The sequence below is a fragment of the Blastococcus sp. SYSU DS1024 genome, from assembly GCF_054050795.1.
This window is the reverse complement of sequence record NZ_JBJHAA010000018.1, coordinates 1-55529: the sequence shown is the minus strand read 5'-3', so window position 1 is coordinate 55529 and position 55529 is coordinate 1. Positions and strand designations below refer to the sequence as shown.

Sequence of the window (55529 nt, the reverse complement as noted above, 5' to 3'; positions counted from 1 at the left end):
TTCGCCGTCCTCCAAGGCTTCATCCTCATGCTCGCGGTGGTGTACGTGCTGGTGAACCTGCTGGTCGACATCTCGTACGGCCTCCTCGACCCACGGGTGCGCGTCCGATGACGCGTACGGGATCGGACGAGGAGCAGAGCCGATGACGGCTCTCGGCGCGGTCAAGCGCGAGCGCATCGACGCCCTCGCCGCCCGGGCGGGCCAGCTCCCGGAGGGCGACGGTGGGCTCTCGCTCACCCGCAGCGCGTTCCGGCGGCTCCGCCGCGACCCGGTGGCGATCGCCGGCGCGGTCATCGTCCTGGTCTTCCTCGTGGTGGCGGCGTTCGCGCCGTTGCTCGCCCCCCGGGACCCGGTCACCCAGTACCTGCTGTCGGAGATCCGGCCCGGCCAGATCCCCGGCGCGCGCGAGGGCTTCCCCCTCGGCGTGGACAACCTCGGGCGCGACCTGTTCTCGCGGCTGATCTACGGCGCCCGGCAGTCGCTGCTCATCGGCGTGGTCTCCACCGTGCTCGGCCTGGTGGTGGGCATGGCCCTGGGCGTGCTGGCCGGCGCCTTCGGCGGCTGGGTCGACACCGTGGTCATGCGGTTCGTCGACATCATCCTGTCGATCCCGGGCCTGCTCATGGCCATCACCGTCTCGGTGCTGCTGGGCCAGAACCAGTACGCGCTGATGATCGCGATCGCCGTCGTCCAGGTGCCGGTGTTCGCCCGCCTGCTGCGCGGTTCGATGCTCGCCCAGCGCGGCAGCGACTACGCCGTCGCCGCGCGGGCGCTCGGCGTGCGGAACACACGGATCGTGTTCGGGCACGTGCTGCCCAACTCGCTGTCGCCGGTGATCGTGCAGGCCACGCTCTCCCTGGCGACGGCGATCATCGAGGCCGCCGCGCTCTCCTACCTGGGCCTCGGCGACCCGGACATCGCCCGCCCCGAGTGGGGCGCGATGCTGGCCAACGCCCAGGACTTCCTGTCCATCCGGCCGGCGCTCGCCGTGTGGCCGGCGCTGTGCATCATCGTCGTCGCGCTCGGGTTCACGCTGCTCGGTGAACGCCTGCGCGAGGCCCTCGACCCGAAGTTCCGGAGGTGAGCACCCTGCAGGCACCGGTGCTCGAGGTGGCGGACCTCGCCGTCCGGTTCACCCGCCGCGGCGAGGCCCCCACCCGTGCCGTCGACGGGGTCAGCTTCTCCGTCGCCCCCGGGGAGACGATCGGTCTCGTGGGGGAGTCCGGCTGCGGCAAGTCGGTCACCTCGCTGGCGATCATGGGGCTGCTGCCCCGGCGGGGCGTGCAGGTGTCCGGCTCGGTCCGGCTGGACGGACAGGAGCTGGTCGGCGCCGACGACCGGACGCTGCGCCGGCTGCGCGGCGCCGACATGGCCATGGTGTTCCAGGACCCGCTGTCCTCGCTGAACCCCACCGTGCCCATCGGCACGCAGGTGACCGAGGTGCTGCTGGAGCACCGGGACATGGACCGCGGGCAGGCCGCCGACGAGGCGGTGGTGCTGCTGGACAAGGTCGGCATCCCCGATCCGCAGCGCCGGCTGAAGGAGTACCCGCACCAGCTCTCCGGCGGCATGCGCCAGCGCGCGCTGATCGCCATGGCGCTGGCCTGCTCGCCGCGGCTGCTCATCGCCGACGAGCCGACGACGGCGCTCGACGTCACCATCCAGGCGCAGATCCTCGAGCTGCTGCGCGAGCTCGTCGTCGACACCGGGACGGCGCTGGTGATGATCACCCACGACCTCGGTGTGGTCGCCGGCCTCTGCGACCGCGTCCACGTCATGTACGCGGGGAAGATCATCGAGACCGCCGACCGGCACGACCTCTTCGCCCGGCCCCGCCAGCCCTACACCGGCGGGCTGCTCGCCTCGGTGCCGCGGCTGGACTCCGCGCGCGGGGCCCCGCTCACGCCGATCCGTGGCTCGGCCGCCGACGCCATCCCGTGGGCGGAGGGCTGTGCCTTCGCACCGCGCTGCGACAACGCGCGCGACGACTGCCTGACCGAGGTCTCCGGCAGCACCGTGCCGCTGGAGTACGACGGCCCCGGTCGCGAGCTGCGCTGCCGCCACCCGATCGAGTACCCGCCGTCCACGCCCGCCGGGGCGACCGCTTCCGGAGCCGCCCGATGACCGCCGTCCCGACCGCGCCCGGCCAGGACGAGCTGCTGCGCGTCGAGGGCCTCGAGGTGCACTTCCCGATCAAGCAGGGGATCTTCTTCGACCGCACCGTCGGGCACGTCCGGGCCGTCGACGGCGTCGACCTCGTCGTCCCGCGCGGGGCCACCTACGGGCTGGTGGGGGAGTCCGGCTGCGGCAAGTCGACGCTGGGCCGGGCGATCCTGCGGCTGGAGGAGCCGACCGCCGGGCGGGTGCTCTTCGACGGCACCGACGTCGCCGCGCTCAAGGGCGAGCCGTTGCGGCGGATGCGCCAGCGGATGCAGATGGTCTTCCAGGACCCCCTGGGCAGCCTGGACCCGCGGCAGAACGTGGAGTCGCTGCTGTCCGAGCCGCTGCGCGCGCACGGCATCGGCGGCGGCAAGGAGGGGATCGCGCAGCGGATCCGCACCCTGCTCGACGCCGTCGGCCTGCCGTCGGCGGCGCTGCGCCGCTACCCGCACGAGTTCTCCGGGGGCCAGCGGCAGCGGATCGGCATCGCCCGCGCCGTCGCCCTGGAGCCGGACCTGCTGATCGCCGACGAGCCGGTGTCCGCCCTCGACGTGTCCGTGCAGGCGCAGGTGCTCAACCTGCTCGAGGAGCTGCAGGAGCGGCTCGGGCTCACCTATCTGGTCATCGCGCACGACCTCGCGGTGGTGCGGCACATCAGCGACGTCGTCGGTGTCATGTACCTGGGCTCCCTGGTGGAGCAGGCGCCGGCCGACGACCTGTACGAGCAGCCGCTGCACCCCTACACGCGGGCGCTGATGAGCGCCGTGCCCGTGCCCGACCCGGAGGTCGAGGAGACCCGGGAGCGGATCCTGCTCGCCGGTGACCTGCCCTCGCCGGCGGATCCGCCCAGCGGCTGCCGGTTCCACACCCGCTGCCCGTGGCGGCAGGAGACCCGGTGCGACGACGAGGTGCCCGTGCTGCGCGAGCTGGCGCCGGGGCGGCTGGTCAGCTGCCACTGGGCGGAGGAGATCCGCGACGGCGTGCTGCGGCCGCGGTCGCCGGAGGAGGCGCTGCACGCAGCGGCGGCCGCCCGTCCGGGGCCGGCCCGGCGCGGCGACGACGACCCGACCCCGTTCCTCGGGCGGGAGGAGCCGCTGCCGCGCCAGGAGCAGGGCTGACCCCTCAGTCGGTCACGACGACGTCGTCCCCGCGGCGGACCGCGCGGCGCACCCGCAGCCGGGCCACCGACCCCAGCAACCGCACCAGCTGGCTGTAGACCGGCGTCGGCCCGTGGTAGCCGAGGAAGCCGCGCGGCCCCTGCACCATCTCGCCGGTGCGCACGTCGTAGCGGCTGCCGTGCCACGGGCAGACCAGGCACCCGTGGGCGTCGACGCTGCCCTCGGCGAGGTCGGCCAGCTGGTGGCGGCACCGCCGGGAGACGGCGAAGTACTCGCCGTCCCCCCGGTTTCCCACGGCCCAGCCGCCGGCGCGGCGGACCGCCCGGGGTGGCAGGTCGGCGGCGGGGACGGAGTCGGGCACGTGGGCCTCCTCGGCACGGGGGGTCGGCGGCGGAGGAGCCCTACCCACGGCGGCCGGGCCGGACCCCTCGGTCGTCGGTAGGGTCGTCCGGGTTCCACTTCGCCCCTCCAGGAGGTCTCCGTGCGCCGGCTGTGCGTCGTCCTGGGGGTGCTCGCCGTCCTCCTGCTCACCGGCGGGCCGGCGTACGCGGTGCCGCCGTTCCGGCTGCCCGACCAGGTCGTCGACGAGGTCGGCGTGCTCGAGGGCAGCACGGGGCGGGTGCGGGACGTGATCGAGGACCTGCGCGCCGACACCGGGGCCGAGCTGTACGTCGTCTTCGTGTCCAGCTTCGACGGCGCGGACCGGGTGGAGTGGGCGCAGGCCACGGCCGAGCTGAGCCAGCTCGGCGAGGAGGACGCGCTGCTCGCCGTCGCCGTCGACGACGGGCAGTACGGCACGGTGCGGCCGGCCGACTTCCCGGTCACCGGTGACGAGTTCGACGAGCTGACCGACGAGCGGGTCGCCCCGGAGTTCACCGAGGGCGACTGGGCCGGTGGCGTGGCGGCGTTCGCGGAGCTGCTGCGCGACGGCGGTGCGGCCGCCGAGACCGGGGCCGCGGAGTCCGAGGACGGCTCCGGTGGCGGCGTGGGGCCGTTGCTGGTGCTCGGCGGACTCGCGGTCGTCGGGGGCGGCGCCTACCTGGTCAGCCGCTCGCGCCGGAACCGGAGCGGTACCGCGCTGCCGCAGGGTCGGCGGCGGGAGCCCGATCCGTACGAGGGCGTGCCCACCGACCAGCTCCAGGGCCGGGCCAGCGAGGCGCTGCTGGAGCTCGACGAGGCCGTGAAGACCTCGCAGCTGGACCTCGACTTCGCCCGCTCCCAGTACGGCGAGGACGCGGTCGCCGGCTTCGGCGCCGCGCTCGCGCAGTCCAGGAAGGAAGTCTCCCGGGCTTTCACGCTGCGCCAGGAGCTCGACGACGACGTACCGGAGGACGAGCCCACCACCCGCCGGATGCTGGCCGAGATCCTGTCGCTCACCGGTGCCGCCGGTGCCCGGCTCGACGAGCAGAGCGAGGCCTTCCAGCGGCTGCGCGACCTCGAGCGCACCGCGCCGCAGGTGCTGGACGCCCTGGAGCCGCGGCTGGCCGGGCTCCGCGACCGGATACCGCAGGAGGAGCAGCGGCTGGCCGCGCTGCGGAGCCGGTACGCCGCCTCGGCCTCCGCCCCCGTGGCGGACAACGTGGAGCAGGCCCGGGCGCGGCTGGCCGCCGCCGAGCAGGAGGTCCGGGAGGCGCGGGCAGCGCTGGCCGAGGGGCGCAGCGGCGACGCCGTCGGCGACATCCGCGCGGCCGAGGACGCGGTGGCGCAGACGGGGACGCTGCTGGACGCCGTCGGCCGGCTCGCCGCCGATCTCGACGCCGCCGCCGACCGGGTCGCGGCCGCACGCGCGGAGACGGAGAAGGACCTCGCCGAGGCGCGCGCGCTGGTCGCCGCCGGGGACCGCACGGGCCTGGGACCGCAGATCGCCCGCGCCGAGTCGGCGCTCGCGGCCTGCGATGCCGCGCTGCACCCGGCCGACGGCACCCCGGGCGACCCGCTGGCCGCGCTCCGGCAGCTCGAGGACGCCGATACCGCCCTCGAGGAGGCGCTCTCGGCGGCCCGCGACGCGCAGACCCAGGCCCGCCGGGCCGCGGCGGCGCTGGAGCAGTCGCTGCTCAACGCACGCTCGGCGGTGGCTGCGGCCGCGGACTTCATCGACACCCGCCGCGGGGCGGTCGGTCCCCAGGCGCGCACCCGGCTGGCCGAGGCGCAGCGGCACCTGGAGGCCGCCGTCGACCTGGGCGCGACCGACCCGGTGAGCGCACTCCGGGAGGCTCACCAGGCCGGGATGCTCGCCCAGCACGCCCTCGACCTGGCCCAGGACGACGTCGACCGGTGGAACTCCGGGTACGGGCCCGGCGGTTTCGGTGGCGGCTACGGCGGCGGGTACCGCCGCGGTGGCGTGGACCTGGGCAGTCTCGTGCTGGGCGGCATCCTGCTCGGCGGTGGGCGCGGGATGGGCGGCGGCTTCGGTGGTGGCTTCGGCGGCGGTGGCGGGTTCGGCGGCCGCGGCGGGGGAGGCGGGTTCGGCGGCGGCGGGCTCGGCGGCGGCGGCTCGTTCGGTGGCGGCGGCCGAGGCGGCGGCGGGACGTTCTGACCTGCCGAACTGTCGGTGCCCGGTGAGAGCGTGACCTCCCCCACAACCGAGGAGGCAACCATGCCCACCCGAGAAACCCCCTGGCCGCCCGGCACCCCCAGCTGGGTGGACTACGGCGCCGCCGACCTGGCGGCGGCGAAGCAGTTCTACGCCGGCCTGCTGGTCTGGGAGTACACCGGCGGTGACCCCGGGTTCGGCGGTTACCTGGACGCCGAGAAGGACGGGCGGCCGGTGGCCGGGATGGGTCCGCAGATGGACCCGGACGACCCGCCCCGGTGGACGACGTACTTCGCGACGGACGACGCGGCCGCCACGGTCTCCCGCATCCGGGAGGCCGGGGGCACGGTCGTGGCGGAGCCGATGGAGATCGGGGCGTTCGGCACCATGGCCATCGCGCTCGACCCGCAGGGCAACCCGTTCGGCCTGTGGCAGGCCGGTGAGCACGCCGGTGTGCAGCGCTACAACGAGCCCGGGTCGCTGGTCTGGAACGAGCTCGCTGCCGACGACCCGGCGGCGGCCCGGGAGTTCTACACCGCCGTCTTCGGGTTCCGCTTCGAGGAGGTCCCCGGCGCGGAGGGCTACACCACCTTGGCCACCGACGGCGACCCGCTCGGCGGCCTCGGCGGCGTCGTCCCCGGGGCGCCGAGGGGCTGGTCGACCTGCTTCGCGGTGAGCAGCACCGACGGCGCGGTCGCCACGGTGACGGCCGCGGGCGGGAAGGTCCTGCTCCCGGCCGAGGACACCGAGTACGGCCGGTTCGCGGTCGTCGCCGACCCGTGGGGCGCGTCGTTCTCCGTCATGCAGGTGCCGGCCGGCTGATCTCCGCCCGGCAGCCGGTGCGAACGGGGCGCACCGGCGTGGCCGGGTCAGGGCGCGAGCTGGCCGTAGGCGTGCTCCGGCCGGAACCGGACGACCAGCCGCCGGTCCGCCACCATCGCCGCCCGGTACTCGTCCCAGTTCTCGTGCTCGCCGGAGACGCCGCGGTAGTAGGCGATCAGCTCCTCGACCGTGGCGTCGTGCGGGTCCTGCGCGACCGGCGTGAGCTCGGCGGTCCCCTCGACGGCGACCCAGGTCCAGAAATCCCGGGACGCCACGTGCAGCGTCACCCGCGGGTCGCGCTGCAGGTTGCGGGTCTTCGCGCGGTCGGCCGTCACCGAGACGCGGATCAGGCCGTCGTCCCAGGCGTAGCCGACGTTGGACAGCTGCGGCCGGCCGTCGCGCTTGATCGTGGCGAGCACGCCCCAGCGCTGCCCGGCGACGAACTGCAGCAGCCGCGGGTCGGGCCGGGTGGAGTCGGTCATGCTCGCAGCCTGCCTCAGCGCACCCGGCCGCGCGGCCGGAGCGCGACCGGGGGAAGCGGCGGCGCCGCCAGCCGGTCGCCGTCGTAGCCGACGACGGTGCCGAAGCGCCGCGACTCGGCGTTCCACTGCTCGGCGTACTCGGCGACCTCCTCGCCCGAGCGGCCGATGAAGTTCCACCACATCACCAGGCGTTCCTCGAACGGTTCCCCGCCGAGCAGCAGCAACCGGGACGCCGTACCTGCCCGCACCCGCAGCGCCGTGCGGCCGGTGCCCAGGTACAGCATCGCGCCGGGCTCGAGGACGACGTCGTCCACCGTGACCGACCCCGCTGACGCCAGCAGCCCGTACTCGAAGTCGGGCTCCAGCGGGAGCTCCACGTCGGCGCCGGCGGCGAGCTCCAGGTCGACGCCGACCAACGGGGTGTAGGCCCGCCCCGGCGACGTCACCCCGCCGAAGCCGCCCATGAGCACCGTGGCGGTGAGCCCGTCGGAGCTGAAGCCGGGCAGCACGCCGTGGTGCTCGAAGTGCGGGGCGACCTCGCGGTCGGCCTCCGGCAGCGCCACCCACAGCTGCGCCCCGTGCAGGTACCGCGGGTGGGTCGCCGGCGACTGCTCGGAGTGGGCGATCCCGTGCCCGGCCGTCATGAGCGCCAGCTCGCCGGGGCGGAACCGCACGTCGCTGCCGAGCGAGTCGCGGTGGTGCACCTCGCCGTCGAGCAGCCAGGACACCGTCTGCAGCCCGGTGTGCGGGTGCGGGGGCACCTGCATGCCGGGGGAGGAGGTGATGTCGTCGGGGCCGTAGTGGTCGACGAAGACCCAGGCGCCGACCATCCGCCGGCCGAGCGTCGGCAGCAGCCGGCGCACGCGGGTGCTCTCGCCGAGCAGCACCTCCTTGCCCGGCAGCAGGTCGAGGGCGGGGCCGGCGGTGGTGCCGGCGAGCCCGCCCATGTCGCGGGCCGGCGGACGCGGTTCCAGGTTGCTCATGGCGTGGCTCCTACCGCTCGTCGTCCCCGGCAGTGTCACCCCGGACGTCGCCGTGGGGAACCGGTCCCTCGATGCGCTGCGCCGGGATCGATCCGAGCCGGCCCGCGGAGAAGTCGGCGAAGGCGTCCCTGACCTCGTCCGCCGTGTTCATGACGAACGGGCCGTACATGGCGATCGGCTCGTTGATCGGCCGCCCGCCGAGGACGACGACGTCGAGCGCCGGCGTGCGCGACTCCTGGCGCACCGCACCGCGCACGGTCACCGTGTCGCCGGGGCCGAGCACCGCGAGCTGGCCGGTGCGCACCGGGGCGCCGTCGATGCCGACCGAGCCGGCACCGGAGAGCACGTAGACCAGGGCGTTGAAGTCCGGCCGCCAGGGCAGGTCCAGCGTCGCGCCGGGGGAGACGGTCGCGTGCACCATCGCCATCGGGGTGTACGTCGAGCCCGGGCCGGTGTGCCCGCCCACCTCGCCGGCGATCACCCGCAGCAGGGCGCCGGCGTCCGGGCTGGCGAGCAGGACCGACTCCTTCGCGCGCAGGTCCTGGTAGCGCGGCTCGACCCACTTCTGCGACCGAGGCAGGTTCACCCACAGCTGCAGGCCGTGGAACAGCCCGCCGCTGACCACCAGGTGCTCCGGCGGGCGCTCGATGTGCAGGACGCCGCCACCGGCGGTCATCCACTGGGTGTCACCGTTGCTGATCGTGCCGCCGCCGCCGTGGGAGTCGGCGTGCTCGAAGGTGCCGTCGAGGAGGTAGGTGACGGTCTCGAAGCCGCGGTGCGGGTGCCAGCTGGTGCCCTTCGGCTCGCCGGGCGCGTACTCCACCTCGCCCATCTGGTCCATGTGGAGGAACGGGTCCAGCGCGCGCAGGTCGACGCCGGCGAAGGCGCGGCGCACGGGGAAGCCCTCGCCCTCGAAGCCGGACGGCGCCGTCGTGACCGACCGGGTGCGGCGGCGCACGGTGCGGGGTGCGGGGAGCGGGACCCGCGGCAGGGTGGTGGTGTCCTCGACGGTCACGGCAGGCATGCCGGCCTCCTTGGTTGAGGGCTCAACTACTGGTGAGCGTAACCCCGGGCGCGGACGTCGTCTTCCCGTCTCCAGGCGAGATCTGCGCAGTGGCCCCTCGGTGCCGGCTGATGGGGGCCGGTGTGCAGATCTCGCCCCGGGTCGGGGACGACGCAAAGAAACCTTTGCAAAGAGTCGTTTGCAGTCATAGCCTGCGAACGTGACGCCGCCGATCGAGCCCGCCGTCCAGGTGACCGACGTCCGCGCGCTGCGCGCGCTGGCGCACCCGCTGCGCAGCCGCCTGCTCGGCCGGCTGCGGGTGCACGGTCCCGCGACGGCGAGCGGACTGGCGCGGGAGGTGGGGGAGAGCAGCGGGTCGACCAGCTACCACCTGCGCCAGCTCGCCGCGTACGGCTTCGTGGAGGAGGTCGAGGGCCAGGGGACGGCGCGCGAGCGGTGGTGGCGGGCGCGGCACCGGATGACCAGCTGGCAGGCCGGGGAGCTCCTCCCGCAGGAGGGCGGCGCCGAGGTGCAGGACGAGATGAGCCGCCTGCAGATCGACCAGCACGCCCGGGTGCTCGACGCCTGGTTCGAGCAGAAGGACCAGCTCGGCCCCGGCTGGGCCGACGCCGCCACGCTCAACGACTACGGGCTCCGGCTGAATTCCGGCCAGGCGCGCGAGCTGATCGGCGAGCTGCACGCCACGCTGCGGCGCTGGATGGCCGAGCACCCCGGCGATGCGCCACCGGCGGAGGGCACCGAGCAGATCTGCGTGCTGCTCGACCTGGTCCCGCTGCGGGAGTGGCCGACGTGACCGCGCCGCAGACCGTCCGCTCCGCCACCCGGCGGCTGGTCGGGCTGACCGCGCTGCGCTGGCTGCCGGTCGGGCTCACGACGCCGATCACCGTCCTGCTCGCCCAGGCGCGAGGGCTCTCGCTCGCCGAGATCGGTGTCCTGTTCACCGTCCACGGGGTGCTGGTCGTCGTGCTGGAGCTGCCCACCGGGGGGCTGGCCGACGTGCTCGGCCGACGCCCCGTCGTGGTCGCCGGCGCCGTCCTGCACATCACCTCGTGCCTGCTGATCGCGACGGCGACGTCGTTCGCCGGGTTCCTGGCCGGGGTCGTCGCCCTCGGGGTGGGCCGCGTGCTGGACTCCGGCCCGCTCGAGGCCTGGTACGTCGACACCGTGCACCGGCTGGACCCCGGCGCCGACGTCGCCCCGGGCCTGGCCCGGCACTCGGCGGCCGACGGGGCGAGCCTCGCCGTCGGCGCGGTCATCGGCGGGTTCCTGCCGGTGCTGCTCGGCGGTGGCGGCGCCGAGGGGCTCGCGCTCTCCTACCTGGCGGCCGCCGTCCTGGACGTCGGGTACGTCGGCGCGGTGCTGTGGCTGCTGACCGAGCACCGGCCACCGCGCGACGGCGGCATCGCCCGCGCGCTGGCCGCCGGGGCCCGCGCGGTGCCGGCGACCGTCGGGGAGTCGGTGCGGCTGTCGGTGACCGACCGGCCCCTGCGGCGGGTGCTGCTCCTCACGTCGCTCACGGGCGCCGGGCTGGTCGTGTGCGAGCTGCTGGGGCCGGTGCGGTTCGCCGAGCTGACCGGTGGGCGGGACGACGGCGCCGCCGTCTACGGCGTGGTCCTGGCGATCGCGTTCGCCGCGTCGGCGGTGGGCTCGGTGCTCGCCCCGACCCTGCGGCGGCTGCTCCGCGGGTCCACCCCGGTCGCCTGCGCCGTACTGTTCGCCTTCGGGAGCCTCTCGCTCGCCCTGGTCGCGGGGCCCGACGCGCTGGTGCCGGCCGCCGCGGGCTTCGCCCTGTACTACCTCTCGCACGGCTCCGTGTGGCCGCTGCTGAGCGCGGTCCTGCACACGCGGGTCGACGCCGCCCACCGGGCCACCGCCGTCTCGGCGATGTCGCTGGCGCTGGCGCTGGGCGGGATCCTCGGCAACCTCACCGTCCCGCCGCTGGCCGCGGCGACGAGCACCGGGACCGGCTTCCTCGTCGTCGCCTGCGTCGTGGGGCTCGGCATCCTGGGGTGCCGGCGGCTGCCCCGGTCGACCATCGCGGACACCGGCGTGGCCCCCGGTGAGGTGACCGTCGGATACTGAGGGCCCATGACTTCTGCGAGCAGCCGATGAGCGCGCCCCTCAACCTGGTCAACCTCGAGCGGGTGCACAAGGCGCACGGCACCACCGTGGTCCTCGACGACGTCTCGCTCGGCGTCGCCGCCGGCGAACGGATCGGGATCGTCGGCCGCAACGGCGGCGGCAAGAGCACGCTGCTGTCGCTGATCACCGGTACCGACGACCCGGACTCCGGCCGGGTCACCCGCCGCGGGGACATCGCGATGGGGGTGCTCGACCAGTCCGGCACCCTCCCTCCGGGGGCGACGGTGCGCGACGTCGTGCTGCCGTCGTCGATGTTCGCCGCCGAGCACGAGTGGGCCGGCGACCCGGCCGTGCGTTCGGTGCTCACCGGGCTGGAGCTCGACCGGCTGGGCCTCGACGCGCCGGTCGCCCCGATGTCGGGTGGCGAGCGCCGGCGGGTGGCGCTGGCCGCCCAGCTCATCCGGCCGCTGGACCTGCTGGTGCTCGACGAGCCCACCAACCACCTCGACGTCGAGGGGGTGGCCTGGCTCGCCGAGTACGTGAAGCAGCGCAGCGGCGGCCTGGTCGTGGTCACCCACGACCGGTGGTTCCTCGACGAGGTCTGCACGACCACGTGGGAGGTCGCCGACGCGAGCGTCCACTCCTACGACGGCGGCTACTCGGCCTACACGCTGGCCCGGGCCGAGCGGGCGCGGATCGCCTCGGTCACCGAGGAGCGCCGGCTCAACCTGGTCCGCAAGGAGCTGGCCTGGCTGCGACGCGGCCCGCCGGCCCGCACGAGCAAGCCGCGGTTCCGCATCGAGGCGGCCCAGGCGCTGATCGCCGACGAGCCGCCGCCGCGGGACTCGATGGCGCTGAAGGGCTTCGCCGCCCGGCGCCTGGGCAAGACCGTCTACGACGTGGAGGACGTCGACTACGCCGTCCCCACCGAGGACGGTCCGCGCACCCTGTTCCAGGACCTGACCTGGCACGTCGGCCCGGGGGACCGGATCGGCATCGTCGGGGTCAACGGCGCGGGCAAGACGTCGCTGCTCAGGCTGCTCGTGGGCGAGACCGAGCCCGATGCCGGGCGCGTGGTGGTCGGCCAGACGGTGGCGCCGGCGTATCTGTCGCAGCACGTCACCGAGCTGCCGCGCACGCTGCGGGTGGTGGAGGCGGTGCAGGAGGTCGCCCGCGTCGCCCGGATCGGCAACCAGGAGATCTCCGCCTCGTCGCTCGCCGAGCGGTTCGGCTTCATGGCGAACCGGCAGTGGACGCCGGTCGGCGACCTCTCCGGCGGCGAGCGGCGTCGGCTGCAGCTGCTGCGCCTGCTCATGGCCGAGCCGAACGTGCTGATCCTCGACGAGCCCACCAACGACCTGGACATCGACACCCTGACGGCGCTGGAGGACCTGCTCGACAGCTTCCCCGGCACGGTGCTGGTGGTCAGCCACGACCGGTACTTCGTCGACCGGGTGTGCGACAAGGTCGTGGCCCTGCTCGGTGACGGGTCGCTGGCCGAGCTGCCCGGTGGGGTGGAGGAGTACCTGCGCCGCCGCGCGGCCGGCGGTGCCCCGCTGACCACGGCGGCCGGGGACGACGGCCCCCGTCCGGTCGGCGCCCCGTCGACGTCGGCCCCGGCGGTGTCGGCGGCCGAGGCCCGGGCGGCCAAGAAGGAGGCCGCCAAGCTGGAGCGGCGGATGCTCAAGCTGGACGGCGACGAGAAGAAGCTGCACGAGCAGCTGGCGGCGGCCGCCGCGGACTACGCGAAGGCGGCCGAGCTGGACACCCAGCTCAAGGCCGTGCAGGCCGAGAAGGAGCAGGTCGAGGAGGCCTGGCTGGTCGCCTCCGAGCTCGCCGAGGGCTGAGCGCCGCGCGGCCTGTCCGCTCCGGCGTCCTGGCTCAGCACACGGGGTCCTGGCTCACCGTCGACAGTGAGCCAGGACCCCTGTTGATCAGGTCACCTGATCAACATCAGGCGGCGGCTTCCGCCCGGTTGCGCTGGAGCAGCCGCAGGCCGACCACGAACGCCGGGACGGCGCCCAGCAGCATCAGGCCGGCGAAGAGCAGCGGCGTGAAGGTCAGCACCATCGCGAGCACCAGCGAGGCGACCGCCGGTGCGAGCAGCCACCAGCCGATGACCCCGGCACGGGCGAGCCCGATCGTCGCCACCAGCGGGCCGAGCAGGCCGAGCAGCGTGACGGTGCCGACGATCGCCATCCCGGTCGAGGAGTGGACGTCGGCGAACACGGCTTCGGCCGGCCCGGTGTCGAGCAGCCGGCCGATGGCGCCGACCCAGAAGTCGAACAGCACGTTGCCGGCGACGCTGACCAGTCCCACAGCCGCCGCGCGTGCTCGCCGCCGAGCTGCCCACCCGCGTCGTCGTGCTGACCACCTTCGACGAGGACGAGTACGTGGCGGCCGCGCTGCGCGCCGGTGTCAGCGGCTTCCTGCTCGAGGTCGCCCCGCCGGAGGACCTCGTCGCCGCCGTGCGCACCGTCGCCGCCGGGCAGGGGTTGCTCGACCCGGCGGTGACGCTGCGGGTCATCCGGTCCTTCGCCGCGGCACCGGCGCCCGACCCGGCCCGGGCCGGTGCCCTGGCCCAGCTGACCGAGCGGGAGACCGACGTCCTCGCACTGGTGGCGGCCGGGCCCTCCAACGCCGAGATCGCTGCCCGCCTGTACCTCGGCGAGGCGACGGTCAAGACGCACGTCAGCCGGCTGCTGCTCGAGCTCGGGCTGCGCGACCGGGTGCAGGCCGTGGCCTTCGCGTACGAGAGCGGCCTGGTCACGCCGGGCGGATGAACCGGTCCCGCCGATAAACTGCAGCTCACCGCCGGCCGTCGTCCGACGTCAGTGGTGTCCGAGCAGCCCCTGACTCCCGGAGACCCGTGCTCGCGCTCCTGCTCCTCCACCTGGTCGCCGCGGTGGCCGCACCCGTGCTGGTGCGCTGGTGGGGCCGGCAGGCGTTCCTCGCCCTCGCGCTCGTACCGGCAGCGGGGTTCGGCTGGGTGCTCGCGCAGCTGGGGCGGATCACCGACGGCGGCGAGGTCACCGAGACCGTCCCGTGGGTGCCCACCCTGCGCCTCGACATCGCCCTGCGGCTGGACTCCCTGGCGCTGGCGTTCGCGCTGCTGGTCACCGGGGTGGGCGCGCTGGTCATGCTCTACTGCGCCCGCTACTTCGAGCCCCGGGACGACGGGACGGGGCGGTTCGCCGGCACGCTCACCGCCTTCGCCGGCTCCATGCTGGGCCTGGTGGTAGCCGACGACCTGCTGCTGCTCTACGTGTTCTGGGAGCTCACCACCGTCTTCTCCTACCTGCTCATCGGCGGCTCGGGGACGAAGCTCGCCGCGCGCCGGGCGGCCGGCCAGGCGCTGATCCTCACCACCGCGGGTGGGCTGGCCATGCTGGTCGGGCTGATCATGATCGGCGAGACCAGCGGCAGCTACCTGCTCTCGGAGGTCGTCGCCGACCCGGGGAGCGGCCCGCTGCTGGTGGCCGGGACGATGCTCGTCGTCGTCGGTGCGGTGACCAAGTCGGCGATGGTGCCGTTCCACTTCTGGCTGCCCGCCGCGATGGAGGCGCCCACCCCGGTCAGCGCCTACCTGCACGCGGCCGCGATGGTGAAGGCGGGGATCTACCTCGTGGCCCGGCTGGCGCCCGGGTTCGCCGACGTGCCCGGCTGGCGTCCGGTGGTGCTGGGGCTGGGGCTGGCCACCATGCTCGTCGGCGGCTACCGGTCGCTGCGGCAGAACGACCTCAAGCTCCTGCTCGCGTTCGGCACCGTGAGCCAGCTGGGCTTCCTCATGACGCTCGTGGGCGCCGGTAGCCGCGAGCTGGCGGCCGCCGGCCTGACGATGACCCTGGCGCACGCGCTGTTCAAGTCGACGCTCTTCCTCACCGTCGGGGTCATCGACCACGCCACCGGCACCCGCGACCTGCGCCGGCTGTCCGGGCTCGGCCGGCGGCTGCCCGTGGTGGCGGTCATCGGCACGCTGGCCGCGCTGAGCATGGCCGGCGTCCCGCCGCTGCTCGGCTTCGTGGGCAAGGAGGCGGCGTTCACCGCGCTGTGGGACGGCGGGCTGCCCGACCGCACGGCGGCCGTCGCACTCCTCGTCGGCCTGGTGCTCGGCTCGGTGCTCACCGCGGCCTACACCTTCCGCTTCCTGTGGGGCGCCTTCGCCCGCAAGCCCGGGCTGCCGGCCACCGCCCCCGCGGAGCTGGTCCACCCGCCCACCCCGCTGTTCCTGCTGGCCCCCGCCCTGCTGGCGCTGACCGGGCTGGTCGCCGGGCCGGCCAGCCCGCTGCTGGAGCCGCTGGTCGCCGGGTACGCCGACGGGATGCCGCTGGTGGCCGAGGAGGCCGAGAAGCTCGCGCTGTGGCACGGCTGGCAGCCGGCCCTGGCGCTGTCGGCGCTCACCCTGCTCGGCGGCGCGGCCCTGTTCACCGCGCGGTCGGCGGTCTTCCGCTTCCAGCAGCGGCGGGCCGTCGGGACCTCGGCCGACGAGGGCTACTGGAACACCATGCAGACGCTGGACCGGCTCGCCGTGCTGGTCACCGGCACCACCCAGCGGGGCTCGCTGCCGGCCTACCTCGGCACCATCCTCGTCGTCGTCCTCGCCCTGCCCGGCTCCGTGCTGCTGTTCCGGGCGCCGTGGCCGGGGGAGTGGCGGGCCTGGGACACCCCCATCCAGGCGCTGGTCGGCGCGGTGGTGCTGCTGGCCGCCGCCATGGGGCTGCGGATCCACCAGCGGCTCTCGGCGGTGCTGGCCGTGGGCGTCACCGGCTACGGCCTCGCCGTCCTCTTCGCCCTGCAGGGCGCGCCCGACCTCGCCCTCACCCAGTTCCTCGTCGAGACGCTGACCCTGGTCGTCTTCGTGCTCGTGCTGCGCAAGCTGCCCAAGGACATCTCCGAGCGGCACCGCCCCGGCGAGCGCGCGGTCCGCGGTGCGATCGCCGTGGGCGTGGGGCTGCTCATGGGGGCGGTCGGGGCGGTGGCGCTCAGCGCCCGCGACGCCACGCCGGTGTCGGTCGACTACCCGGAGGCCGCCTACGAGCTCGGCGGTGGGCAGAACGTCGTCAACGTGACCCTGGTCGACATCCGCGCCTGGGACACCCTCGGCGAGATCTCCCTGCTGGTCGTGGCCGCCACCGGTGTGGCCAGCCTGGTCTTCCTCCGGCGGCGCACCGGCGTCGTCCAGCGGCTGGACCCGGTGCGGACGGCGCGGGACGCCCGGCGGTCGCGCCGGGCGCCCCGGCGGCAGTGGCTCTCGGCGACGGTGGCGCTCGCCCCCGAGCGGCGGTCGGTGGTGCTCGAGGTGATCACCCGGGTCCTGTTCCACACGATCGTCGTCTTCTCCGTCTACCTGCTGTTCAGCGGGCACAACCAGCCCGGGGGCGGGTTCGCCGGGGGGCTGGTCGCCGGGCTGGCGCTCGTGCTGCGCTACCTGGCCGGCGGCCGTTACGAACTCGGCGAGGCGGCGCCGGTCGACCCCGGGCTGCTGCTGGGCGCCGGCCTGCTGTTCGCCGGCGGGACCGGGGCGCTCGGGCTGGTGCTCGGCGTCGAGGTGCTGCAGACGGCGATCCTCGAGACGACGCTGCCGGTGCTCGGCGACGTCAAGCTGGTCACCTCGCTCTTCTTCGACATGGGGGTGTACCTGATCGTGGTGGGCCTGGTGCTCGACGTGCTGCGCAGCCTCGGGGCCGAACTCGACCGCCAGGCCGACGAGAAGGACCCGATCGACGGCGCCCCCGGTGAGGTGGTCCTCCGATGACCCCCACCGTCGTCCTGCCGGTGATCGTCGCGGGCCTCTACGCGGCCGGCGTCTACCTGCTGCTCGACCGCAGCCTCACCCGCGTGCTGCTGGGCTTCCTGCTGCTGGGCAACGCGACGAACCTGCTGCTGCTCTCCAGCGGTGGTCCGGCGCGGCTGGCGCCGATCGTGGGGGTCGCCGAGCCGGAGGAGATGAGCGACCCGCTCCCGCAGGCGCTGGTCCTCACCGCGATCGTGATCACCTTCGGCATCGCGGCCTTCCTGCTCGCGCTGATCTACCGCTCCTGGCGGCTGGTGCGCCAGGAGGTCGTCGGCGTCGACGAGGAGGACCGGCGGGTGGCCGCCCGGTCCGGCACCGACGCCGACGAGATCGACCCCGACGACCTGGCCCCGGAGGACCGGCCGGCCGCGCACGCCGACAGCCTGCACGGCGAGGGGGACGACGTGGAGGAGCTGCTCCGGCGGCACTACGCCGGGATCGCGTCCGACGACGTCGATCTGCCGGCCGCCCGGCGGCGACGCCGGTGACCGGCGTCCTCAGCCCGCTGCCGGTGCTGCTGCCGCTGCTGGGCGCGGCGGCCGCCCTGCTGGTCGGCGGCGCCCACCCGCGGGCGCAGCGCACGCTCAGCATCCTGGTGCTCAGCACGGTCCTCGCCGTGTCGGTCGCGCTGCTGGTCCTCGCCGACGAGCAGGGGGCGGTGGCCGTCTCGCTGGGCGGGTGGGAGGTGCCGCTGGGCATCGTGCTGGTCGTCGACCGGCTGTCGGCGCTGATGCTGGTGGTCGCCTCGACCGTGGGCCTGGGCGTGCTCGTCTTCGCGGTCGGCCAGGGTGCGGCCGACGGCGACGAGGAGGCGCCGGTGTCGATCTTCCACCCGACGTTCCTGGTGCTCATGGCGGGCGTGGCCAACGCGTTCCTCGCCGGCGACCTGTTCAACCTCTACGTCGGCTTCGAGATCCTGCTGACCGCCAGCTACGTTCTGCTGACCCTGGGGGGATCGGCACCGCGCATCCGCGCCGGTGTCACCTACATCGTCGTCAGCCTGCTGAGCTCGCTGCTGTTCCTCGCCGCCATCGCCCTCGTCTACGCCGCCACCGGGACCGTCAACATGGCGCAGCTCGCCGGCCGGCTGGGGGAGCTGCCGGAGGGCACGCAGCTGCTCATCCACTCGCTGCTGCTGATCGCCTTCTCGATCAAGGCGGCGGTGTTCCCGCTGTCGGCCTGGCTGCCGGACAGCTACCCGACCGCGCCGGCCCCGGTCACCGCCGTCTTCGCCGGGCTGCTCACCAAGGTCGGCGTCTACGCGATCATCCGCACGCAGACCCTGCTCTTCCCCGGCGGCGGGCTGGACACGGTGCTCATGTGGGCCGCTCTGGCCACGATGCTGATCGGCATCCTCGGGGCGGTGGCCCAGGCCGACATCCGGCGGATCCTGTCGTTCACGCTGGTCAGCCACATCGGCTACATGGTGTTCGGCATCGCGCTGGCCTCCCGGGCCGGGCTCGCGGGCGCCGTCTTCTACGTCGTCCACCACATCGCCATCCAGACCACGCTGTTCCTCGTCGCCGGGCTGGTCGAGCGGCAGGGCGGGGCGACCGCCGTCGACCGGCTCGGCGGGCTGGCGAAGGCGTCGCCGCTGCTCGCCGTCCTCTTCTTCGTCCCCGCCATGAACCTGGCCGGGATCCCGCCGTTCTCCGGGTTCATCGGCAAGCTCGGGCTGCTGGAGGCGGGCGTGGCCGACGGCGGGTGGCTGCCGCTGGTCCTCGTGGCCGCCGGTGTGGTCGCCAGCCTGCTCACGCTGGTGGCGATCTCGCGGGTGTGGAGCCGCGCCTTCTGGCGGCCGCCGGCCCAGGCGCCGTCCGCGGACACCGACGAGGCGGCGGCGGCCGACGCCGGGCCGGAGCTCTCCCCGGAACCGCTGCCCCAGCCCCCGACGCCCGAGCCCGGTGAGGCGCAGGCCGACGGGCCCGGTCCGACCGACGAGCTCGAACCCACGCCGACGCCCGCCTCCGCGCCCGCGGCCTCGGCGTCCGGTGGCCGCGCCGCCGCCCGGCGCGCCGCGTGGCAGCGGCACACCGCGGTGGCGACGGCGACCACGCCGGCCACCGACGGGCTCGGGGAGGACCCGGAGCGCGCCCGGCCGGACCGGCCGCTGCCGCGGGTCATGCTCGCCTCGACCGCGGCGATGGTCACCGTGACGGTCGCCCTGACCGCGCTCGCCGGTCCGCTGTACGCGGTGGCCGACCGCGCGGCCGGCGATCTGCGGGACCGCACGCCCTACGTCGAGGCGGTCTTCGGTGCGGAGGAGGCCCCGTGACCGGCGCCCCGGCCCCGGCCGGCCGCGGTGGGCTGGTCTACCAGCTGCGGCACCAGCTGCCCCTGCTGGTCTGGCTGGTGCTGGTCTGGAACCTGCTGTGGGGCACGTGGTCGTGGGCCAATCTGCTGTCCGGGCTCGCCGTCGCGCTCGCCGTGATCCTGCTGCTGCCCCTGCCGCCGGTGGAGGGAGGGCTGACCGTGCGCCCGGTGCGGCTGCTCGCCTTCGTCGGCACCTTCGTCGTCGACCTCGTGACCTCCGGGGCGGAGGTGGCGTGGCAGACCATCCGGCCGCGGGGCATCAGCCGGAGCGCGATCATCCGGGTGCAGCTGCGCACGGACTCCGACCTGCTGCTCACCATCATCTCGGAGGCGCTGACCCTGGTGCCCGGCTCGATGGTCATCGACATGGACCGCGAGCAGCGGACGCTGGCGGTGCACATCCTCCACGTGGAGGACGAGCGCGGCATCGAGCGGCAGCGGACCTCGGTGCTCACCATGGAGGAGCGGGTGGTGCGCGCCTTCGGCTCCCCCGCCGAGGTGGCCGCCGTGACCGGCGGCGCGCCCACCGACCGCGACGGCGACGGGCGGCGGACGCCGTGACCGCCGTCTACTGGGCCACCTACCTGCTGCTGGGCGCCGGGGCCCTGCTCGCGCTCGTCCGGCTGGCCCTGGGGCCGTCGCTGCTCGACCGGGTGGTCGCCACCGACACCCTGCTGGTGATCATCGCCGCCGGGCTGGCCGTGCACGCGACGCTGGATCGGGACCCCACGGTGGTGCCGGTGCTGGTGGTGGTGTCGCTGCTGGCGTTCGTCGGCTCGGTCTCGGTGGCCCGCTACGTCGGCGGCATGCTCATCCACTCGAACCTGAGCACCCAGGGGCTCGACGCGGACGACCGGCCCCCGGGCGGGGAGGAGTCACGGTGAACGGGATCGAGACCGCGGGGGACGTGGTCGCCGTCGTCCTGGTGCTGCTGGGCGCGTTCCTGTGCCTCACCGCCGGGCTGGGGCTGCTGCGCTTTCCCGACGTGCTCGCCCGGATGCACGCCGGCACCAAGCCCCAGGTGCTGGGCGTGCTGCTGATCATGATCGGCGGTGCGATCCGGCTGCAGGGCTGGTCGGCGACGTGGATGCTCCTGCTGGTCGCCGTCTTCCAGATGCTCACGGCTCCGGTGAGCGCGCACATGATCAGCCGGGTCGCCTACCGGCGGCGGCACGTGCGTCGCGACCTCCTGCTGGTCGACGAGCTGCACACCGAGCGGCGGCCGGACCGGGTGTACCGCGGCGACGAGCCGGCCGACGCACCGCCGGAGGAGCCGGGGCGGGCACTGGCCGAGAGCCGCCGCGAGGAGCGGGAGGACGGGGCGCGCTGAGCGGCACGCCCCGTCCCGCCGCCAGGATCAGCGCTGGGCGCGGTTGACCGCGGAGACGACGGCGCGCAGCGAGGCGGTGACGATGTTCGGGTCGATCCCGACCCCCCACAGCACCCGCTCGCCGACGGCGCACTCGACGTAGGCGGCGGCGCGCGCGTCACCACCGGCGGACATGGCGTGCTCGGCGTAGTCGAGGACCCGGACGTCGACGTCGACGGTCCGCAGCGCATCGACGAACGCCGCGATCGGTCCGTTGCCGCGGCCCTCGACGGTCACCGGGACGCCGTTGTCGACCAGCTCGACGACCATCTCGTCGAGCTGGTCGCCGTGCGCGGTGTGCCGGTGCCCGGTGAGGGAGAACCGGCCCCAGGGGGCGACGGGGTCGGGCAGGTACTCGTTGCTGAAGGCCGTCCACATCTGCTGGGCGGTGACCTCGCCGCCCTCGTCGTCGGTGTGCCGCTGGATGACGGCGCTGAACTCGATCTGCAGCCGGCGCGGCAGGTCCAGGTGGTTCTCGGTCTTCATGATGTAGGCGACGCCGCCCTTGCCGGACTGGCTGTTCACCCGGATCACGGCCTCGTAGCTGCGGCCGACGTCCTTGGGGTCGATCGGCAGGTACGGCACCGCCCACGCCTGCTGCTCGACGGGGACGCCGGCGGCCTGCGCGTCGGCCTCCAGGGCCCTGAAGCCCTTGTTGATGGCGTCCTGGTGGGAGCCGGAGAAGGCGGTGTAGACGAGGTCGCCGCCGTAGGGGTGCCGCTCGTGCACGCCGAGCTGGTTGCAGTACTCGACGGTGCGGCGGATCTCGTCGATGTCGGAGAAGTCGATCTGCGGGTCGATCCCCTGGCTGAACAGGTTCAGCCCCAGGGTGACCAGGTCGACGTTGCCGGTGCGCTCGCCGTTGCCGAACAGGCAGCCCTCGATGCGGTCGGCGCCGGCCCGGTAGCCGAGCTCCGCGGCGGCCACGGCGGTGCCGCGGTCGTTGTGCGGGTGCAGGCTGAGGACCACCGAGTCGCGCCGGCCCAGGTTCCGGTGCATCCACTCCACCTGGTCGGCGTAGACCGTCGGTTCGGCCATCTCGACCGTGGCCGGCAGGTTGAGGATCGTCGGCCGCTCGGGCGTGGGCTCCCAGACGTCGGTGACGGCGTTGCAGATCTCGACGGCGAAGTCGAGCTCGGTGCCGGTGAAGGACTCGGGCGAGTACTCGAACCGGATGTCGGTGTCAGCCATCTGCTCGGCGAGCTTGCGGACCACCTGGGCGCCGTGGACGGCGATGTCGACGATCCCGGCCCGGTCGGAGGCGAAGACGACCCGCCGCTGCAGGGTGGACGTGGAGTTGTAGAGGTGCACGATCGCCTGCTTCGCGCCCTGCAGCGACTCGAAGGTGCGCTCGATCAGCTCGTCGCGGGCCTGGGTGAGCACCTGGATCGTCACGTCGTCGGGGACCAGGTCGTCCTCGATCAGCTGGCGGACGAAGTCGTAGTCGGTCTGGCTCGCCGCCGGGAACCCGACCTCGATCTCCTTGTAGCCCATGCGGACCAGCAGCTCGAACATCCGGCGCTTGCGGTCGGGCGTCATCGGGTCGATCAGCGCCTGGTTGCCGTCGCGCAGGTCGACGGCGCACCACCGCGGCGCCTGCGTCGTCACGGTGTCGGGCCAGGTGCGGTCGGGCAGCGCCACGGGGGTGAAGGGGGCGTAGCGGTGGATCGGCATGCCGGACGGCTGCTGGGGGTTGCGGGCGTGCGGGTGGGTCTCGCTCATGGGGGAGGGCTCCTGGTGCGGGCTGCCGTGCGCGGAGTGCGCACGGCTCCGGGGGCGGTCAGCGGACGCCGGGGACGCCGGAACCCCGCGGCGAGGGAGCCGACCTAGGAGAGGGCCTCGCCGCGGCGGCTAAGCAGGAGGCTGCCGCGCACGCGCCCACGGTAGCAGCGACTCGACGCGGTGGCGGATCGGCCGCACCGTCCCGGGGGCGTGCCGCCCTGGTGACCGCGGCCGGTGCGGTCCGGTGGTGGCGCGCTCAGCTCTCCTCCGGTGCCTCGCGCGGACGGTTCCGGGCCAGCAGCTCCTCACCCCGGGTGCCCGCCGTCAAGGGGGCGCGGGAGAGCCACGCCGCCTGGGCGATCTCGAAGCCGGCGATGGGCACGGTGAACAGCTGCAGCGCGATCGCGACCAGCAGGGTGGCGACCGCGGCGGCGCCGGGGGCCAGCACGACGACGCCCAGCAGCACCGACACCAACCCCAGGCTGGCCGCCTTGGCGACCGCGTTCGCCCGGTTGTAGACGTCGGGCAGGCGGAGCAGCCCGACCGCGGCCACCGCGATCAGGAGCACGCCGGTGCCGACGAACACACCGCCGATCACCTCCTGCACCGTCACGACGACCGTCTCCCGCCGGCGAGCCGGGCGAAGGCGACCGTGGCGAGGAAGCCGACGAGCGTGGCGACCAGCACCAGGTCGAGCATCGCCGGCGCGTCCAGGCGGACCGCGAGCAGCGCGATCGCGGCGATCACGACCGCGAAGCCGAAGTCCACGCCCAGGGCGCGGTCGACGTCGCTGGGACCGCGGGCGATGCGGATCGCCGCCACCACCAGGGACAGCGCCAGGACGACGAGCGCCGCGTCGAGCAGGACCATGCGGGTCACCTCCGGGAGGAGTCGGACGGGGGAGCGGGGGGAGGGGGGAGGGGCCGGGAGACGGCGAGCAGCCGCCGGTCCAGCTCCAGCAGCTCGGCCCGGAAGGCGCCGGGGTCGGCGGCGTGCATGCCGTGCACCAGCAGCGCGCGGCGGTCGGCGGTCAGGCCGACCGCCATGGTCCCCGGGCTCAACGTGACCAGGCTCATGAGCGAGGCGAGCTCGAGCCGGCCGTGGTCGTGCACCGGCACCTCCACGACGGCGGGCGCGAGGTCGCTGCCCGGGGTGAGGATCTCCCGGGCGACCCGAACGTTGGCCTGCACGAACCGCACCGCGTACCAGGCCAGGAAGCTCAGCAGACGCACGGTCCGCCGTGCCGGCCGGCTCACCGCCCGCTCACCGCGCTCACGTAGGCGGTCGTGTCCGCCAGCCCCTCGGCGGCGGCGGTCGATGCGGCGAGCAGCGGCTCGGCCCAGACGCCGAGCACGAGGGCCGGGCCGACCAGCAGCAGGGCCGGGACGACCAGCGCCGGCCGTACCCGGGTGCGCACCGCGGCCGGTCCGGGCTCCTCCCCGTCCCCGGGACCGGGCTCCCAGAAGACCCCGTTCCAGATCTTGAGCATGGAGACGAGGGTCAGCAGGCTGACGCCCGCCACGGCGGCGACCGCGACGTACCGGCCCTCGCTCGCGGCCGCGGAGGCCAGCCCCAGCTTGGCGACGAAGCCGGAGAGCGGGGGCAGGCCGACGAGGGCCGACGCCGACACCGCGAAGGCGATCGCCAGCAGGGGGTCGCGGCGGGCGAGCCCGCCGAGCCGGCCCAGCTCGCCCGTCCCGTGACCGACCTCCACCGCCCCGGCGCAGACGAGTAGTGCCGCCTTGACGAACACGTACTGGACGAGGAAGAACACCGCGGCCGCCAGCCCGGCCACGGTGGAGAGCGCGAGGCCGACCAGCACGTACCCGATCTGGCTCACCATGTGGAAGGTCAGGATCGGCCGCACCGCCTTCTCCCCGATCGCGCCGAGCGCGCCGACGGCCATGGTCGCCACGGCGACGAGGAGCAGCACCCAGGTGTACCGCGGATCGCCGTCGAACACGACGGACCACAGCCGGACCAGCGCGTAGACGCCGACCTTCGTGAGCAGCCCGGAGAACAGGACGGTGACCGCCGGGCCGGTGGCCGAGTAGCTCACCGGCAGCCAGCTGTGCAGGGGGACCACCGCGGACTTCGCCGCCAGGGCCACCAGGACGACGGCGCCGGCGGCGGCGGCGCCCGTGGAGGCCGCCGCCGCACCGGCGAGCTCGCCGATGTTGACGGTCCCGGTGATGCCGTAGAGCAGCGCCACCCCGCCGAGGAACACCGTGGAGGCCAGCAGGTTCACCGTGACGTAGACCCCGCCCGCGGCCAACCGCTGCCCCCGCCCGGCGGCGACGAGGAGCACGTAGCTCGGCAGCAGCATGACCTCGACGAACACGAAGAGGTTGAACAGGTCCGCGGTGAGCAGCGCGCCGTAGACACCGGTGGAGAGCACCAGGGTCATCGGCAGGAACCACGGGTCGGCGTCCTCCCCGGTCGCGGCCGCGAAGGCCAGCCCGGCGAGCACGAGCACCGCGGTGACCAGCAGCAGCAGCGCGGAGAGGACGTCGGCGACGAGGGTGATCGCGATGCCGGGCGGCCAGCCACCCAGCCGGAGCACCGGCAGCCGGCCGTCCACCGCACCGGCCAGCAGCAGGGCCCCGACCACGGCGACGCCGGCGCTGACGCCCCAGGCGAGGGCGCGTGCTGGCGTCCGCGAGGTGCCCCGGAGCAGGACCAGCAGCCCGGCGACGGCGAGCGGTGCCACCACCGGGGCGCCCAGCAGCACGCTCACCGGTCCTCCCCGGTCGCGGTCCGCGCGGCGGCGTCGTCCTCCGTAGGCGGAGCCGCCCGATCGCCGTTCCCGGACCCGGCGCGGAGCAGGGCGAGCAGGTAGACGGTGACCGCGAAGGCGATGACGATCGCGGTGAGCACGAATGCCTGGGGAAGAGGGTCGGCGGTGCGCGCCGGGTCCCCCTCGCCGACGAGGGGGACGTCCCGGCGGTCCATCCCACCCGCCGCCACGAGCAGGACGTTGACCGCGTGCCCCAGCAGCACGAACCCGAGCACGACCCGGACCAGGCCGCGCTGCAGCAGCAGGTAGGCGCCCGCGGCCACGAGGACCCCGACGGCCAGCGCGGCGGTCACGCGGCGCTCCCCGCGGCCGACGACGCGCGGCGGGGCGGCGCAGCCCCTGTCCCGTCGTCAGGGGCACCGGGACCCGCCGCACCCAGCCGGTCGAACGCGGCCACCAGCAGCCCCAGCACGAGCATCAGGACGCCCAGGTCGAACACCAGCGCGGAGCCGATCCCCACCGAGGACAGCACCGGCACCTCGTAGGGGGTGAGGAAGGCATCCCCGCCCAGCACCGGCACCAGCCCGCTGCCCAGGGACACCAGCAGCCCGCCACCCACGAGCGGCAGCGGGCGCAGCGCGGGAGGGAGTCCGGGGAAGCCGTGCGCCACCTGGTGCACGCCGACGGCGATCCCCGCGGCCAGCGCCGCGATGAAGCCACCCCCCGGTGCGTCGTGGCCCCGCCAGAGCAGCCAGGCCGACAGCACCGCCATCCCGGGCACGAGCACGCGGGCGCCGTGGCGGAGCACGAGCCCGCCGTCGCGCTCCTCCGCGCGGGGGGTGGTCCCGGTCCGGCTGGGCGCCGTGCCGCTGCCGAGCAGTGCGAGCAGGCCGACCGCCGCCGCGCCGAGCACGACCGCCTCGCCGAGCGTGTCGGTGGCGCGGAAGTCGACCAGGATGGTGTTGACCACGTTGCTCCCCCCGGTCTCGGGGACCGCGGACTCGAGGTGGTAGGCACCGGCGCCGGACAGGCCCCGGCGCCCGGTGAGCGCGGCGGTGGCGGCCGCGGCGGCCGCGCCGAGGGCCACGGCCAGCCCGGCGGCGGGCAGGGCGCGCCACCGGGGCGTTCGTGGCAGCTCGCCGGGCAGGCGGCGCAGGACCAGCACGGCCACCACCGTCGTGAGGATCTCGACGAGCAGCAGCGTCAGCGCCACGTCCGGTGCGCCGCTCAGCAGGAACCAGACGGCCACCACCAGCCCGGTCAGCCCGACCAGGCCGAGCGCGGCGAGGGCGGAGCGGGCCACCACCGCGGCGGCGACGGTGCCGGTGAGCAGCAGGACGACCGGCCAGTCCAGGGCCCGTCCGGTCGGCCGGGACGGTGCCAGCCCGTCCACGCCGGCCACCGCCACGGCGGCGAGGAGCAGGAGTGCGAGCAGGGGCCGGACCAGGTGGGGTGCCAGGGCGCTCGTGCGGTCCGGGCGGCCGACGGCCGCCCCGATGTGCAGCAATCCGTCGTGCAGGCGGTCGAACCAGGCCGCGCCGTCGGGCAGCCGCATGCGCAGGGCGCGGTCGACCGGGGTGCGCTGCCAGAAGAGGAGCAGCCCCAGGGCGATGGTGACGGCGGAGAGGACCAGCTCGGGGCTGAGGCCGTGCCAGGCGTGCACCGACGGCGGGTCGGCCGCCGGCAGCGATGCCCGGGTGGCGGCGTCGATCAGGGGATCGAACAGCGCCACGGCCGGGCCCAGGGCGAGCGCCGCGACGGCGGCCACGGCCGCCGGCGCCAGGAAGGAACGGGTGGGGTCGTGGAGCTCCGGCTGCCGGGTGGGGCCGCCGAAGGCACCGTGGACGATCCGCGCGCTGTAGGCGAAGGTCAGGGCGGAGGCCAGCACCGCGACGCCGACGGCCAGTGGACCGGCCCAGGGGGTGACGTCCGCGCTGAGGAAGCCCTGGAACAGGTACTCCTTGCTGACGAAGCCCAGCAGCGGCGGCACGCCGGCCATGGACAGCGCCGCCAGCCCGGTGAACGCCGCCGTCCAGGGCATCACCCGCCACAGCCCCGAGAGCTCCCGCACGTCCCGGCGGCCGGTCTGCTTGTCGATGATCCCGACGAGCATGAACAGCGTCGCCTTGAACAGCGCGTGCGCCATCGTGTGCAGCAGCGCCGCGGCGAGGGCCGTCGCGGTGCCGACCCCGATCGCCGCGACCAGCAGCCCCAGCTGGCTGACCGTCGACTGGGCGAGCAGCGCCTTGAGGTCGTGCTCCCGCAGCGCCATCACGGCGCCGGTCAGCGCGGTGGCCAGCCCGACGGTGAGGAGCGTGGCCGACCAGGCGGGCTGCCCGGCGAACAGCGGGCTGACGCGGATGAGCAGGTAGACGCCCGCCTTCACCATGGTGGCCGCGTGCAGGTAGGCGCTGATCGGGGTCATGGCCACCATCGCGCCCGGCAGCCAGAAGTGGACCGGTAGCTGGGCGGACTTGGTGAGGGCGGCGACGACCACGAGGGCACCGATGGGCAGGGCCAGCGGGGACTCCAGCACCACGGCGGGCTCGGCGAGGACGGCCGACAGCCGGGTGGTGCCGGTGACGGTGGCGAGCAGGACCGCGGCCACGAGCAGGGCCAGGCCGCCCGCGACGGTGATGACCAGGGCCCGGCGCCCCGGGCGCGCGGCCACGGCGCCCGCGGTCGACACCAGCGCGAAGGAGCAGAGCGTCGTGAGCTCCCAGAACACGTACAGCAGGACCACGTCGTCGGCCAGGACCAGCCCGACCATGGCCAGGGCGAACGTGGTGAGCAGCGGGTAGACCGGCCCGCGGGCGGTGGCGTCGCCCACGTACCGGGCGCAGTAGGCCATCACCAGCGACCCCACGCCCAGCGCGACCAGGGCGAAGACGACGGAGACCCCGTCCAGCCGCAGCGCCAGGGAGACGCCCAGGGACGGCAGCCAGTCGACGGACCACTCGACCACGCCGCCGCCGAGCACCGCGCCCATGGAGCCGGAGACCAGCACGCCGGCGACGGCGAGGAAGCCGACGGCCAGCACGTAGCCGGCGTCGCGGCCCAGCCGGCGGGTCAGCAACGGTGCGGAGACGGCCAGCGCGGCGAGGGCCGCGAGGGCGATCACCGGCGTCATGGGTGGGCGTGGAGGCTGCCTGGTGGTGCGGGCACGCGGACACGAAGAGGCACGGGGACTCTCCTGAGCGGTCGGCTACGGAGGACCTGCCGACCAGACTTCCCGGCGCACCCGGCACGGCGATGCCCCGTCCACCGCGCGTCTACACACGGTCGGTCGCGCCCTGGGTCAGAAGGCCTTGCGCAGGCGCAGCCGCAGGGGCCGGCCGTCGGGGTCGACCAGCAGCCGGTAGACCGGTGCCGCCCACAGCCGGGTGTGCCAGGGCAGCTTCTCCGGGCGGTGCGGGCGGAGCCGGCCGGGTGGCCGTGGCCCGTGGCGACCGCGGTCGTGCCACTCGGCCAGGGCGGTCGCCCGCTCCTCGAGCGTGGCGACGAAGCGCGCCGGGTCCACGAGCAGGTCGTCGTCGCTGCCGTCCTCGGCCAGGTCCAGGTGCTCGCGCGCCAGCTCCAGCCGCAGGTCCCGCGCGAAGGTGCGGGCGCCGTCCCCGGTCCCGCCCGGGTCCCGCGGCTCGCGGGGGTCGCGCGTGGTGTCGAGGACGGCGGTGGAGAGCTCGCTGTCGTGCGTCCAGGAGCGCCGGTTGAAGTTGTCGCTGCCGATGCTGGCCCACACGTCGTCGACGACGCACACCTTGGCGTGCACGTACACCGGCGTCCCGGCGTGGTTCTCGACGTCGAAGACGTGCACCCGCTCCTGGCCTCCCGCCCGCACGCACAGGTCGATCGCCTGCCGGCGGCCCACCGTCTGCGGCGTCGCCGAGAACGCGCCCTCCTGGTCGGGGATGCGGGGCACGACCACCACCAGGTGGAGGTCGGGGTTGTCCTGGAGGGCGTCGGCGAACAGCTGGGCGACCTCCGACGACCACAGGTACTGGTCCTCCAGGTAGACCAGCCGCCGCGCCCGCTTCACCGCTTTGGAGTAGCCGCGGGCGATCGAGCGCTCCCCCTCGGGCGCGAAGTCGTAGCGCGGCAGGATCTTCGGGTAGGTGCGCAGGATCTGGACCAGGTGCGGCCCGGCCGGCGGTGGCGGGGGCAGCTCGGGCGGCAGCGGGGCGGTGTCCAGCCGGGCCCCGCGGAACCGCCCGACGACGTAGGCGATCGGATTTCCCTGCACCGGGCTGGTCGGGTCGTCCCACCGCTCGCGGAAGCTCGTCTCCAGCACGGCGACGGCGGGCCCGCGGACCTCCGCCTGGACGTCGTGCCACGGCGGGGTCGGGCCGTACCCGGAGGCCATCTCCACCGCCTGCGGGTCCCCACCGTGCCGGGCGTCGTCGCGGCGGCTGTGGCACAGGTCGATGCCGCCGGCGAACGCGACGTCCCGGGAGGGATCGGCGGGGCACCGGATGATCACCACCTTCTGGTGGTGGCTGCCGAACCGGCGCACGCGCTGGTCGAGCACGACCCGGCCGCCGTCGGCCTCGATCTCCCGGTCCAGCGACCGGTTCTGCTCCTTGCTGTAGGAGAGCGCGTCGGTGTGCGAGCGCCACACCAGGCCGCGCACGTCGACGCCGCGGTGCGCGGCCGCGCTGAACAGCTCGTTGACGGTGGGCCCGTCGGGGCGCAGCCGCTCGTCGGGGTCGCCCCGCCAGTCGGTGAACCAGATCCGGTCGCCCTCGCCCAGCTGCTCGACCACCTCGACGAGCCGGTCGAAGTACGCCGCGCCGTGGACCAGCGGCCGGACCAGGTTGCCCTCAGTCCAGGCGGGGACGGCGGCGCCGCGGTTGTGGCGCTCCTCCGAGGTGAGCAGCCACCGGTGCGGATCGTCCACCCGGTGATCACATCGGTCGGGCGCGGGAGATGCAACCGCTCGGCCCGCGGACCACGTCGGTAGCCTCATGACCCGTGGCCCTCGTCGTCCAGAAGTACGGCGGCTCGTCCGTCGCCTCCGCCGAGCACATGAAGCGTGTCGCGGAACGGATCGTCGCTGCCAAGAAGAACGGCGACGACGTCGTCGTCGTGGTCTCCGCGATGGGCGACACGACCGACGAGCTGCTGGACCTGGCCAGCCAGATCACCGACACCCCACCCGGTCGCGAGCTGGACATGCTGCTCACCGCCGGCGAGCGGATCTCCATGGCGCTGCTGGCCATCGCGATCTCCGAGCACGGGTACGAGGCGCGGTCGTTCACCGGCTCGCAGGCCGGCGTGATCACCACGTCCAGCCACGGCAAGGCGCGCATCATCGACGTCACGCCCGGCCGCCTGCGGGATGCGCTCAACGAGGGCTCGGTCGTCATCGTCGCCGGGTTCCAGGGCGTCAGCCAGGACACCAAGGACATCACCACCCTCGGCCGCGGCGGCTCGGACACCACCGCCGTCGCCGTCGCCGCGGCGCTGAACGCCGACGTCTGCGAGATCTACACCGACGTCGACGGCGTCTTCACCGCCGACCCGCGCATCGTCCCCAACGCCAAGCGGCTCGAGACCATCACCTACGAGGAGATGCTCGAGCTCGCCGCCTCGGGGGCCAAGGTGCTCATGCTGCGCTGCGTCGAGTACGCCCGCCGCTACGGCATCCCCGTGCACGTCCGCAGCTCCTACTCACAGCTTCCCGGCACGACCGTGACCGGCTCGATGGAGGACCTCCCGGTGGAACAGGCGATCATCACGGGCGTCGCGCACGACCGCTCCGAGGGCAAGATCACCGTCTTCGGGGTGCCGGACCGGCCGGGCGAGGCCGCGCAGCTGTTCCGGGTGCTCGCCGACGCCGAGGTCAACATCGACATGATCGTGCAGAACGTGTCGGCCGAGGCCAGCAAGCTCGCCGACATCTCCTTCACGCTGCCCAAGAGCGACGGCCCGGCCGCGCTGGCCGCCCTGGAGAAGGTGAAGCACACCGTCGGCTACACCGACGTCAGCTTCGACCAGCACATCGGCAAGGTGAGCCTGGTCGGTGCCGGCATGCGCTCGCACCCGGGTGTCTCGGCCAAGTTCTTCGGCGCGCTGGCCGACGCCGGGGTCAACCTGGAGCTGATCAGCACCTCGGAGATCCGCATCTCCGTGGTCTGCCGCGACACCGACGTCGACCTCGCCGTCCGCGCGGTGCACGATGCGTTCGACCTGGGTACCGAGGACGCCCAGGCCGTGGTCTACGGAGGAACCGGACGATGAGCACCAGCCAGGGACTCCGCGTCGGGATCGTCGGCGCCACCGGCCAGGTCGGCCGGGTCGTCCGCGACCTGCTCGCCGAGCGGGAGTTCCCGCTCGCCGAGCTGCGCTTCTTCGCCTCCGCCCGGTCCGCCGGCAGCACCCTGCCGTGGGCCGGCGGGGAGATCACCGTCGAGGACGCCGCCACCGCCGACCCCGCCGGGCTGGACATCGCGATCTTCTCCGCCGGGGCCACCACCTCCCGGGCCCAGGCGCCGCGGTTCGCCGAGGCCGGCGTGACCGTCATCGACAACAGCTCGGCGTTCCGGCGCGACCCGGAGATCCCGCTGGTCGTCAGCGAGGTCAACCCGGGTGACATCGCCAAGGCGCACGGCCGGATCATCGCCAACCCGAACTGCACGACGATGGCCGCGATGCCGGTGCTCAAGCCGCTGCACGACGAGGCGCAGCTCGTGCGCATCGTCGCGAGCACCTACCAGGCGGTCTCCGGCAGCGGGGTGGCCGGCGTCGAGGAGCTCGACGGCCAGGTCAAGGCGGTCGTCGACAAGGCCGCCGAGCTCACGCACGACGGGTCGGCGGTGACCTTCCCCGAGCCGCAGAAGTACGTCCGCCCGATCGCCTACAACGTGCTGCCGATGGCGGGCTCGGTCGTCGACGACGGCTCGTTCGAGACCGACGAGGAGCAGAAGCTCCGCAACGAGAGCCGCAAGATCCTCGGCATCCCCGACCTGCGGGTGGCCGGCACCTGCGTGCGCGTCCCGGTCTTCACCGGGCACTCGCTCTCGCTCAACGTGGAGTTCGCGCGCGAGCTGACCGTCGAGCGGGCCACCGAGCTGCTGTCGGCCGCGCCCGGGGTGGAGCTCTCCGACGTCCCCAACCCGCTCCAGGCCGCCGGCCGCGACCCCAGCTACGTGGGTCGCATCCGGCAGGACCAGAGCGTGGACGGCGCCCGTGGGCTGGTGCTCTTCGTCAGCAACGACAACCTGCGCAAGGGCGCCGCCCTGAACACGGTCCAGATCGCGGAGCTCATCGCCGCCTCCCGTCGGTGATCCCCGGGGGCGAGCCGTCGTTCGTGCCCGAGCCGCGGCCGTGGCCCGACCGGTACACGCTGCAGGCCTGGGCCGAGCTGGAGCTCGCGCTGGAGGCCGGTGTCCGCGTCGACGCCGCCCACGCGGTGCTCGGCGACGCGGTCGTGCACGCGTTCGGCCCCGGGATGTTCAGCCGGCTGGCCGAGGCCCTGGCCGCGGAGGGGCGGGATCCGCAGGATCTCACCGCCCTCCTGGACGACGACGACCTCACCGGCCGCGTCCTCGCGGCGCTGCGCGAGCGGACGGACGCCGACGACCGGGCGCCGGAGCCGCCGGACGCCCAGCTCGTGTGGTCGGCGTTCTCGCCCGACGACCCGCAGGGGGGTCGGCGCGCGCTCCGGCGGGCGGCGCGCCGGCGGGCGGAGAACGCCCGCCGGGCACTGCTGGAGCCGCGCCGTCCCCGGGTGGCCGGCCGCCGCGACCGCTAGGGCCGCACGTGGCGCAGGGCGAAGGAGAGCGCGACCTCGACCTGCCGGATCGTCTCCTCGATCACCAGCGAGCCGTGCCCGGCGTCGAACCGGTACACCTCGTGCGGCTTGCCCAGCCGCTCCAGCTCCCCCAGGTAGTTGTCGATCTGCCGGATCGGGCAGCGCGGGTCGTTCGCGCCGGCCACCACCAGCACCGGTGCGGCGACGGCGTCGACGTAGGTGATGGGCGAGGAGCGCACGTAGACGTCGCGCACCTCCTCCGGCGACCCGCCGAACAGCGCGCGGTCGTAGGCCCGCAGGCCCTCCATCTCGTCCTCGTACGCCGCCAGGTAGTCCGCCACCGGCACCTCGGCGATGCCGGCCGCCCAGCGCTCCGGCTGGGTGCCCAGCCCCAGCAGGGTGAGGAACCCGCCCCACGAGCCGCCGGTGAGGATCGCGCGCTGCGGGTCCACGACCCCCTCGGCGACCAGCGCGTCGTAGACCGCGCCGACGTCCTCGAGCTCGGTCAGCCCGGGCCGGCCGGTGAGCGCGTCGCGCCAGGCCGAGCCGTAGCCCGTGGAGCCCCGGTAGTTCACGTGCACGACGGCGTAGCCAGCGTCGACGTAGGCCGCGCGGCGGGCGCGGTAGGAGTCGTCGTCGGCGGCCTCCGGGCCGCCGTGCACCAGGAACGCCGTCGCGTGCGGCCCCTCCCCGGCGGGGCGCACCAGCAGGGCGTGCACGTCGCCGCCCGGGCCGGGGACCCAGCGGTCCTCGACCGGGTAGGCGGCGGGCGGCTGCTCGTCGGACACCGAGAGGACGACGGGACCGTCGGCCCGGCGGATGACCGGCGGCCGCTCGGAGTTCGACCACGCCAGCTCCACCGTGCCGTCGGGCCGGGCGGTGGCGCCGCGGACGACGCCGGGCGGGGTCTCCAGCTTCTCCAGCGCGCCGGAGGCCAGGTCGTAGCGGTACACCTCGCTGCGGGCGGCGTGGTCGTGGCCCACCAGCAGCGCGGAGCCGTCCGGGTACCAGCCGGCGGTCACGTCGCCGGGCAGGTCGAGCACGAGCTCCGTCTCGGTGCCGGTGGCGACGTCCCAGACCAGGAGCTCCTCGCGGCCGCGCCGCTCGTGCCCGACCAGCAGCCGGCGGTCACCGGGCAGCGGGGCGAACTCCAGCGCGTGCAGCCCGCGGCCCTCGCCGTCCCACTTCTCCGCGACCACCACGTCGTCGGCCGTGCGGAGCACCCGCAGCGCGGGGTAGCGCGGGTCGCCGTGCTCGGAGTGCGAGATCACCAGCAGCTCGTCGTCGCGGGTCAGCGCGTCCACCGACGCCGGGTCGGGGTGCCGGTAGACCACCCGCGGCGTGCCACCGGTCGGCGCCAGCCAGAGCTCGCTGCCGTCGTCGGTGCTGCGGCCGATGGCCACCAGCGTGCGGCCGATCTCCAGCCCCGCCGGGTAGGCGGGGCCCACCTCGGGAACGGCGACGGCGTCCTCGCCGCCGGTGAACGGCTGGGTCATCCAGACACCGAACTCGTCGCCGTCGGTGTCGGCGAACCACCAGATCGTGTCGCCGTCGCGGTCCAGGGTCGCGATCAGCGTGCCGTTGGGCCGGTCGGTGACCTGGCGGTGGACGCCGGTCTCCCGGTCCCAGGCGTACTGCTCGACGACGCCGCTGACGTCGGAGGAGTAGAGGTTGCGGTGCGGGGCCTCCTCGGCCCAGTCCGGGAGCGAGACGCGGGGCGCGCGGAAGCGGGCCTGCCAGCGGGCGGTGACCTCGGGGGGAAGGGCGGGGGTGGTCTGCTCGGCGGTCACGGACCCATCTTCGCAGCGCCCCGGGAACGACTCAGGGGCCGCCATCTGGCGGCCCCTGAGAGAGGGTCGGGGTGACAGGATTTGAACCTGCGGCCTCGTCGTCCCGAACGACGCGCGCTACCAAGCTGCGCCACACCCCGAGGTGCGTCGAGAAGTCTAGCGCTAGACCCCGCGGGCTCCGGCGGCGGGGGACCGGCGCTCAGGCGGGGCGGGCGGTGAGGGTGAGCAGCGTCGCCTCGGGCGGGCAGGCGAAGCGCACCGGCGCGTACGGACTGGTGCCCAGCCCGGCCGAGACGTGCAGCCAGGTGCCGGCCGGGTGCGCGGGCGTGGGCGGTGCCCAGCGGTGCAGCCAGCGGACCCGGTCGCGGTCGATGCCGCAGTTGGTGACCAGCGCCCCGTAGAAGGGCACCCGCAGCTGGCCGCCGTGCGTGTGACCGCACAGCAGCAGGTCGTAGCCGTCTGCGGCGAAGCGGTCGAGCACCCGCGGTTCGGGGGAGTGGGCCAGGCCGATCCGCACGTCGGCGGTCGCATCGGCGGGCCCGGCCACGAGGTCGTAGCGGTCCCGCCGCAGGTGCGAGTCGTCGACGCCGGCGAAGACGATGCGCCGCCCGCCCACGGTGAGCTCACCGGAGGCGTTGGTGAGGTCGAGCCAGCCGCGCTCGCGCATGCCGTCGCGCAGGTCGCGCCAGGGCAGTTCGTCGCCGTGCACCCGCTTGTGGTCGCGCTTGAAGTACTTGAACGGGTTCTTCGGCCGCGGCGCGTAGTAGTCGTTGCTGGCCAGCACGAAGGCGCCGGGCCGGTCCAGCAGCGGGTCCAGGGCGCGCAGCGTCGGCGGCACGGCGTCGAAGCCGGCGAGGTTGTCCCCGGTGTTGATCACCAGGTCGGGTTCGAGGGCGGCGAGGCCCGCGACCCACTCCTGCTTGCTCCGCTGCCCGGCGGTCATGTGCAGGTCGGAGAGCTGCAGGACGGTCAGCGGTGCCGAACCCGGTGCCAGCACGGGCACCTCGAACCGGCGCAGCGTCCAGCGCGTGCGTTCGTAGAGGCTCGCGTAGGCGGTCACGGCCGCGCCCGAGGCGACGGCGGCGGTGGGGACGGCGGTGTACCAGCGCACCCACCGAGCCTACGGGCGCACCCCGGGGCGGCGTCGTGCGAGGCTGGACCGGTGCCCGACCTCAAGGAACAGCTGCGCGCCGACCTGACCACCGCCATGAAGGCCCGCGACGAGCTGCGCACCGCCACGCTGCGCATGGTGCTCGCCGCCGTCAGCGCGGAGGAGGTGTCGGGCAAGGAGGCCCGCGAGCTCACCGACGACGAGGTGCAGGCCGTGCTCCGCCGTGAGGCGAAGAAGCGCCGGGAGGCGGCCGAGGCGTTCGGCTCCGCCGGTCGCACCGAGCAGGCTGCCCGTGAGCAGGCCGAGGGCGAGATCCTCGCGGACTACCTGCCGGCGCAGCTCGACGACGCCGACCTGGCCGCGATCGTCGCCGACGTCATCTCCCGGACCGGCGCCTCCGGCATGAAGGACATGGGGAAGGTCATGGGCGCGGCGAACGGCGTGGTCGCCGGCCGGGCCGAGGGCTCGCGGGTCGCCGCCGAGGTCCGCCGCCAGCTCGGCTGAGCCCCGCTCGACGCGAGACGACGAAGGGCCGGACCTCTCGGTCCGGCCCTTCGTCGTCTCTCCGGTCAGCCCGTCGGGGTGTCCCCGGTCGGCTCCGGTCCGGTGGTACCGGCGTCGGCCGGCGGCGGTACCTGGGGCTCCACCGGAGGCTCCGCAGGCGGCCGGGGCTGCTCGGCCGGCGGCGGCGAGGTGGTGCCGCCCGTCGTGGTGCCCGTGCTGCTCGACCGGTCTGCCGAGCGGCTCGACGTGCCGCCGGCCCGGTCTCCGGTGTCCCTGCCCGACCGCGGCGACTGCCGCGTCCCCTGCTCGACAACCGGGTCGGCAGGCGGGAAGGGCACGGCCTCCTCGGCGTTGAGCACGGGGGCCATGGCATCGCGCCAGGCCGTTGCGCCCAGGCCACCGCCGTACCCGGGTACGCGCTGCTTCTCCTTCGGGTTGAAGACCATCACGCTCGCGGCGTACCGCGGCGTGTAGCCCACGAAGGCGACCGACTGGTTGTCCTGCGACGTACCGGTCTTGCCGGCGATCTGGTGACCGGGCACGTAGGCGCGGGCGCCGGTCTGCAGCCGGTAGCCCGGCTCGACGTCCTTGCGCAGGATCTGATTCATCGTGGTGGCCACGCCGGCCGGGATCGCCTCCGGGGTGCAGTTGCCGCCCTCGGGTACGACCGGCTCCCCGTCACGGGTGAGCGGCTCGCCGTTGCGGTCGAGCACCGCGACCACCGGGACCGGGGTGCACCGGGTGCCGTTGGCCGCCAGCGTGGCGTACGCGGTGGCCAGGTCCAGCGGGCTGGTTGCGTCGGTGCCGAAGGCGAAGGAGCCACGGTTCTCGGAGACGATCTGGTCGGCCGGGGTCTGGTTGGGCCCGTCGAAGGTCATGCCCATGGCCTGTGCCGTGCGGACGGGCGCCTCGATGCTGCCCAGCTCGTCCTGCAGGTGCAGGAAGTAGGTGTTCGACGACGCGTAGAGCGCCTGCTCGAGCGTCATCGTCCGCGGGTAGTTGCTGCCGACGTTCTCCACGTCGTAGGGCTTCGGGACGCCCCGATCGGGGTCCCAGTCCTTGTAGACCCGCGAGAGGTACGGCTCCGCCGAGGTGAGCGTGTAGTCCTTGCCGTACCCCTGGGCCAGGGCGGCGGCGGCGACGAACGTCTTGTAGGTGGAGCCGGCCCCGGCGCTGGCCGTGGCGTTGAGGACGACGGACTCGCACTCGGGCCCGTCGCAGCCGTAGCGCCGGTTGGCGCTCATCGCCAGCACCTTGCCGGTGCCCGGCTCGACCGCCGTGTACAGGGCGACGAGGCTGCTGCCCATCGGCTGGGCGTCGAGCACGGCCTGGTCGCCGGCGGTCTGCATGTCGGGGCGCAGGGTGGTCTGGATGGTCAGCCCGCCGTTCTCCAGCTCGTCCCGGGTCAGGCCCAGCGTCCCAATGAGGTACTGGTGGGCGTAGGCGCACAGGAAGCCGCCGATGGCCGCGTCGATGCACCCGTTCGGCGGGGCCTGGCCGGGCGTGACCTCGACCGGGGTCGGCGTGATCTCGGCCAGCTGCTGCTCGCTGATGTGCCCCAGGTCGTGCATCCGCTGCAGCACCTGGTTGCGCCGGATCTGGGCGTTCTCGGGGTTGTCGATCGGGTCGTCGTGGAACGGCTTCTGCACCAGCCCGGCGAGCATGGCCGCCTGCGGGAGGTTGAGGTCGGCGGCGTTCACGCTGAAGTAGCGCTGGGCGGCGGCCTGGATGCCGTAGGCGCCCTTCCCGAAGTACACGATGTTCAGGTAGCGGGTGAGGATCTCGTCCTTGGAGTAGGTGTCCTCCAGGGCGAGGGCCAGGCGCGCCTCCCGCAGCTTGCGGCCCACGGTCTGGGCGTCGGCGGCGTCCCGCTCCTCCGGCGTGGTGGCCGTCTGCAGCAGGGTCTGCTTGACCAGCTGCTGGGTGAGGGTGGAGCCGCCCTCCTGCACCTCGCCGGCGGCGACGTTCTTCACCAGCGCGCGCAGCGTGCCCTGCACGTCCAGCCCGTTGTGGTCGTAGAAGCGGGAGTCCTCGATGTCGACGAGCGCCTGCTTCATGACGTCGGCGATCTGGTCGGAGGTGACCGGCGTCCGGTTGTGCTCGTAGAAGTTCGTGATCAGCTGCCCGTCGGCGGCGAGCACCCGGGTGACGCCCGCGGGGGTCTTGTCGGTCAGCTCCACCGGCAGGGCGTCGAGCAGCGACACGGAGTTGCGGGCCGCCAGCCCGGTACCCCCGATCCAGGGCAGCATGAGGCCGGCCAGCAGCGCGCCGGCGACGACGATCGTCGCGGCGAGCTTGGCGAGCAGACGGGTCCGGACGCGCGCGTTCTCCGACATCGCGGCCAGGGTACGTCGCCCGGACGGGTGAGCGCGGCGCTCAGCCGCGGCGCGCGGGCAGGACGCGTGTCCGCGGCGTGCCGGTCGGCGTGTCGTCGTCCGCGCCGGTCAGGGCGTCGGCCATCATCCGCAGCCCCGCGAGGTCGTGCACGTCCCCGGCGGCGGCCGGCACCGTGCGCAGCGCGACGTCGGGGTGGGCGCTGGTGAAGCGGTCGGCCAGGTGCTGCTCCCGGGTCGCGAGCTGCATCCGGTCCGCGTGCACCCGCAGCGCCGCGGCCGCGAGCGCCGCTCCCTCGTCGCCGCTCTCGGCGACCTCCTCGGCGGCGCCCTCCGCGCGGGTGGCCGACAGCGCCGTGGTGGCCGGGGGGTGCGTCCGGTTGACGACCAGCCCGGCCAGCGGCATCCCTTCGGCCGAGAGCCGGTCGACGAAGTAGGACGCCTCGCGGAGCGCGTCGGGCTCCGGCGCCGCGACCACCACGAACCACGTGCCGGGGCGGCGCAGCAGCTCGAACGTCGCCGTCGCGCGCTCGCGGAAACCGCCGAACATGGTGTCCAGCGCGGCGACGAAGGCGGAGATGTCGCGCAGCAGCTGACCACCCAGGATCTTGCTGACGATCCGGCTGAACAGCAGGAACCCGGCGCTGGCGAACTTGAAGCCGGTCCGGCTGGGCGCCATGAGCAGCCGGATCATCGTGCCGTCGAGGAACCGGCTCATGCGGTTGGGGGCGTCCAGGAAGTCCAGCGCGGAGCGGGACGGCGGGGTGTCGACGATGACCAGGTCCCACTCCTCGCTGGCCCGCAGCTGGCCCAGCTTCTCCATCGCCATGTACTCCTGCGTGCCGGCGAACGAGGAGGAGAGCGCCTGGTAGAAGGGGTTGTCGAGGATCTGCTGCGCACGTTCGGGCGTGGAGTGAGCGGTGACGATGTCGTCGAACGTCCGCTTCATGTCCAGCATCATCGCGTGCAGCTCGCCCGGTGCCCCGGGGACGTCCACCCGCCGTGGCTCGTTGTCCAGCTCGGTCAGCCCGAGGGACTGGGCCAGCCGCCGGGCCGGGTCGATGGTGAGGACGACGACGGTGCGCCCGGCCTCCGCTGCGGCCAGCGCCAGCGCCGCGGACGTCGTCGTCTTACCCACGCCACCGGCGCCGCAGCAGACGACGATGCGGGTCTGCCGGTCGGCGATCAGCTCGGCCAGGTCCATCGCGGGGGCCTGCCGGGGCGCCCGGGTGCGCGGCTCGGTGGCCGTGTCGGCGGCCATCAGGCGGCCACCTCGGTGCGGAGGTGGTCCTCGAGCCGCCCGGCCAGCTCGAACAGGCAGCCGAGGTCCATCGGGCCCGGCAGCAGCGGGATCTCGACGGTGGGGCGGTCCAGCTCCGCCACCTGCGCCCGCAGGGCGTCCTGCGCCACCCAGCGGCGGGCGTGCTCCACGACCTCCGCGACCAGCGCGTCGGCCAGCTGCTCGGCGCCCGGCACGTGTGCGCCGGCCAGCGCGGGGGCGAGCTCGGCGCCGGTGAGCTCGCCGGCCGCCGCGCGGGACAGCGTGGCGGGCGGCAGCACCGGCTCGGTCGCCATGTTCACGATCACCGAGCCGATCGGCAGCCCGGCCGCCTCCAGCTCCGCGATGGCGTCCGCGGTCTCCTGCACGGGCATGTCCTCCAGGATGGTCACCAGGTGGACCGCCGTCTGCGGGGAGCGCAGCACCGCCATGACGCCGTCGCTCTGGGTCTTGATCGGGCCGGAGCGGGCCAGCTGCGACATCTCCCCGGTGACGCCGAGGAAGCGGGTGATCCGGCCGGTGGGTGGCGCGTCGACGACGACGGCGTCGTAGACCGGCCTGCCGTCCTGCCGCCGGGTGACCGCCTCCTTGATCTTCCCCGTGATCAGCACGTCGCGGAGGCCCGGCGCGATGGCGGTGGCGAAGTCGATGGCGCCCATCTTCCGCAGCGCCCGGCCGGCCCGCCGGAGGTTGTAGAACATGTCGAGGTAGTCGAGGAGCGCCTCCTCGACGTCGATGGCCAGCGCCTTGACCTCGCCCCCGCCGCGGGCGACGGCGACCCGGCGCTCCTCGTAGGGCAGCGGCGGGGTGTCGAACAGCTGGGCGATGCCCTGCCGGCCCTCGGTCTCCACCAGCAGCACCGAGCGCCCGTCCGCGGCGAGCGCCAGGGCCAGGGCGGCGGCGACGGTGGTCTTCCCCGTCCCTCCCTTGCCGGTGACCACGTGCAGGCGCGGGGTGGTGGGATCGGGGCTCACCTGCCCCAGCGTAGGAGCAGGTGACCGGGACGGCCTGCCCGTGCCGGGTGGCGTGACGGGCATCGCGTCCGGCGGCTGCGCTAGCGTCGCGGTCATGAGCGAAACCGCCCGCCAGAAGTGGGAGTACGCGACCATCCCGCTGCTGATCCACAACACCAAGGCGATCCTCGACTCCTGGGGCGTCGACGGGTGGGAGCTGGTGACCGTCCTCCCCGGCCCCGGTGGGGCCGAGCAGCCGGTCGCCTACCTCAAGCGGCCGGTATGACGGCCCCGGCGCCGGGCTGGCACGCCCGGCTCGCCGAGCTGGGCATCCGGCTGCCCCCGGTGGCCGCGCCCGTCGCCGCCTACGTGCCGGCCGTGCGCACCGGCTCCCTGGTGTTCACCTCGGGTCAGCTGCCGTTCGTCGACGGCGGGCTGCGCCGCACCGGCAAGGTCGGCGGGTCGGTCGACGTGGAGGCCGCCGCGGCCGACGCGAAGGTCTGCGCGCTGAACGCGCTGGCCGCGATCGACGACCTCGTGGGGCTGGACGCGGTCGCGCGCATCGTGCGGGTCGTGGGCTACGTGGCCAGCGTCGAGGGCTTCACCGGGCAGCCCCGGGTGGTCAACGGCGCCAGCGAGCTGCTGGGCCGCATCTTCGGTGATGCCGGTCAGCACGCCCGCAGCGCGGTGGGGGTGGCCGAGCTGCCGATGGGTGCCCCCGTGGAGGTCGAGCTCACCGTCGAGCTGCTGTGACACCGCCGTCCTCCGGACGGCACCGCGGCCAAGCCCCGGTGCCGGTTGCGCCGAGCGTGTCCCGGTCCCGCGCCGGGAGGTCCTCCGGACCCCCACTGCTCGGGACCGACGACTGCGTCGTGCGGCATGCCTGAGCCTCGTCAGGCCGCGACGGTCCTGCTGCTGCGCGACGGCGCGCCCGGCCTCGAGGTGTACCTGCTGCGCCGCACGAAGGGCATGCCCTTCGCCGGCGGCATGACCGCCTACCCGGGTGGCGGCGTCGACCCCCGGGACGGCGACACCGAGATCGGGTGGGCCGGGCCCGCGCCCGACCGGTGGGCGACCGCGTTCGGCTGCGACGAGCGGACCGCGCGGGAGCTCGTGTGCGCCGCGGTGCGCGAGACGTTCGAGGAGGCCGGCGTCCTGCTGGCCGGGCTGCCCGACGGGACCGTCGTACCGGACGTCTCGGGGGATGACTGGGAGGAGCAGCGCCAGGCGCTGCTCAGCCGCGAGCTGTCGCTGGCCGGGCTCCTGGCCGGTCGCGGGCTGGTGCTCCGGTCGGACCTGCTGCGGCCGTTCGCGCACTGGATCACCCCACCGGTCGAGCCGCGGCGCTACGACACCAAGTTCTTCGCCGCCGCCCTGCCGGTCGGGCAGGAGGCGCGCGACGTCTCGGGGGAGGCCGACGAGGCCGCGTGGCTCTCGCCCGCCGCCGCGCTGGCCGAGCTGGAGGCCGGCACCCGGCCGATGCTGCCGCCGACGTCGCACACCCTCGGCCAGCTGGTGGCCTTCCCCGACGTCGCGGCCGCCCTGGCCGGCTCGCCGCCGGAGCCCCTGCACCCGATCAGCCCGCGCTTCGAGGAGACGCCCGACGGCCGCTGGGCGGTGCTGCCCGACGGCACCCGCATCCGGCTGGCCGTGCCGCTTCCCTCGTGACGCTCCGCGTCACACCGCAGCCAGGTGCCGTCCCCGCCCTGCGCTGAGCCGCTGCGTCGCGCTCTCCCAGGACCCCTCCGGGGCCCACTCTGCGCGACACCGCGGCCAGGTGCCGTCCCCACCTCGGCGTCACCCGGGCAGTGAACGCGAGAGGCCCGGAACCGTCGTGGTTCCGGGCCTCTGGCGTTCAGCGGTGGAGTGGTGTCACCGCGCGCGGCGGCGCAGGCGCTCCTCGTCGAGGACGACGACGGACTTGCCCTGCAGCTGGATCCAGCCGCGGTGCACGAAGTCCGCCAGTGCCTTGTTGACCGTCTCGCGGGAGGCGCCGACCAGCTGGGCGAGCTCCTCCTGGGTGAGGTCGTGCTTCACGCGCAGGCCGTCGGTGTCGCGGCTGCCGAACCGGTCGGCCATCTGCAGCAGCGCCTTGGCCACGCGGCCCGGGACGTCGGTGAAGATGAGGTCGGCCACCGAGTCGTTGGTGCGGCGCAGGCGCCGGGCCAGGACGCGGAGCAGCTGCTCGCCGATCTCCGGGTGCGCCTCGATCCAGGGCAGCAGCACCGACTGCGGCATGCGGGCCAGCTTCACGTCGGTGACGGCGGTGGCGGTCGCGGTGCGCGGGCCGGGGTCGAAGACCGACAGCTCACCGAACTGGTCGGAAGGTCCCATGACCGCGAGCACGTTCTCCCGGCCGTCGGGCGACCGGCGGGAGAGCTTGATCTTGCCGGTCATGACGATGTAGAGGCTGTCGCCGGGCTCGCCCTCGTTGAAGACCACCCGGCCCCGAGGGAGGGTGATCGTCTCGAGGCGACTGATGACGGGGTCCACCGCGTCCTCGGAGAGCCCCTGGAAGAGCCCCGACTGAGCCAGCACCTCGTCCACTGCAACGTCCTCTCGCACTGTCCTCGGACGCAGGGGTGCCCGCGTCCGGAGCGAGTCTAGGCGGCTGTGCGGTCAATCACCCGTTCGGTGGGCGACCGCGTCCCCCCATGGAGCGAGAGACAGGACCTTCCTGCCCCCCACCGCTCGCATGCTCGCGGCGGGACCCTGCAGGAAGGCGCTCAGACCAGCGGGGGGTTCTGGGAACGCCGGCCGCGGTGGCGGCGACGGCGCCACCGGAACAGCGCCCGCCGGATGCCCGAGGTGGCGAGCGTGTCGACCTCGCCGGGCGTCGCGGTGTTCAGGAACTCGCTGACCTCGCGCGGGGACGCCGGGCGGCGGAGGGGCTCCTCGACCCGCTCCATCACCAGCAGGAACGCGATCAGCAGCGGTGGGAACAGGATGACACTGAGGGCGACCATCCCGACCTCCTCTGCGTCGTCGGCGGAACGGGGGAAGCGGTCCGTCCTCGATCATGGCACGCCGGGAGAGGGTCAGCAGCTCCGCATACCCTCGACCGCGTGTCCGCACCCGCGTCCTCACCGGCCTACGCACGCCCCACCCGGGCCCGGCGCCCCACCGCAGCCGCACTGACCGGGGCGTCGCCGTACGACCCGGCGGAGACGCCGCTGGCGCGTACCCGCCGGGCCCGCCGCATGGCCCGCGAGCTGGCCGTGATCCACCCCGACGCCCACTGCGAGCTGGACTTCACCAACGCCTTCGAGCTGCTGGTCGCCACGGTGCTGTCGGCGCAGACCACCGACAAGATGGTCAACAAGGTGACGCCCACGCTCTTCGCGCGGTATCCCGACGCGGTCGCCCTCGCCGGCGCCGACCGGGAGGAGCTGGAGACCATCCTCAAGCCCACCGGCTTCTTCCGCGCCAAGGCGAACTCGGTGCTGGGGCTGAGCCAGGCCCTGGTCGAGCGCTTCGACGGCGAGGTGCCCGCCCGGATGGCCGATCTGGTGACCCTGCCGGGGGTGGGGCGCAAGACGGCGAACGTCGTCCTCGGCAACGCGTTCGGCGTCCCGGGGCTCACCGTCGACACGCACTTCGGCCGGCTGGTGCGCCGGTTCGGCTGGACGGCGGAGGAGGACCCGGTCAAGGTCGAGGCGGAGATCGCCCAGCTGGTGCCGAAGAAGGAGTGGACCGACTTCAGCCACCGGGTGATCTTCCACGGCCGACGGGTGTGCCATGCGAAGAAGGCCGCCTGCGGGGCGTGCGGGCTGGCGCAGTGGTGCCCCTCGTTCGGCATCGGCCCGGTCGACCCGGAGGTCGCCCTCGCGCTGGTCAAGACCCCGACCGCCTCGGACACCGAGTGATGCGCCGGCTCGCGCTGACCGCCGTCGCGCTGCTCGCCGGCACCGGCTGCACCTCCGGCCAGAGCGGGACCGCAGCGGCGCCGTCGTCGGTGTCGCCTGCCGAGGTGCTGGCCGCGTGCCCCGAGCAGCCCGACGCCGAGGCCGCCGGCACCGAGCGGCTGCCCGCGCTCTCCTTCGACTGCCCCGGCGGCGGGTCCCTCGACCTGGGCCGGGCCCCGGGCACCCCCATGGTGGTCAACCTGTGGGGCAGCTGGTGCCCGCCCTGCCGCGAGGAGATGCCGATCCTGCAGGAGTTCGCCGAGCTCGCGGGCGACGAGGTGCGCATGGTCGGTGTGATCAGCAAGGACGGGCTGCCGCAGGCGGCGTCCTTCGCCGAGGACGCCGGCGTCACCTTCCCCAGCGCGTACGACGGCGAGGGGGAGCTGATGGCCGAGCTCGGGCTCAACGTGCTGCCGTTCACCTACTTCGTCGACGCCGGCGGCGCGCTGGTGCACACCGAGGCCGGCCCGGTCGCCTCGGTGGACGAGCTCCGCGGCCTCGTCGCGGACCACCTCGGGGTGCAGGTGTGACCGGCGGGGCCGTCGACGGGCTGCCCGAGTACCTGCTCCGGCTGCTGGAGCGGGCCGACGACCTCCCGCTGCGCCACCGCATGCCGCAGGCCACCGCGACCGCCCGCCGCTCGGCGGTCCTCATCCTCTTCGGTGAGGGCCCGGCCGGGCCGGACATCCTGCTGATCGAGAAGTCCGCGCACCTGCGCAGCCACGCCGGGCAGCCCGCCTTCCCGGGCGGCGGCATCGACCCGGGCGACGACTTCCCCGTGGGCACGGCGCTGCGCGAGGCCCACGAGGAGGCGGGGATCGACCCGGACGGCGTCCGGGTCGTGGCCACCCTGCAGGAGCTGTTCCTGCCGCCGTCGAACCGGCTCGTCGTCCCGGTCGTGGGCTGGTGGGACGACCCGCGCGACGTCGCCGTCGGCGACCCGCACGAGGTGGCGCGGGTCGCCCGGGTGCCGCTGGCCGACCTCGTCGACCCGGCCAACCGCTACCGCGTCCGGCACCCGGCGGGCTTCGTCGGGCCGGCGTTCAGCGTGGCCGACATGGAGGTGTGGGGCTTCACCGCCGGCCTGCTCGACGCGATCCTCGAGGCCGCCGGACTGGCGCAGCCGTGGGACGCCACCGACGTCCGGCCGATCCGCCCGGAGCGGCTGCGGCCGTACACGCTGCCGGGCTCCGGGGACGACGACCCCGCCGGCGACTCCGCCGCGCCGACCGTCGCCGATCCCGCGCCCGACGGCGCCCCGGCGCGTACGGTTCGGCCCCGATGAGCGGTACGAGGACCTTCCCGCCCCCCGCCCCTGCTCTCCTGGCGGGGCCTCGCGCGCAGGTCGTCGCGGTCGTCGCGGTGCTGGCCCTGCTGCTGACCGGCTGCGGTGGTGCAGGCGGGCAGGAGGTGACCGCGGCGCCGGTCGCCGAGGGGCTCGGTGAGGTGACGGTCGCCGACGACGGCGTCCAGGAGGTCACCCTCCAGACCCAGGACGACTACGTCTTCACCCCTGACCGGTTCACCGTGTCGCCGGGGCGGGTGCGGCTGACCCTGGTGAACGTCGCCGAGCAGATGCCGCACAACCTCGAGTTCACCGACGAGGAGCTGCCCGAGCCGATCGACGCCGGGATCTCGATGCTCGCCGCGGGCGAGGAGAAGACGATCGAGTTCGAGGTGTCGACGCCGGGCGAGTACCCGTTCTCCTGCACCTTCCACCTCCAGCTGGGGCAGGTGGGCACGATGACGGTCAGCGGGTAGCGGTGTCCCTGGTCGACCTCCTGCTCATCATGCTGGCGCTGCTGTTCGCGCTGTCCGGCTTCCGGCAGGGCCTGCTGGTCTCGGCGACCTCGATCCTCGGCTTCCTGGCCGGGGCGGTCCTCGGGGCGCAGCTGGCGGGGCCGGTGGCCGACCGCATCGACGGCTCCAGCGTCAGCCGGGTCTTCGCCGCCCTCGTGGTGGTGCTCGCCGGCGCGCTGCTGGGCCAGATCCTGGCCGGGGCCGCGGGCCGGGCGCTGCGGTCCCGCGTCACGTGGGAGCCGGCCAAGATGGTCGACTCCGTCGCCGGCGCGGTCGTCTCGGCGGCGGCGGTCCTGCTGGTCGCCTGGATGGTCGCCTCGCCGCTGGCGAGCTCACCGTTCCCCGAGGTGGCCAGCCAGGTCCGCCAGTCGGCGCTGGTGCAGGCCGTGGACCGGGCCGTCCCCGACGAGGTCCGCGCCGTCTACGAGGACCTCCGGGAGGCCATCGACCGGCGGGGGCTGCCCGACGTCCTCGACCCGCTCACCCCCACCCAGGCGCGCGACGTCCCGGCGCCCGACCCGGCGCTGCAGCAGAGCGCGGTGGTCGAGTCGGTGGAGGGCTCGGTGGTGCGGATCCGCGGGGTGGCGCCGTCGTGCTCCCGGCAGATCGACGGATCCGGCTTCGTCTACGCGCCCGAGCGGGTGATGACCAACGCCCACGTGCTGGCCGGCGTCACCGCACCGGTGGTCGTCGCCGAGGGCAGGGAGTACGACGCGGTCCCGGTCGTGGTCGACGAGGAGATCGACGTCGCGGTCCTCGCGGTGCCGGGGCTGCCGCAGGTGCCGCTGACGTTCACCCCGCAGCCGGCCGACTCGGGCGACGACGCCATCATCATGGGCTACCCGGGGGGTGGGCCGCTGTACGTCGGGGCCGCCCGCGTGCGGGACCGCGGCGAGATCAGCGGCCCAGACTTCCGCAACACCCAGACGGTCGTCCGCGACGTCTACGCCCTCTACGGGCAGGTGCGCGCCGGCAACTCCGGTGGCCCCCTGTTCGCCCCCGACGGCAGCGTCCTCGGCGTGGTGTTCGCCTCGGCGATCGACGACCCGCAGACCGGTTACGCGCTCACCGGACCGCAGGTCGCCGCGGTCGCCGATGCGGGCAACCTCGCGCGCACCGAGGTGGCGACGGGCCCCTGCGAGTAAGAGGACCCCGCTGCCCCCCGCACCTCGCTCCGCTCGGCGCGGGTCCCTGCAGCGGGGCCGGTTCCATCCGCTCGCCGCGGGCCGCTCCGCTGCGCTACGCGGCTCGCCGCGGGCCGCTCCGCTGCGCTACGCGGCTCGCCGCGGGCCGCTCCGCTGCGCTACGCGGCCCAGTCGGCGATGGCCCGGCTGACCTCGTCGGGGGCCTCCTCCTGCGGGAAGTGGCCGACCCCGGGCAGCTCGCGCCACTCGTAGGCCCCCGCCACGTAGCGACCGGACCCGCGCGCCGTACCCGGGAGCACGTACGGGTCGAGCGCGCCGTGCAGCTGCAGGGTGGGCGCCGTGATCGGGGCCGCCATCCGCCGGGCGTACCGGAGACCGTCGGGCCGCAGCTGGGACCGGCCGGCCCAGCGGTAGTACTCCATCGCCCCGTACGCGGCCTGCGGGATGCGCGCCGCCGCGCGGTAGCGGTCCACGGCCGCCGCGAACTCTGCGGTGCGCGCCCACTCCGGCCCGGCCCAGCGCTGCATCAGGTCGGCCACCGGGTCGTCGTCGGCCCGCGTCAGCCGCCGTTCGGGCAGCCGAGGCACCTGGAAGCCGAGCGCGTGGCGCATCGCCCGGCGCTGCCGGCGGTCGGCCATGCCGGCCCGCAGCAACCGGGGGTGGGCCATCGACACCACGACCAGCCGGCGGACCACCCGCGGGTGCAGCGCGGCCGCCGTCCAGCCCAGCAGGCCGCCCCAGTCGTGGCCGACGACGACGGCGTCGCGTTCCCCGAGCGCCCGCACCAGCGCCGCGACGTCGGCGGAGAGGGTGGGCAGGTCGTACCCGCGGGGTGGCTTGTCGCTGGCCCCGTAGCCGCGCAGGTCCGGGGCCACGACCCGGAACCCGGCCCCGGCCAGGGTCTCGAGCTGGGCGCGCCAGGTCCACCAGAACTGCGGGAAGCCGTGGAGCAGCAGCACGAGGGGCCCGTCACCGGCCTCCGCCGTGTGCAGCCGCACCCCGTTCGCGGAGATGTCGCGGTGGGTCCAGGGCCCCGGCAGCAGGACGCTGACGGCGTCGGGACGGCCGTCCGGAGGGACGGTCACCGCGGTCAGACCCGGTAGGTCTCGTTGCCGCGCAGCTCCACCTTGCCGCCGTTCACCACGGGGACCTCGCGGCGCCGGGCGCCGGGGGCCTCCCGGTGCATCACCTCGGGCAGCTCCTTGAGCGACTCGATCGTCCGCTCGGGCTTCTCGATCTTCTTGATCATCTTCTTGCCGACGAGGGCGGCGATGCCGGCCAGCACGAGCAGCAGGAGGAAGACGATGGCGTAGGAGATCCACCGGGCCAGGCCGAGCCAGGTGAGGAACTCGGCCAGGGCGATGAAGAAGAAGATGCCGGCGAAGGCGGCGAACACGCCGGCCGCGGCGAACGAGGCGGCGCTGATGCCACCCTTCTTCGCCGAGGCGCCGATCTCGGCCTTGGCCAGCTCGATCTCGTTGCGCACCAGCGTGGAGACGTCGGCCATCGCGCTCTGCACCAGCGTGCCGATCGAGGGCTCGGCCGCCGCGCTGCTCCCGTCGGTTCGGGTCGTCGACACACTGTGGGCCACGGGTGGCTCCTCCTTCGTCCTGCCTGCGGGGGCAGCCGGCGCACGGCGGCCGCATCCCTGGTCAGGGGAATCGTGCCCCACGATCGCCCGGGGCGCGCTCGGAGTCCCCCCGGGAGGGTCCCGGGGACGCCCCGTGCGAGGCGTCCCCGGGGCTCCTCAGCCCTCCGCGGGAGCGGCGGGGAGCTTCTCCTTGATCATGTTCATCACCGACGAGTCGGTCAGCGTGGTCACGTCGCCCAGCTCGCGGTTCTCGGCGATGTCGCGCAGCAGCCGGCGCATGATCTTCCCGGAGCGGGTCTTGGGCAGCTCCTGCACCACCATGATCTGGCGCGGCTTGGCGATCGGGCCGATGTCGCGGGCCACGTGGGTCCGCAGCGTCTGCACGAGCTCGTCGCCGGAGTCGGTGCCGCTCTCGCGCAGGATCACGAACGCGACGATGCCCTGCCCGGTGGTCGGGTCGCTGGCGCCCACGACCGCGGCCTCCGCGACCGCGGGGTGCCCCACCAGCGAGGACTCGACCTCGGTGGTGGAGATGCGGTGGCCGGAGACGTTCATGACGTCGTCGACCCGGCCGAGCAGCCAGATGTTGCCCTCGGCGTCCTTCTTCGCACCGTCGCCGGCGAAGTAGACGTTCTTCCCGAAGCGCGACCAGTAGGTGTCGACGTACCGGTCGTCGTCCCCCCAGATCGTGCGCAGCATCGACGGCCACGGCTCGGTGAGCACGAGCAGCCCGGTGGAGTCGTCGGTGAGCTCGTTGCCCTCGTCGTCGACGACCAAGGCCTTGATGCCCGGGAAGGGGTGCTGGGCCGAGCCCGGGGTCAGGCTGGTGACGCCGGGCAGCGGGGTCAGCATGTGCGCCCCCGTTTCGGTCTGCCACCAGGTGTCCATGATCGGGCAGCGGCCGCCGCCGATGTGCTCGTGGTACCAGAGCCACGCCTCGGGGTTGATCGGCTCGCCGACCGAGCCGAGCAGCCGCAGCGAGGTCAGGTCGAAGCCGGCCGGGACGTCCTCGCCCCACTTCATGAACGTGCGGATGACCGTGGGCGCCGTGTAGAGGATCGTGACGCCGTACTTCTGGACGAGCTCGAACCAGCGGCCGCGGTGCGGGGTCTCCGGCGTGCCCTCGTACATGACCGAGGTGGCCCGGTTGGCCAGCGGCCCGTAGACGATGTAGCTGTGGCCGGTGACCCAGCCGACGTCGGCCGCGGTCCAGAAGACGTCGGTGTCGGGCTTGAGGTCGAACGTGGCCCAGTGGGTGTAGGCCACCTGGGTGAGGTAGCCGCCGCTGGTGTGCAGGATGCCCTTGGGCTTCGCCGTCGTGCCCGAGGTGTACATGATGTAGAGCGGGTGCTCGGCGTCGAAGAACTCGCACTCGTGCTGGGCGGACTGCCGGCCGACCACGTCGTCCCACCACAGGTCGCGGCCCTCGGTCCACTCCACGTCCTGCTCGGTGCGCTTGACCACGACGACGTTGCGGACACCGGGGCTGCGGCCCACCGCGTCGTCGACGGCGGGCTTGAGGGCGCTGGGGGCGCCGCGGCGGTACCCGCCGTCGGCGGTGATGACCAGGACGGCGCCGGCGTCGTCGAGCCGGCTGGCCAGTGCGTCCGCGGAGAAGCCGCCGAAGACCACCATGTGCACCGCGCCGATGCGCGCGCAGGCCAGCATCGAGATGATCGCCTCGGGGATCATCGGCAGGTAGATCGCCACCCGGTCACCGGCCTGCACGCCGAGCTCGGTCAACGCGTTCGCGGCCTTGCAGACCTCGGCCTTGAGCTGGGCGTAGGTGATCGTGCGGGTGTCGCCCGGCTCGCCCTCCCAGTGGTAGGCCACCTGCTCGCCGTGCCCGGCCTCCACGTGCCGGTCCACGCAGTTGTAGGCGACGTTGAGCTTCCCGCCGACGAACCACTTCGCGAACGGCGGGTTGCTCCAGTCGAGCACCTCGTCCCACTCGCGGTCCCAGCTCAGCCGTCGCGCCGCGGACTCCCAGAACGCCAGCCGGTCGCGGGCGGCCTCGTCGTACACCTCGGGGCCCACGTTGGCCTGGGCGGCCAGGGCCTCCGGTGGCGCGAAGGTCCGGCCGTCCGCCTGGGTCGTCTCGCTCATGGGGTCCTCCCGGGTCCGGCGCCGCGGTGGGCCCGCGGCGGTGCGACGTGTGCCACGACACACCGTATGGCGGCAGCGCTCCGGCGTCTGCCCCGCGCAAGCCCTCGAGCGACGACCGGCCACACTGGGCCGGTGAGCGGTCGCCAGGCGCAGGTCGCGGCCCGGATCCCGGGTGCCGCGGCGCTCGGCCTGGTGCCCCCGGAGGGTGCCCCCGTCGTCCCGGCGACCGCGTTCGCCGACCGGCTGTGGCTGACCGACCTGCTCGTCCGCCGGGCCCGCGGCGGCAGCCGCCGGGTGCACGCCACCGTGTGGTGGTACTCGGCCTCCGCCGTCCTGCTGGCGCCGCTGCTGGCCGGTCTCGCGGTCGGGCGTCCGCTCTCCGGCCGCCTGCCCGACGTCGCCGTCACCCTGGGCCCGGGCGGCCTCCCGCTCGCCGCCGTCTCCTCGCGGGAGGACGACGACCCGGCGGCGGGGCTCCGCGAGACGCTCGGCGACGTCGTCCCCGCCCTGGCCGACGTCGCCGGCATGCGCGCGCGGCCGCTCTGGGCGATCGCCACCGACTCGCTGGCCAACGGGCTGCTGGGCCTCGGTCGCGCGCTGGGCGACGTCCCGGCGGTGACCGCGCTGGCCGCGCCGCTGGCCCGGGGGATCGGCCCGCCGCTGCCGGCTCCCCGCTACATCGACGTCGGCGGTGCGCGGTTCACCTCCCGGGTGTCCTGCTGCCTGATGGACCGGCTGCCGCACGGTGCGACGTGCCTGTCCTGCCCCGGCCGCCCCCCGGCAGAGCGGGAGGTGCTCCTCGAGGACGCGGCCACCCGGTTGCCGCGCTGACCCGTCGCTGTCGGTACCGCGACGACGTCGCACCGGGAGGCGTGGCGGGAGATGATCGACGGAGGCGACGAGAGCGGAGGTCAGCGATGCCCGTGATGCCCGCCGCGTTCTTCGGCCACGGCAACCCGATGAACGCGCTGGAGAGCAACCGCTACACGGAGGCCTGGCGGGCCTTCGGCCGGTCGGTGCCCCGGCCCCGGGCCATCCTGGTGGTCTCCGCCCACTGGTACGTGCAGGCGACCGCGCTCACCGCGATGCCCCGGCCGCGCACCATCCACGACTTCTTCGGCTTCCCGCGGGAGCTGTTCGACGTCCGCTACGAGCCGCCGGGCCTGCCGGAGCTGTACGACGAGGTGGCCGACATCGTGCACCCGACGTGGGTGGGGGCCGACCTCGACAGCTGGGGCATCGACCACGGGGCGTGGTCGGTGCTGGCGCACGCCTTCCCCGAGGCCGACATCCCGGTGGTGCAGCTGTCGATCAACGCGCTGAAGTCCTTCGACTACCACCTCCAGCTCGGCGCGGCGCTGGCGCCGCTGCGGGAGGACGGCGTGCTCGTGATCGGCAGCGGGAACGTGGTCCACAACCTCGGCGGGGTCAGCCGGGCGCTGCCGGACGCCGGGTTCGACTGGGCGCAGCGGTTCGACGAGGCGGCGAAGGAATGCATGCTGACCGACCCCACCGACGTCGGCCGCCTCGACGGGCACCGCGACTTCGACCTGGCCGTCCCGACGCCGGACCACTTCCTGCCGCTGCTCTACGTGGCCGGCGTGGCCGGCGCGACCGACGCGCCGGTGGACGTGCTGGTCGACGGCTACGCCTACGGCTCGCTGTCCATGACCGCCTACACCGTCGGCATGGACGCTCCGGAGCCGACGGGGTCGGGCGTCGCCGCGGCGCTGCCCGACGGCCCGCCCCCGGACGGCGCCAACATCTGAGAGGACCCCCTTCCTCCCCGACCCTCGCTCCGCTCGGACCGGGTCCCTGGAAGGGGGCCGTTCCAGTTCGTCACCAGGGCCGTTCCGGCGGGGCGGCGAGGGGTGGGGCGGGGCGGTGCAGGTCGGTGATCCGGGGGAAGGGGCGGGTCGAGAAGACCGCCTCGACCGGGACGCCGAAGAACTCGGCGATCCGCAGGGCCAGGTGCAGGCTCGGGTTGTACTCGCCGCGTTCCAGGTAGCCGACGGTCTGGTAGTGGACGCCGAGGGCGTCGGCCAGCTCCCGCCGGGTCACCTGCTGCTCGGCGCGCAGGAGCGCGATCCGGTTGTGGACGGCGTCGCCGGTGCGGTCGCCGGCCGGGCGGTCGTCAGCCACCGATCAGTGCACCCACTGCAACGCCTGCTCCCGAGCCTCGGCCACCTGCGAACCGGACTGGCGCCGCGGGCAATGCAGGCGCCGAGTGAGAGCACCTTGGGTGACGCCTCGTGTGCGCGCGGTGCCGACGCTCCGGGTGGACGAACGGATCCGTCACCCCGTCCGGAGGTCCTCGTTACGACTGTGCAAGTGGCGTAACACGTAACCAGCCGGGAGGCACTCCTTGTCGTCGCGTTCCCCCCTGCCCCGCTCCGGGTGGCCCCGCGCCTGCCGGCCCCTGGTCGTGTCCGGGCTCGCCGTCGCGCTCGTGGCCGTCCCCGGTCTCGCCCGGGCGGACGAGCCGGCCGGGCCGCCGGACCCGCTGCAGCCGGTGACCGACCTCCTCGAGGACGCGACCGGCGGGGTCGGCATGCCGCCCGCGATCCCCGGGGCGCCGGCCACCGAGGAGGCGGACCCCGCCGGGGACGGCGACGGGGGGGACGACGTCGTCCCCGTGCCCTCCGTCGAGGTGCCCGCCGAGCTGGAGGCGGCGCTGCAGCAGCTGGCCGCGGCGCTGCACCTCCCGGAGAGCTGTGTCGCCGGGATCGTCGAGTCCGTGGAGCTCGTCGCCGACGGGCTCGTGGCCGTCCCGGTCCAGCTGGTCGAGCTCGTCTCCGAGCTCGGCACGGCGCTCGAGGGCCTCGCCGGCGGTGGCGGGCTGGAGGGCCTCCTCGGCCTGGGGGAGGAGCTGCAGGGCGCGCTCGATCCCGCGCTGATCACCGACTCGTCCGTCGTCGAGGGGCTGGAGCTGCTCGCCGAGACGTTGCCGACGTGCGTGCCCGCGCTCCCCGGGAAGGAGGAGCCCCCGCCGCCCCACGAGCCGGAGCAGCCGCACGTCCCCCAGCCGGCGGCCCCCGCCCCGGTCGAGCACCCGGTGGCCCAGCCCGTCGCCTACCCGGGGTACGCGCCCACCGGCGGGGACGCCGAGGGCGACGGCGTCCCGCCCGCCGTCGGTGCACTGGCGCTCGCCGTCGCGGCCGGTGCCGGCGGTGCCGGCTGGCTGAGGTCCCGCCGTGCGGCCGACCCGGGGGCCTGATCTCCGCACCGTCGCGGCCTTCGTCGTCGTCCTGGCGGCGGGGCTCGCGGTGCTGTGGGTCGTCACCGCTCGTCCGCCGGCCGGGAACGACGTGTTCGCGCTGTCGGAGCGGGCGGCCGCCGGGCCGATCGTGCCCGCCGGGCTCGCCATCCCGGCCATCGGTGTCGACGCCGTCGTGGAGCCCCGCGGCACGGTGACCTACGAGAACCCGTTCACCGGTCAGACCGTCGAGGGCTACGGGGTCCCCGAGTCCATGGCGACCACCTCGTGGTGGTCGGACGGCCCGGCGCCGGGCTCCGGGCGGATGGCGGTGATCCTCGGGCACCAGCAGAACGCGGACGACGCCGTCTTCAACCGGCTGCACGAGCTCGCCCCCGGGGACGAGGTGGCGCTGCGCGATGCCGAGGGCGCGGTGCTGCGGCTGACCGTGCTGGGCGAGCCGCTCACCGGCCTGGACAAGGCGACGCCGGCGCTCGCGGACGCGCTCAACGGGCACCCGGCCGAGGCCGACGTCGCGCTGGTCACCTGCGGCGGCGAGTTCGACGATGCGGCGGGGACCAGCACGGAGAACACCGTGGTATTCGCGACGGTGGCCGACGGGTCCTAGTTCTCCGCGGTGAGCCCGGCCACCTCGCCGACGACCCAGACCGCCGGGGGGCGGACCGCGTGCTCGGTGAGGGTGCGGGAGAGGTCGGCCAGGGTGGTGCGCAGGGCGCGCTGGGTGGGGGTGGAGCCGTCGGTCACGACCGCGACCGGGGTCTCCGGCGCGCGGCCGTGCTCGATGAGGGCGGCGGCGATGGCGGGGGCGGTGTCGACGCCCATGAGGACGACGAGGGTGCCGCGCAGCGTGCCGAGGGCGGCCCAGTCGACCAGCGACTGCGGGTGCCCCGGGGGGAGATGGCCGGA

The 55529-nt window shown here is 74.5% G+C and carries 57 protein-coding genes and 1 tRNA gene (1 of these 58 running past the window's edge); 32 read left to right on the top strand and 26 right to left on the bottom strand.

The window, feature by feature from the left end; genetic code table 11:
• The 4 genes in view from ACI79S_RS15905 to ACI79S_RS15890 are tightly spaced (at most 31 nt apart) and all read left to right on the top strand, a layout consistent with a single transcriptional unit that may run on beyond the window.
• Positions 1–111, top strand: the final stretch of a protein-coding gene (locus ACI79S_RS15905) for an ABC transporter permease (RefSeq protein ID WP_456594415.1). The gene continues 894 nt to the left of window position 1, outside the view; the window shows 111 of its 1005 coding nt (coding positions 895–1005); the start codon falls outside the window, past its left edge; its stop codon occupies positions 109–111.
• A gap of 31 nt (positions 112–142) precedes the next feature.
• Positions 143–1084, top strand: a complete 942-nt coding sequence (locus ACI79S_RS15900; protein WP_456594414.1) for an ABC transporter permease — start codon at positions 143–145, stop codon at positions 1082–1084.
• On the top strand, positions 1081–2124 hold the full coding sequence (locus tag ACI79S_RS15895; RefSeq protein ID WP_456594413.1) for an ABC transporter ATP-binding protein: 1044 nt from the start codon (positions 1081–1083) through the stop codon (positions 2122–2124). Before ACI79S_RS15900 ends, ACI79S_RS15895 begins: the two co-directional genes overlap by 4 nt.
• Positions 2121–3278, top strand: coding sequence for an ABC transporter ATP-binding protein (locus tag ACI79S_RS15890; protein ID WP_456594412.1), 1158 nt, complete (start codon positions 2121–2123; stop codon positions 3276–3278). The genes ACI79S_RS15895 and ACI79S_RS15890 overlap by 4 nt, the downstream gene beginning before the upstream one ends.
• 4 nt (positions 3279–3282) lie before the next feature.
• Here ACI79S_RS15890 and ACI79S_RS15885 read toward each other — a convergent pair whose 3' ends face one another.
• The gene (locus tag ACI79S_RS15885; protein ID WP_456594411.1) at positions 3283–3639 is read right to left on the bottom strand and encodes a Rieske (2Fe-2S) protein; all 357 of its coding nucleotides are present in this window, start codon (positions 3637–3639) and stop codon (positions 3283–3285) included.
• Between the two features lie 120 nt (positions 3640–3759).
• Here ACI79S_RS15885 and ACI79S_RS15880 point away from each other — a divergent pair, with 120 nt between their 5' ends.
• Together ACI79S_RS15880 and ACI79S_RS15875 are read left to right on the top strand one after the other, a co-directional pair.
• Positions 3760–5814 carry a TPM domain-containing protein gene (locus tag ACI79S_RS15880; RefSeq protein ID WP_456594410.1) on the top strand — a complete coding sequence of 685 codons (2055 nt, stop codon included), beginning with the start codon at positions 3760–3762 and terminating at the stop codon, positions 5812–5814.
• 60 nt (positions 5815–5874) lie between these two features.
• On the top strand, positions 5875–6633 hold the full coding sequence (locus ACI79S_RS15875) for a VOC family protein (RefSeq protein ID WP_456594409.1): 759 nt from the start codon (positions 5875–5877) through the stop codon (positions 6631–6633).
• Positions 6634–6680: 47 nt separating this feature from the next.
• Here ACI79S_RS15875 and ACI79S_RS15870 read toward each other — a convergent pair whose 3' ends face one another.
• Genes ACI79S_RS15870 through ACI79S_RS15860 form a run of 3 tightly spaced genes read right to left on the bottom strand, consistent with a single transcriptional unit; the run spans position 6681 to position 9122 of the window.
• Positions 6681–7115, bottom strand: coding sequence for a PPOX class F420-dependent oxidoreductase (locus ACI79S_RS15870; protein WP_456594408.1), 435 nt, complete (start codon positions 7113–7115; stop codon positions 6681–6683).
• 14 nt (positions 7116–7129) lie between these two features.
• Positions 7130–8098: a pirin family protein gene (locus ACI79S_RS15865; RefSeq protein ID WP_456594407.1), complete on the bottom strand. Its 969-nt coding sequence runs from the start codon at positions 8096–8098 to the stop codon at positions 7130–7132.
• A 10-nt stretch (positions 8099–8108) separates the two neighbouring features.
• Entirely contained in the window at positions 8109–9122 is a 1014-nt protein-coding gene (locus ACI79S_RS15860; RefSeq protein ID WP_456594406.1) for a pirin family protein, read from the bottom strand.
• Between the two features lie 199 nt (positions 9123–9321).
• Here ACI79S_RS15860 and ACI79S_RS15855 point away from each other — a divergent pair, with 199 nt between their 5' ends.
• Genes ACI79S_RS15855 through ACI79S_RS15845 form a run of 3 tightly spaced genes read left to right on the top strand, consistent with a single transcriptional unit; the run spans position 9322 to position 13051 of the window.
• Positions 9322–9915 (top strand): helix-turn-helix domain-containing protein, encoded by a 594-nt coding sequence (locus ACI79S_RS15855; RefSeq protein ID WP_456594405.1) that lies wholly within the window; start codon positions 9322–9324, stop codon positions 9913–9915.
• The gene (locus ACI79S_RS15850) at positions 9912–11204 is read left to right on the top strand and encodes an MFS transporter (RefSeq protein WP_456594404.1); all 1293 of its coding nucleotides are present in this window, start codon (positions 9912–9914) and stop codon (positions 11202–11204) included. Before ACI79S_RS15855 ends, ACI79S_RS15850 begins: the two co-directional genes overlap by 4 nt.
• A gap of 26 nt (positions 11205–11230) precedes the next feature.
• Positions 11231–13051 carry an ABC-F family ATP-binding cassette domain-containing protein gene (locus ACI79S_RS15845; RefSeq protein ID WP_456594403.1) on the top strand — a complete coding sequence of 607 codons (1821 nt, stop codon included), beginning with the start codon at positions 11231–11233 and terminating at the stop codon, positions 13049–13051.
• Positions 13052–13157: 106 nt separating this feature from the next.
• Here ACI79S_RS15845 and ACI79S_RS15840 read toward each other — a convergent pair whose 3' ends face one another.
• The gene (locus tag ACI79S_RS15840) at positions 13158–13523 is read right to left on the bottom strand and encodes a hypothetical protein (RefSeq protein WP_456594402.1); all 366 of its coding nucleotides are present in this window, start codon (positions 13521–13523) and stop codon (positions 13158–13160) included.
• A gap of 11 nt (positions 13524–13534) precedes the next feature.
• On the opposite strand from ACI79S_RS15840, the gene ACI79S_RS15835 reads away from it, so the two are divergent.
• From ACI79S_RS15835 to mnhG, 7 genes are all read left to right on the top strand, one after another.
• Positions 13535–13987: a LuxR C-terminal-related transcriptional regulator gene (locus tag ACI79S_RS15835; protein WP_456594401.1), complete on the top strand. Its 453-nt coding sequence runs from the start codon at positions 13535–13537 to the stop codon at positions 13985–13987.
• An 86-nt stretch (positions 13988–14073) separates the two neighbouring features.
• Positions 14074–16959, top strand: a complete 2886-nt coding sequence (locus ACI79S_RS15830; protein ID WP_456594400.1) for a Na+/H+ antiporter subunit A — start codon at positions 14074–14076, stop codon at positions 16957–16959.
• Positions 16956–17486: a Na(+)/H(+) antiporter subunit C gene (locus ACI79S_RS15825; RefSeq protein ID WP_456594399.1), complete on the top strand. Its 531-nt coding sequence runs from the start codon at positions 16956–16958 to the stop codon at positions 17484–17486. The genes ACI79S_RS15830 and ACI79S_RS15825 overlap by 4 nt, the downstream gene beginning before the upstream one ends.
• Entirely contained in the window at positions 17483–19273 is a 1791-nt protein-coding gene (locus ACI79S_RS15820; RefSeq protein ID WP_456594398.1) for a Na+/H+ antiporter subunit D, read from the top strand. Before ACI79S_RS15825 ends, ACI79S_RS15820 begins: the two co-directional genes overlap by 4 nt.
• The gene (locus tag ACI79S_RS15815) at positions 19270–19872 is read left to right on the top strand and encodes a Na+/H+ antiporter subunit E (protein ID WP_456594397.1); all 603 of its coding nucleotides are present in this window, start codon (positions 19270–19272) and stop codon (positions 19870–19872) included. Before ACI79S_RS15820 ends, ACI79S_RS15815 begins: the two co-directional genes overlap by 4 nt.
• On the top strand, positions 19869–20195 hold the full coding sequence (locus tag ACI79S_RS15810; protein WP_456594396.1) for a monovalent cation/H+ antiporter complex subunit F: 327 nt from the start codon (positions 19869–19871) through the stop codon (positions 20193–20195). Before ACI79S_RS15815 ends, ACI79S_RS15810 begins: the two co-directional genes overlap by 4 nt.
• Positions 20192–20641: a monovalent cation/H(+) antiporter subunit G gene (gene mnhG, locus ACI79S_RS15805; RefSeq protein ID WP_456594395.1), complete on the top strand. Its 450-nt coding sequence runs from the start codon at positions 20192–20194 to the stop codon at positions 20639–20641. Before ACI79S_RS15810 ends, mnhG begins: the two co-directional genes overlap by 4 nt.
• Positions 20642–20668: 27 nt before the next feature.
• On the opposite strand, the gene leuA is transcribed toward mnhG, so the two are convergent.
• The 8 genes from leuA to ACI79S_RS15765 all read right to left on the bottom strand — a co-directional run bounded on the left by leuA (position 20669) and on the right by ACI79S_RS15765 (position 30033).
• Positions 20669–22402 (bottom strand): 2-isopropylmalate synthase, encoded by a 1734-nt coding sequence (leuA, locus tag ACI79S_RS15800; protein WP_456594394.1) that lies wholly within the window; start codon positions 22400–22402, stop codon positions 20669–20671.
• Positions 22403–22658: 256 nt separating this feature from the next.
• Positions 22659–23015, bottom strand: coding sequence for a cation:proton antiporter (locus ACI79S_RS15795; RefSeq protein WP_456594393.1), 357 nt, complete (start codon positions 23013–23015; stop codon positions 22659–22661).
• The gene (locus tag ACI79S_RS15790; RefSeq protein ID WP_456594392.1) at positions 23012–23272 is read right to left on the bottom strand and encodes a monovalent cation/H+ antiporter complex subunit F; all 261 of its coding nucleotides are present in this window, start codon (positions 23270–23272) and stop codon (positions 23012–23014) included. Before ACI79S_RS15790 ends, ACI79S_RS15795 begins: the two co-directional genes overlap by 4 nt.
• Before the next feature lie 5 nt (positions 23273–23277).
• Positions 23278–23658 carry a Na+/H+ antiporter subunit E gene (locus tag ACI79S_RS15785; protein ID WP_456594391.1) on the bottom strand — a complete coding sequence of 127 codons (381 nt, stop codon included), beginning with the start codon at positions 23656–23658 and terminating at the stop codon, positions 23278–23280.
• The gene (locus ACI79S_RS15780) at positions 23655–25139 is read right to left on the bottom strand and encodes a monovalent cation/H+ antiporter subunit D family protein (protein WP_456594390.1); all 1485 of its coding nucleotides are present in this window, start codon (positions 25137–25139) and stop codon (positions 23655–23657) included. Before ACI79S_RS15780 ends, ACI79S_RS15785 begins: the two co-directional genes overlap by 4 nt.
• Positions 25136–25492 carry a sodium:proton antiporter gene (locus tag ACI79S_RS15775; protein WP_456594389.1) on the bottom strand — a complete coding sequence of 119 codons (357 nt, stop codon included), beginning with the start codon at positions 25490–25492 and terminating at the stop codon, positions 25136–25138. Before ACI79S_RS15775 ends, ACI79S_RS15780 begins: the two co-directional genes overlap by 4 nt.
• On the bottom strand, positions 25489–28269 hold the full coding sequence (gene mbhE, locus ACI79S_RS15770) for a hydrogen gas-evolving membrane-bound hydrogenase subunit E (RefSeq protein WP_456594388.1): 2781 nt from the start codon (positions 28267–28269) through the stop codon (positions 25489–25491). Before mbhE ends, ACI79S_RS15775 begins: the two co-directional genes overlap by 4 nt.
• A gap of 168 nt (positions 28270–28437) precedes the next feature.
• On the bottom strand, positions 28438–30033 hold the full coding sequence (locus tag ACI79S_RS15765) for a phospholipase D family protein (RefSeq protein WP_456594387.1): 1596 nt from the start codon (positions 30031–30033) through the stop codon (positions 28438–28440).
• Between the two features lie 74 nt (positions 30034–30107).
• Between ACI79S_RS15765 and ACI79S_RS15760 the strand changes: the two genes are divergently transcribed.
• The 3 genes from ACI79S_RS15760 to ACI79S_RS15750 are packed head-to-tail and all read left to right on the top strand — an operon-like array spanning position 30108 to position 32889.
• Positions 30108–31376 (top strand): aspartate kinase, encoded by a 1269-nt coding sequence (locus ACI79S_RS15760; protein ID WP_456594386.1) that lies wholly within the window; start codon positions 30108–30110, stop codon positions 31374–31376.
• Positions 31373–32422, top strand: a complete 1050-nt coding sequence (locus tag ACI79S_RS15755; protein ID WP_456594385.1) for an aspartate-semialdehyde dehydrogenase — start codon at positions 31373–31375, stop codon at positions 32420–32422. Before ACI79S_RS15760 ends, ACI79S_RS15755 begins: the two co-directional genes overlap by 4 nt.
• Positions 32419–32889 carry a hypothetical protein gene (locus tag ACI79S_RS15750; RefSeq protein ID WP_456594384.1) on the top strand — a complete coding sequence of 157 codons (471 nt, stop codon included), beginning with the start codon at positions 32419–32421 and terminating at the stop codon, positions 32887–32889. Before ACI79S_RS15755 ends, ACI79S_RS15750 begins: the two co-directional genes overlap by 4 nt.
• Here the strand turns inward: ACI79S_RS15750 and ACI79S_RS15745 are convergent.
• The 3 genes from ACI79S_RS15745 to ACI79S_RS15735 all read right to left on the bottom strand — a co-directional run bounded on the left by ACI79S_RS15745 (position 32886) and on the right by ACI79S_RS15735 (position 35790).
• Complete coding sequence (locus ACI79S_RS15745; protein ID WP_456594383.1) at positions 32886–34679, bottom strand: prolyl oligopeptidase family serine peptidase; 1794 nt, start codon at positions 34677–34679, stop codon at positions 32886–32888. The two genes, ACI79S_RS15750 and ACI79S_RS15745, sit on opposite strands and share 4 nt — an antisense overlap.
• 66 nt (positions 34680–34745) lie before the next feature.
• Positions 34746–34819 (bottom strand) — tRNA-Pro (locus ACI79S_RS15740).
• 59 nt (positions 34820–34878) lie between these two features.
• Entirely contained in the window at positions 34879–35790 is a 912-nt protein-coding gene (locus ACI79S_RS15735; RefSeq protein WP_456594382.1) for a metallophosphoesterase, read from the bottom strand.
• Positions 35791–35841: 51 nt separating this feature from the next.
• Between ACI79S_RS15735 and ACI79S_RS15730 the strand changes: the two genes are divergently transcribed.
• On the top strand, positions 35842–36294 hold the full coding sequence (locus ACI79S_RS15730; RefSeq protein ID WP_456594381.1) for a GatB/YqeY domain-containing protein: 453 nt from the start codon (positions 35842–35844) through the stop codon (positions 36292–36294).
• Between the two features lie 65 nt (positions 36295–36359).
• On the opposite strand, the gene ACI79S_RS15725 is transcribed toward ACI79S_RS15730, so the two are convergent.
• The 3 genes from ACI79S_RS15725 to ACI79S_RS15715 are packed head-to-tail and all read right to left on the bottom strand — an operon-like array spanning position 36360 to position 40880.
• The gene (locus ACI79S_RS15725) at positions 36360–38630 is read right to left on the bottom strand and encodes a transglycosylase domain-containing protein (protein WP_456594380.1); all 2271 of its coding nucleotides are present in this window, start codon (positions 38628–38630) and stop codon (positions 36360–36362) included.
• A gap of 40 nt (positions 38631–38670) precedes the next feature.
• Positions 38671–39888 (bottom strand): ArsA family ATPase, encoded by a 1218-nt coding sequence (locus ACI79S_RS15720; RefSeq protein WP_456594379.1) that lies wholly within the window; start codon positions 39886–39888, stop codon positions 38671–38673.
• Complete coding sequence (locus tag ACI79S_RS15715) at positions 39888–40880, bottom strand: ArsA-related P-loop ATPase (RefSeq protein WP_456594378.1); 993 nt, start codon at positions 40878–40880, stop codon at positions 39888–39890. The genes ACI79S_RS15720 and ACI79S_RS15715 overlap by 1 nt, the downstream gene beginning before the upstream one ends.
• 94 nt (positions 40881–40974) lie before the next feature.
• Between ACI79S_RS15715 and ACI79S_RS15710 the strand changes: the two genes are divergently transcribed.
• From ACI79S_RS15710 to ACI79S_RS15700, 3 genes are all read left to right on the top strand, one after another.
• Positions 40975–41145, top strand: a complete 171-nt coding sequence (locus tag ACI79S_RS15710; protein ID WP_456594377.1) for a hypothetical protein — start codon at positions 40975–40977, stop codon at positions 41143–41145.
• Positions 41142–41612 (top strand): RidA family protein, encoded by a 471-nt coding sequence (locus ACI79S_RS15705; RefSeq protein ID WP_456594376.1) that lies wholly within the window; start codon positions 41142–41144, stop codon positions 41610–41612. Before ACI79S_RS15710 ends, ACI79S_RS15705 begins: the two co-directional genes overlap by 4 nt.
• Before the next feature lie 126 nt (positions 41613–41738).
• Positions 41739–42527, top strand: coding sequence for an NUDIX hydrolase (locus tag ACI79S_RS15700; protein ID WP_456594375.1), 789 nt, complete (start codon positions 41739–41741; stop codon positions 42525–42527).
• A gap of 204 nt (positions 42528–42731) precedes the next feature.
• Here ACI79S_RS15700 and ACI79S_RS15695 read toward each other — a convergent pair whose 3' ends face one another.
• Together ACI79S_RS15695 and ACI79S_RS15690 are read right to left on the bottom strand one after the other, a co-directional pair.
• Positions 42732–43406: a Crp/Fnr family transcriptional regulator gene (locus tag ACI79S_RS15695; protein WP_091929288.1), complete on the bottom strand. Its 675-nt coding sequence runs from the start codon at positions 43404–43406 to the stop codon at positions 42732–42734.
• Positions 43407–43585: 179 nt separating this feature from the next.
• A complete protein-coding gene (locus tag ACI79S_RS15690; protein WP_456594374.1) occupies positions 43586–43825 on the bottom strand; it encodes a hypothetical protein in 240 nt (79 codons plus the stop codon).
• Positions 43826–43924: 99 nt separating this feature from the next.
• Here ACI79S_RS15690 and nth point away from each other — a divergent pair, with 99 nt between their 5' ends.
• The 5 genes from nth to ACI79S_RS15665 are packed head-to-tail and all read left to right on the top strand — an operon-like array spanning position 43925 to position 47709.
• Positions 43925–44725 (top strand): endonuclease III, encoded by an 801-nt coding sequence (gene nth, locus ACI79S_RS15685; protein ID WP_456594373.1) that lies wholly within the window; start codon positions 43925–43927, stop codon positions 44723–44725.
• Positions 44725–45294, top strand: coding sequence for a TlpA family protein disulfide reductase (locus tag ACI79S_RS15680; protein WP_456594446.1), 570 nt, complete (start codon positions 44725–44727; stop codon positions 45292–45294). The genes nth and ACI79S_RS15680 overlap by 1 nt, the downstream gene beginning before the upstream one ends.
• On the top strand, positions 45291–46049 hold the full coding sequence (locus ACI79S_RS15675; RefSeq protein ID WP_456594372.1) for an NUDIX hydrolase: 759 nt from the start codon (positions 45291–45293) through the stop codon (positions 46047–46049). Before ACI79S_RS15680 ends, ACI79S_RS15675 begins: the two co-directional genes overlap by 4 nt.
• Positions 46046–46525, top strand: a complete 480-nt coding sequence (locus ACI79S_RS15670; protein ID WP_456594371.1) for a plastocyanin/azurin family copper-binding protein — start codon at positions 46046–46048, stop codon at positions 46523–46525. The genes ACI79S_RS15675 and ACI79S_RS15670 overlap by 4 nt, the downstream gene beginning before the upstream one ends.
• Positions 46526–46527: 2 nt before the next feature.
• Positions 46528–47709, top strand: coding sequence for a MarP family serine protease (locus tag ACI79S_RS15665; RefSeq protein ID WP_456594370.1), 1182 nt, complete (start codon positions 46528–46530; stop codon positions 47707–47709).
• Positions 47710–47867: 158 nt separating this feature from the next.
• On the opposite strand, the gene ACI79S_RS15660 is transcribed toward ACI79S_RS15665, so the two are convergent.
• The 3 genes from ACI79S_RS15660 to acs all read right to left on the bottom strand — a co-directional run bounded on the left by ACI79S_RS15660 (position 47868) and on the right by acs (position 51406).
• A complete protein-coding gene (locus ACI79S_RS15660) occupies positions 47868–48794 on the bottom strand; it encodes an alpha/beta fold hydrolase (protein ID WP_456594369.1) in 927 nt (308 codons plus the stop codon).
• Between the two features lie 5 nt (positions 48795–48799).
• On the bottom strand, positions 48800–49300 hold the full coding sequence (locus ACI79S_RS15655; RefSeq protein WP_456594368.1) for a phage holin family protein: 501 nt from the start codon (positions 49298–49300) through the stop codon (positions 48800–48802).
• A gap of 156 nt (positions 49301–49456) precedes the next feature.
• A complete protein-coding gene (acs, locus tag ACI79S_RS15650; RefSeq protein ID WP_456594367.1) occupies positions 49457–51406 on the bottom strand; it encodes an acetate--CoA ligase in 1950 nt (649 codons plus the stop codon).
• A 132-nt stretch (positions 51407–51538) separates the two neighbouring features.
• On the opposite strand from acs, the gene ACI79S_RS15645 reads away from it, so the two are divergent.
• Together ACI79S_RS15645 and ygiD are read left to right on the top strand one after the other, a co-directional pair.
• Complete coding sequence (locus ACI79S_RS15645) at positions 51539–52237, top strand: (2Fe-2S)-binding protein (protein ID WP_456594366.1); 699 nt, start codon at positions 51539–51541, stop codon at positions 52235–52237.
• Between the two features lie 86 nt (positions 52238–52323).
• Complete coding sequence (gene ygiD / locus ACI79S_RS15640) at positions 52324–53175, top strand: 4,5-DOPA-extradiol-dioxygenase (protein ID WP_456594365.1); 852 nt, start codon at positions 52324–52326, stop codon at positions 53173–53175.
• Positions 53176–53245: 70 nt separating this feature from the next.
• Here ygiD and ACI79S_RS15635 read toward each other — a convergent pair whose 3' ends face one another.
• A complete protein-coding gene (locus tag ACI79S_RS15635) occupies positions 53246–53548 on the bottom strand; it encodes a helix-turn-helix transcriptional regulator (protein WP_456594364.1) in 303 nt (100 codons plus the stop codon).
• Positions 53549–53771: 223 nt separating this feature from the next.
• Between ACI79S_RS15635 and ACI79S_RS15630 the strand changes: the two genes are divergently transcribed.
• Both ACI79S_RS15630 and ACI79S_RS15625 read left to right on the top strand, forming a co-directional pair.
• Positions 53772–54623 (top strand): hypothetical protein, encoded by an 852-nt coding sequence (locus tag ACI79S_RS15630; RefSeq protein ID WP_456594363.1) that lies wholly within the window; start codon positions 53772–53774, stop codon positions 54621–54623.
• Positions 54601–55230 (top strand): class F sortase, encoded by a 630-nt coding sequence (locus tag ACI79S_RS15625; protein ID WP_456594362.1) that lies wholly within the window; start codon positions 54601–54603, stop codon positions 55228–55230. Before ACI79S_RS15630 ends, ACI79S_RS15625 begins: the two co-directional genes overlap by 23 nt.
• Here ACI79S_RS15625 and ACI79S_RS15620 read toward each other — a convergent pair.
• Positions 55227–55529, bottom strand: a 303-nt coding sequence (locus ACI79S_RS15620) for a uroporphyrinogen-III C-methyltransferase (protein WP_456594361.1), incomplete at its 5' end; no start/stop codon positions are given. The genes ACI79S_RS15625 and ACI79S_RS15620 overlap by 4 nt on opposite strands.

Excerpts from the sequence above, each read along its gene's own strand:
- ACI79S_RS15900 (WP_456594414.1), top strand. The coding sequence starts at position 143 with ATGACGGCTCTCGGCGCGGTCAAGCGCGAGCGCATCGACGCCCTCGCC.
- ACI79S_RS15890 (WP_456594412.1), top strand. The coding sequence starts at position 2,121 with ATGACCGCCGTCCCGACCGCGCCCGGCCAGGACGAGCTGCTGCGCGTC.
- ACI79S_RS15875 (WP_456594409.1), top strand. The coding sequence starts at position 5,875 with ATGCCCACCCGAGAAACCCCCTGGCCGCCCGGCACCCCCAGCTGGGTG.
- ACI79S_RS15870 (WP_456594408.1), bottom strand. The coding sequence starts at position 7,115 with ATGACCGACTCCACCCGGCCCGACCCGCGGCTGCTGCAGTTCGTCGCC.
- ACI79S_RS15865 (WP_456594407.1), bottom strand. The coding sequence starts at position 8,098 with ATGAGCAACCTGGAACCGCGTCCGCCGGCCCGCGACATGGGCGGGCTC.
- ACI79S_RS15860 (WP_456594406.1), bottom strand. The coding sequence starts at position 9,122 with ATGCCTGCCGTGACCGTCGAGGACACCACCACCCTGCCGCGGGTCCCG.
- ACI79S_RS15845 (WP_456594403.1), top strand. The coding sequence starts at position 11,231 with ATGAGCGCGCCCCTCAACCTGGTCAACCTCGAGCGGGTGCACAAGGCG.
- ACI79S_RS15825 (WP_456594399.1), top strand. The coding sequence starts at position 16,956 with ATGACCCCCACCGTCGTCCTGCCGGTGATCGTCGCGGGCCTCTACGCG.
- leuA (WP_456594394.1), bottom strand. The coding sequence starts at position 22,402 with ATGAGCGAGACCCACCCGCACGCCCGCAACCCCCAGCAGCCGTCCGGC.
- ACI79S_RS15790 (WP_456594392.1), bottom strand. The coding sequence starts at position 23,272 with ATGGTCCTGCTCGACGCGGCGCTCGTCGTCCTGGCGCTGTCCCTGGTG.
- mbhE (WP_456594388.1), bottom strand. The coding sequence starts at position 28,269 with ATGACGCCGGTGATCGCCCTCGCGGCCCTCGCCGCGCTGGCCGTCTCC.
- ACI79S_RS15755 (WP_456594385.1), top strand. The coding sequence starts at position 31,373 with ATGAGCACCAGCCAGGGACTCCGCGTCGGGATCGTCGGCGCCACCGGC.
- ACI79S_RS15725 (WP_456594380.1), bottom strand. The coding sequence starts at position 38,630 with ATGTCGGAGAACGCGCGCGTCCGGACCCGTCTGCTCGCCAAGCTCGCC.
- ACI79S_RS15720 (WP_456594379.1), bottom strand. The coding sequence starts at position 39,888 with ATGGCCGCCGACACGGCCACCGAGCCGCGCACCCGGGCGCCCCGGCAG.
- ACI79S_RS15710 (WP_456594377.1), top strand. The coding sequence starts at position 40,975 with ATGAGCGAAACCGCCCGCCAGAAGTGGGAGTACGCGACCATCCCGCTG.
- ACI79S_RS15705 (WP_456594376.1), top strand. The coding sequence starts at position 41,142 with ATGACGGCCCCGGCGCCGGGCTGGCACGCCCGGCTCGCCGAGCTGGGC.
- ACI79S_RS15700 (WP_456594375.1), top strand. The coding sequence starts at position 41,739 with ATGCCTGAGCCTCGTCAGGCCGCGACGGTCCTGCTGCTGCGCGACGGC.
- ACI79S_RS15690 (WP_456594374.1), bottom strand. The coding sequence starts at position 43,825 with ATGGTCGCCCTCAGTGTCATCCTGTTCCCACCGCTGCTGATCGCGTTC.
- ACI79S_RS15680 (WP_456594446.1), top strand. The coding sequence starts at position 44,725 with ATGCGCCGGCTCGCGCTGACCGCCGTCGCGCTGCTCGCCGGCACCGGC.
- ACI79S_RS15670 (WP_456594371.1), top strand. The coding sequence starts at position 46,046 with ATGAGCGGTACGAGGACCTTCCCGCCCCCCGCCCCTGCTCTCCTGGCG.
- acs (WP_456594367.1), bottom strand. The coding sequence starts at position 51,406 with ATGAGCGAGACGACCCAGGCGGACGGCCGGACCTTCGCGCCACCGGAG.
- ygiD (WP_456594365.1), top strand. The coding sequence starts at position 52,324 with ATGCCCGTGATGCCCGCCGCGTTCTTCGGCCACGGCAACCCGATGAAC.